This window comes from Paractinoplanes durhamensis (genome assembly GCF_016862175.1).
In the GTDB taxonomy this organism is placed as follows: Bacteria; Actinomycetota; Actinomycetes; order Mycobacteriales; family Micromonosporaceae; genus Actinoplanes; species Actinoplanes durhamensis.
In genome coordinates this window covers 1-40732 of the sequence record NZ_BOML01000098.1, presented here as the reverse complement: position 1 = coordinate 40732, position 40732 = coordinate 1, and the positions used below count along the sequence as shown (strand labels likewise).

Sequence of the window (40732 nt, the reverse complement as noted above, 5' to 3'; positions counted from 1 at the left end):
CGACCGCGGCGGCTTCCGCAGCGAGCAGGACCGCGGCGGCTACCGGGGTGACCGGGACCGCGAGGACGTGCGTTCCGAGCAGCCGGCCGGTGACGAGCAGGCCGTGGCGTTCAAGGCGCCGGCCATCCCCGAGGAGATCGTCGCCACCGACCTCGACCAGGAGGTGCGTGCCGAGCTGCTGTCGCTGTCCCGGGACATCGCCGAGTCGGTCGCCCGGCACCTGGTGGCGGCCGGTCAGATCATCGACGAGGACTCCGAGCTGGCGCTGCAGCACGCGATCGCGGCGCGGCGGCTCGCGTCCCGGATCGCCGTGGTGCGCGAGGCGGTCGGCCTGGCCGCGTACGCCGCCGGTGACTGGACGACCGCGATCGCCGAGCTGCGTACGTACCACCGGATGACCGGACGGCACACGCACCTGGCCGAGATCGCCGACAGCGAGCGGGCCCTCGGCCGGCCGGAGCGGGCGATCGACCTGTTCCGCGGGGCCGACATGGAGAACCTCGACAAGGCGGGCGCGATCGAACTGCTGATCGTGGCGGCCGGGGCGCGCGGCGACCTGGGCCAGCACGACGCGGCGGTGGCGATGCTGCAGGTGCGCGAGCTGACCACCGACGAGGACGCGGAGTGGGCGGCGCGACTGCGTTACGCGTACGCCGATGGGCTGCTCGCCGCCGGTCGGCGCGACGAGGCGCGGGAGTGGTTCTCCCGGGCCGCCGCGGTCGACGAGGACCAGCTCACCGACGCCACCGAGCGGCTGCTCGAGCTGGACGGCATCACCATCGAGGGTGACGAGGACGAGGACGAGGACGACGAGTCCGAAGCCACGGCCTCCGACGACGACTCGCCCCGCGCCGAAAGCGCGGACGAGGACGACGACCTCGACGATGATGAGGACGACGACGAGGACGACGACGAACTGACCGACCGCGGCGCCGGCCTGCCGGACGACGAGGACGAGGACGACGACGACTTCGAGGACGACGAGGACGACCTCCCGGCGGCCGAGAGCGACGACGACCAGGCCGGCGACGACCAGGCCGGCGACGACCAGGCCGGCGACGACCAGGCCGGCGACGACCAGGCCGGCGACGACCAGGCCGACGAGCCCGCGGACGTCAAGGCCGCGGACGTCAAGGTTGGGGACGCCAAGGCGGCCGAGGCCGAGGCGGATGACGAGGACGAGGAGAAGGCCGGTGGGGACGAGTTCGTCGCCGAGGCCGGAAAGCGGCCACAGGAGTGAGTGACGAGCTGGCCGGCGGCTACGACCTGGTCATCTTCGACCTGGACGGGGTTGTCTACCTCATCGACAAGCCGATCCCCGGCGCGGCCGAGGCGGTCGAGCGGCTTCGCCGGGACGGCACCGCGGTGGCGTACGCGACCAACAACGCGTCCCGCCGGGCGGCCGACGTCGCTTCGCTGCTCACCGGCATGGGTGTTCCGGCGGCGCCGGACGAGGTCCTGACCTCGGCCGGCGCGTCGGCGGCCGTGCTCGCCCAGCGGCTGCCGGCCGGTTCGCCGGTGCTCGTGGTCGGGGCCGAGGCGTTGCGTGCCGAGGTGCGCGACGCCGGCCTCACCCCGGTGTCGACGTTCGAGGACAAGCCGGCCGCGGTCGTGCAGGGCTACGGCCCCGAGGTCGGCTGGCAGATCCTGGCCGAGGCGGCGCTGTCGGTGCGGGCCGGAGCCACCTGGGTGGCCACCAACACCGACCGCACGCTGCCCAGCCCGCGCGGCCCGCTGCCGGGCAACGGCTCGCTGGTCGCGGTGCTGCGGACGGCCCTCGACCGGGAACCCGACCTGGTGGTCGGCAAGCCGGAGCCGGCCCTGTTCACCACGGCCGCGTCGCTCTCCGACGCGCAGCGGCCGCTGGCGGTCGGCGACCGGCTGGACACCGACATCCAGGGCGCGGTCGGCGCCGGCATGGACAGCCTGCTGGTCCTCACCGGGGTCAGCGGGCCGGCCGAACTGCTGGCCGCCCCGCCGGAACGCCGCCCGACCTTCGTGGCGGCCGACCTGAGCGGGCTGTTCCGGCCGGCCGACGACGCCCGTCTGCCGTTGCGCGCCGCCGAAGCGGGTGGCTGGCGGCTGGACGGCGCCAAGCTGTCCGGCTCCGGCGATCCGGTGACGGCGCTGCGGCTGCTGTGCGGGGTCACCTGGGACGGCGTACCCCCGGAAGAGATTGAGGCAGGCTCGCCGGAAGCGGCGAGCCTGCTGGAGAACTGGGGTCTTCAGACTTCATAGCAATCGGTCGAACTTGGCTCGGGCGCTCGGTGTCACCGTCGATGATCGGTGGTATGCCGAGTGCTCTGGACAACCTGCCGCGCGGCGCGAGGCTCTCCGAGGCCTCGTGGCGTGCCCGCCACCGGATCATCCGCACCCTGCTGTGGCTGCACGTGCCCGCGTTCCTGCTGCTCGGCATCCTCGGGCCGCGGCCGACCGCGGAGGCGATCCTGCTGCCGCTGGTCATCGCGGCGGTCGCGGCCGGCAGTCGGCTGGCACCGAGTATGCAGGGGCAGGCCACGCTGGTCAGCCTCGGGTTGATCGGGTGCACTTTCCTGGCGATCGAGCTTTCCGGCGGCGCCATGACGACGCATATCCACCTGTACGCGATCCTGATCTTCGTAGCGCTCTACCAGCAGTGGACACCGTTGATCGCCTCGGTGGTCGTGGTCGTCGTTCATCACGGGGTGTTCGGCCTGATCGACCCGGAGCGGGTGTTCGGCATGCATCACATGTCGACGATGGCCGCGCTCGCGCAGGTCGCGCTGCACGCCGGGCTGGCCGCCATCGAGGTGACCGGCATCGTGATCTTCTGGCACTTCGCGGAGCAGGCCGAGCGGGAGAACGAGCAGCTCGCCGAGCAGGCCGACCAGGCGCGCCGGGCCACCGAGCGGGCCGAGCTGGCCAGCCGCGAGCAGGCCGCCGCCGACCTGCGGCAGCGCTCCGACGAGACGGCCGAGATGGCCCGCCGGCTCACCGCCGAGGTGCAGGCGATCGGGGCCGAGGCGCACTCGGCGATCCGGGCGGTCGCGGCGGTCGACCAGAAACTCGGCGAGCTGACCGCGTCGGTGCGCGACATCGCGCAGCGATCCAGCGACGCGGCCGGCACCGCGGCCGGCGGCATGGCCGCAGCCACCTCGGCCGGCGACAAGGTGCGGGCGCTGGAGCGCTCGGTCGCTGAGATCGCCGAGGTGAACGCGCTGATCGCGTCGCTCGCCGACCAGACCAACCTGCTCGCGCTCAACGCCACCATCGAGGCGGCCCGGGCCGGCGAGATCGGCAAGGGGTTCGCGGTGGTGGCCAGTGAGGTCAAGGATCTGGCCCGGGAGACCGCCACCTCGGTGGAGCGGGTCAACCAGGTGATCACGGCGATCGTGGCGGAGACCGACGATGTGGCGCAGACGTTCGCCACCACCAGCGAGGCGGTCGGCGACATCCACGAGGGGCAGATCACCATCGCGCAGTCGGTCGAGGAGCAGGCGCGGGTGCTGGCCGAGGTGACCGACCAGCTGAGCGAGGCGACCCAGGCCGCCGACCAGGTGCTGGCCGGCCTCGACCGGCTCACCGCCGCCCGGCAGGGCTAAAGGAGTTTTCGTAGCTTCAGCAGGTCGAACGGGTTGGCCTTGATGGCGACCTGACGGGACGCGATCGCCCTGGTCACGTCGAGCTTTCCGGCGATCAGCGCGATCAGGTCGTCGCCCGCGGCGATCAGTGCGATCTTCGCCTTCGGGTCGTCGCCGTCGGCGATGTCGAGCAGCAGACCGTTGGTGAGCCGGGCGTGGAAGGCCGTGCCCAGATCGGTGACGCGGCACGCCAGCGTGCGGTCCAGATCGAGCTTGCCGCGCGCCTCGGCGTTGCGTTCCAGCCGCGCGGCCAGGTCGTGCAGTGCCTGCCGGCATTCGTCCACGGTGGCCATCCGCCAGCCTTTCTTCGCGACACCCTTCGCCGTACCGCACCGTACCTCACGACGGTGTGCGAACCGCCCGGTAGCGTGGCACCCGACGCCTTCGGGCTGGGCATACCCGAACGGGGACACGGAAGGGACCGAATCATGCCGGACGCATGGCGGGCGTATCTGGAGATGGCGCTCGGACTTACCGAAACACCCCGCAAGCGCGCCCAGAAAGCGGTGGGCGACCTGGTCAACCGGGGCGGTGCCACGGCGACGCAGCTGCAGGGCCTGGTCGAGGACCTGCTGTCGGCCGGGATGGCCAACCGCGAGGCGCTGACCAACATCGTGCGCTACGAGGTGGACAAGGCGCTCGGCGTCGTCGGCCTGGCGACCGCCGAGGAGGTCGACGAGCTGACCACCCGCGTACGCGACCTGGAGAAGGAACTCCGCGCGGCGCAGGCGAAGGCCGCCGCCGATGGCGCCGCCGAGGTGGGTGGCACCCGGCTGGAGCAGCCCGCGCCGCTGCCGCGCAAGGTGGCGAAGAAGACGGTGGCGAAGAAGGCCGTGAAGGCCACGCCGAACAAGATGCCGACCGCGGGGACGACGCCGGCCCCGCCGGCCGCGAACACCGCGTCGGCACCGGCTTCGGTTCCGGGCAAGGCGGCGCCGGTCAAGAAGGCCGTGGCGAAGAAGGCCGTGAAGAAGGCGCCCGGGCTGGCCGCGTCGCCGGTCGCCGCGGTGAAGGAGGCCGCGGAAGCGGTCGAGCTGCCGCCGGTTCCGGCCGAGCCGGCGCCCGCGTCGGTGCTCGACGCGCCGGTGGCGTCGCCGGTCGACCCGGCTCCCGCCCAGGCGGTCGCCGATGCCGCTCCGGCGCCGGCCAAGAAGGCCGCGCCGGTGAAGAAGTCTGCGCCCGTCAAGAAGTCTGCGCCCGTGAAGAAGGCCACGCCGGTCAAGAAGGCGGCGCCGGTGAAACAAGCGCCGGTCAAGCAAGCGCCGGTCAAGCAAGCGACCGCCAAGCCGGCGCCCGCGAAGAAGGCTCCCGCCAAGAAGGCGGCCGAGGCCGCGCCGACCAACCCGGAGGCCTGAGGTCATGACCTTCCCGCACTCGCCGATGCCGGGGCCGCGCCCCGGTGCGCCGTCCGATGGCTTCCGGCCGGGACCCCCGCCCGGGCTTCGGCCGGGGAACGCTCCGATCAACCCCCAGCCGGGGTACGCCGAGAGCGCCGTCCCCGCCGAGCGGCGGATCGTGGAGGAGACCGGGCACCCGGCGGTGGACGCCGTGCTGCGCTCGCTCGTCAACGCCGCCCAGCTGGCGCCGGGGGAGCAGATCGCCGCCTACGAGGCCGCTCACCAGGTGCTGCAGGAAACCCTGTCGAGCATCGAGGGCTGATGGCCCGGCGTGTTCGACTCGACGCCGAACTGGTGCGTCGCAAGCTGGCCCGCTCCCGGGAACAGGCCGCCGCCCTGGTGGAGGCCGGCCGGGTGCAGGTGCGGGGGACGGTGGCCCGCAAGGTGGCGGCCATGGTCGACCCGGCCGACCCGGTCCTGGTGACCGGGGAGGACCCGGCCACCGAGTATGTGTCCCGGGGTGGGCACAAGCTGGCCGGTGCGCTCGCCGCGTTCGGCCCGAAAGGGCTGGCCGTGGCCGGCCGGCGCTGCCTGGATGCGGGCGCCTCCACCGGCGGCTTCACCGACGTGCTGCTGCGCGCCGGGGTCGCCCAGGTGGTCGCGGTCGACGTCGGCTACGGACAGCTGGCCTGGCCGATCCGCACCGACGAGCGGGTCGTCGTGCTGGAACGCACCAACGTGCGGACCCTGACCCCGGAGATGATCGGCGGCCCGGTCGGGCTGACTGTGGCGGATCTCTCCTTTATCTCGTTGCGGCTCGTGCTGCCGGCCCTCGCCGCCTGCACGGCCGGTGACGGCGACCTCGCGCTGATGGTGAAACCGCAGTTCGAGGTGGGCAAGGAGCGGGTCGGCACCGGCGGGGTGGTGCGCGACTGGCGATTGCGCGCCGAGGCCGTGCTGGATGTGGCCGCGGCCGCCGCCGACCTGGGCCTGGGGGTGGCCGGGGTGACCGCGTCGCCGCTGCCGGGGCCGAGCGGCAACGTGGAATTCTTCGTCTGGTTCCGCCGGGACGCACCGGCCGCCGATCGGGCGGAGATCGAACGAGTGGTCGCCGCGGGACCGTCCGGGGAGGTAGTTTCTGGCGCGCCGGAACAGATTGGCCCGGCCGCCACCGTGGAGGTTGAATGATGCGCTCGGCCTTGCTCGTCACACACACGGGGCGGCGGCAGAGCATGCAGCATGCCCGCACGGTCGTCCGGGATCTGCACGCCGCCGGGTTCGAGGTCCGGGTGATCTCGGAGGAGGTCGCCGACCTCGACCTGCCGTCCGAGGTGACCGCGGTCAGCGGGCTGGACGCGGCCGAGGGCGTGGAGATCGTGCTGGCGCTCGGCGGGGACGGCACGTTCCTGCGGGCGGCCGAGCTGGCCCGGCCGGTGAAGGCGCCGCTGCTCGGCATCAACCTGGGGCACGTCGGCTTCCTCGCCGAGGCCGAGGTGAGCGACATCGACCAGGCCGTGCAGGAGATCGTCAACGGGACGTACAAGGTGGACGAGCGGCTCACCCTCGACGTCCGCGCCGAGTACGACGGGCGGCTGATCGCCGATTCGTGGGCGCTCAACGAGGTCAGCGTCGAGAAGGGGCAGCGGGCGCAGATGCTCGAGCTGCTCGTCGACGTGGACGGCCGGCCGCTGGCCCGCTACGGCTGTGACGGCGTGGTCTGTGCGACCCCGACCGGCTCGACGGCGTACGCGTTCTCGGCCGGTGGCCCGGTGGTGTGGCCGGAGGTGGAGGCGCTGCTGCTGGTGCCGATCAGCGCGCACGCCCTCTTCTCCAAGCCGCTGGTGACCGCGCCGACGTCATCGTTCGTGGTGACCGTCGACCCGTACACGTCGTTCGCGGTGCTGTGCTGCGACGGCCGCCGCACCTGGGATCTGCCGCCGGGTGCGAAGGTGACGGTGGAGCGCGGCCAGCTCCCGGTCCGCCTGGTTCGCCTGGCCCCCAAGTCGTTCACCGACGTGCTGGTCGCGAAGTTCGCTCTCCCGGTCGAGGGCTGGCGGGGCAATCGACGTTGATGACGTTCTTTTTCTGGGGTTTTCCGCCGCGGGTTGACTCAGCTCCCGTAGGACCGCGCTGGGCAATTGTCGGTGGGCACCACTACTGTCTGCCGTGTGCTTGAGGAGTTGCGGATCACCGGGCTCGGCGTCATCGACGACACGACGTTGAAGCTGACGACGGGCATGAACGTCATCACCGGTGAGACCGGTGCGGGAAAGACCATGGTGGTGACCGGGCTCGGCCTGCTGTTCGGGGGCCGGGCCGATGCCGGGCGGGTGCGTGCCGACCCCGGCCGTGCCGTCGTGGAGGGCCGGCTGCGGGTGGGCGGCCCGCTCGCCGACGCCATACTGCAGCGCATCACCGAGGCGGGCGCCGAAATCGACGACGACGGCTCGGTGCTGCTGAGCCGCACCGTCACCATCGAGGGCCGGTCCCGCGCACACGTCGGCGGCCGCAGCATGCCGGTCGCGATGCTGTCCGAGGTGGGCGACCAGGTCCTGGCCGTGCACGGCCAGTCCGACCAGCTGCGCCTGCTGCGCCCGGCCGAGCAGCGCGCCTCGCTCGACCGGTTCGCCGGGCCCGAGCACGAGAAGCTGCTGGAGACCTACCGCGAGGCGTTCGGCCGCTGGCGGGCCGTGGTGGAAGACCTGGCCGACCGCCGCCGCAACGCGCGCGCCCGCTCGCAGGAGGCCGACCTTCTGAAGCTCGGCCTCGACGAGATCTCCCGGGTCGACCCGCAGCCGGGCGAGGAGGAGGACCTGCGCGCCGAGGTGCAGCGGCTCGAGCACGCCGAGGGCCTGCGGGTGGCCGCCGCCACCGCCGCCCAGGCGCTGGCCGGCGGGGCCGAGGCCACCGACGACATCCCGGACGCGGCCGGCCTGCTCAACACGGCCCGGCGCACGCTGGAGGCGCAGGCCTCGGTCGACCAGTCGCTGTCCGACCTGGCCGCCCGGCTGGAGGAGGCGGCCACCCTGATCGGTGACGTCTCGTCCGAGCTGTCGGCCTACCTGATGTCGCTCGACGCCGACCCAGCCCGTCTCGAGCAGATCTACGAGCGGCGGGCCGAGCTGCGCGGCCTGACCCGGAAATACGCCGACGACATCGACGGCGTGATCGCCTGGGCGGCCAACGCCCGCGAGCGGCTCGGTGCGCTGGACAGTTCGGACGAGTTGCTCGAGGAGCTCGACAAGGAGCGGCAGCGGCTCGCCGCGCAGGTGGGCGAGTTCGCCGCCCGGCTGACCGCGGCCCGGGTCGAGGCGGCGGTCCGCTTCTCCGAGGCGGTCAGCGTCGAGCTGGCCGGTCTCGCGATGCCGCACTCCCGGGTCGAGGTGGCGGTGCCGCCCCGGGTGGCCGGCAAGGACGAGCCGACCGTGACGCTCGACGGCGCCGAGCTGGCGGTCGGTCCGGACGGTGCCGACGAGGTGGAGCTGCGGCTGCTGGCCCACCCGGGCGCGCCGTCGCTGCCGCTGCAGAAGGGCGCGTCCGGCGGTGAGCTGTCCCGGGTGATGCTCGCGATCGAGGTGGTCTTCGCCGGTGCCGGTGGCCCGGAGACGCTGGTCTTCGACGAGGTCGACTCGGGCGTCGGCGGCACCGCGGCGGTCGAGATCGGCAAGCGCCTGGCCCGGCTGGCCCGCACCCACCAGGTCCTGGTCGTCACGCACCTGCCGCAGGTGGCCGCGTTCGCCGACCGTCATCTGGTGGTCGCCAAGGACACCGGGGGTGCCATCACCACCAGCGGAGTGCGTATCGTCGAGGAAACCGAACGCGCTCGCGAGTTGGCCCGCATGCTGGCCGGTCTCCCCGATTCCGATCTGGGCATCGCGCACGCCGAGGAGCTGCTGGCCGTGGCCGGTCGCGAGAAGAGGGGCTGATCTGTCGATCAGCACGGGGACTAGCGGGGTTCTTGCCTTTTGTGGCTTGTGCCCGAATTGTGGGTGAGTTCGCGCATGTCGTTCGCCAGGCGTGTGACCCGCCATGTCAGGATGGCCGGGATGCGACTTCCCACCTTGCGCCGTGCCCGGAGCCTCGACCCTGAGGCGATCACCGGCACCGCCCGACTCGACCGCCGGACCAAGCGGCTGACCGGCCGCCTGCGCCCGGGCGACATCGCCGTGATCGATCACGTCGATATCGACCGGGTGGCGGCGGACGCCCTGGTCGCGGCGGGAGTGGCCGTCGTCCTCAACGCCAAGCCGTCGATCTCCGGCCGCTACCCCAACCTCGGTCCCGAGGTGCTGATCAAGAACGGCGTCCTGCTCGTCGACGACCTCGGCGAGGAGGTCTTCGAGAAGCTGCACGAGGGCGACCTGGTCACCGTCGAGGGCGACACCGTGCTGCTGGCCGGCGAGCCGGTGGCGTCCGGGGTCCGGCAGGACACCGACACCGTGGCCGCGTCCATGGCCGACGCCCGCGAGGGCCTTTCGGTGCAGCTGGAGGCGTTCGCGGCGAACACCATGGACTACCTCAAGCAGGAGCGCGACCTGCTGCTCGACGGCGTCGGCGTGCCCGAGGTGCAGACGAAGATCGCCGGCCGGCACGTGCTGATCGTGGTCCGCGGCTACGACTACAAGGACGACCTGGACGTCCTGCGGCCGTACATCCACGAATACAAGCCGGTGCTGATCGGCGTCGACGGCGGTGCCGACGCGCTGGTGGAGAACGGCTACACCCCCGACATGATCATCGGGGACATGGACTCGGTCACCGACGACGTGCTGCGCTGCGGTGCCGAGGTGGTCGTGCACGCCTACCCGGACGGCCGGGCGCCCGGCCTCGAGCGGGTGCACCAGCTCGACGTGGCCGCGCTGACCTTCCCGGCCGCCGCCACCAGCGAGGACCTGGCGATGCTGCTCGCCGACGAGAAGGGGGCCACCCTGATCGTCGCCGTCGGCACGCACGCCAACCTGGTCGAGTTCCTCGACAAGGGCCGCGGCGGCATGGCGTCGACGTTCCTCACCCGGCTCAAGGTCGGCGGCAAGCTGGTCGACGCCAAGGGCGTGAGCCGGCTCTACCGGCAGAACATCTCCGGCTCGGCGCTGCTGCTCCTGGTGCTCTCGGCGATCGCCGCGATGGCGTCGGCGGTGGCCGTGTCGACGGTCGGCAAGGCGTACCTCACGGTGGTTTCCGAGTGGTGGGACAATCTGGTCTTCCAGCTCGGCCACCTCTTCTAGCAGTTTCGGGGCTTTGTCGTGATCAACTTCCGGTACCACGTGGTGTCGCTCACCGCGGTCTTCCTGGCTCTGGCCATCGGCCTGGTCGTGGGCACCGCCGCGCTCAACGGGCCGGTGGCCGACAACCTGAAGAACCAGATCTCCGCGCTGAACAAGGACCTGGGCAACAAGCGCGACCAGATCAACCAGTACCGCGACGAGGTCAACAAGAACCAGGACTTCGCCACCGAGATCGCGCCGTTCTACCTGGCCGACAAGCTCGCCAACCGCAAGCTCGCGGTGATCGCGCTGCCCGGCACGAGTGAATACGCGGACGGCGTGATCGCGATGCTGAAGGTGGCCGGCGCCACGGTCACCGCGAAGGTCACCGTGCAGGACAAGTTCTTCGACCCGAACATGAACATCGAGCTGCTCGACCTGGCCGGTCAGTCGTCGCAGCCGAGCATCACGATGGAGGGTCTGCCGCTCAACAGCGACGGCGTCGAGACGGCCAGCGCGCAGCTCGCGTCGACGCTGCTGCTGCACGTCACCGGCACCCAGCAGCCGACCACCACGGATGTGACGGCGGTGCTCACGGCGTACTCCAAGGGCAGCTACATCTCGGTCGACAAGGGTGCCCTCGGCGGTGCCGAAGGCACCGTGATCGTGTCCGGCGAGCCCTACACCGACAAGGACGCGGCCAAGAAGGGCACGTCGATGGTCACCATGACCGACCAGTTCCACAAGGTGAAGCCGCTGGTGGTGGCCGGGTTCGGGGTCGGCGACGGCAACCTCGTCTCGGCCGTCCGCGGCGACCCGACGCTGGTCAAGGAGATCTCCACGGTGGACAACGCGAGCACCGTGCAGGGTCAGGTCGCGACCGCGATGGTCACCGCCGAGCGGGTCGTGCAGGGCAAGATCGGCCAGTACGGCCTGGCCGCCGGCGCCTCCTCCCTGGTGCCGAAGGCCGAGAGCTAGAGGCTCTAGACTTCCGAGCCATGGCCACAGGAGTCCTCAGGTCCTTCGGCGTCGGTGCGTCCGTCGCCCGCGGCGCACTCGCCTGGATCCGGCGCGACCCGCACGCCTCGGCGCTGGAGCGCACCAACTTCCACGGCCGCACGGTCACGCTGGCCGGCGGTCCCGCGCTCGCCCTCGGCGCCAGCGCCGGTGCCGCGCTCGGCGCCCGTGATGTCCGCACGTCGGCGGCCGCGATCACCGCCGGGGTCGTCTCCGGCGCGGTCGGGCTCTACGACGACGTCGCCGGCAACCGGCCCGAGCAGAAGGCCCTGAAGGGCTTCGCCGGGCACCTCGGTGCGCTGCGCGAGGGTCAGGTCACCAGCGGCCTCGTCAAGATCGCCGGGGTCGGCGCGGCCGGGCTGGTCGCCTCCGCCCTGATCGGCAGCCGCCGCACCGGCTTCCTCGGCCGGACCACCGACGTGCTGCTCGGCGCCGGGGTGATCGCCGGGATGGCCAACGTCGTCAACCTGCTCGACCTGCGGCCCGGCCGGGCGATCAAGGCCGGCGTCGCGATCGGCGCACCGCTGGCCCTCGGCCGCGGCGGCGGAGTGGCGGCCGGCACGCTCGGCGCGAGCGCCGCGCTGCTGCCCGACGACCTCGGCGAGGAGATCATGCTGGGCGACGCCGGGGCGAACTCGCTCGGTGCGCTGCTCGGCGTGGCCCTGGTGACGCGTACCGGCACGGCCGGACGGTTCCTGGCCCTCGCCGGGCTGGCCGCGCTCACCGCCGCCAGCGAGAAGGTCAGCTTCACCAAGGTCATCAACGACACCCCGTGGCTGCGCCACGTGGACGAGCTGGGCCGCCGCCCGCCGTCCGCGTGACCACTGGCTCCGCGCGGAAGATCGCCGGCGCCGCGGCGCTGATCACCGTCCTCACGGTGGTGGCCCGGATCGCCGGTTTCGCCCGCACCTTCGTCTTCCTGCACACGGTCGGGCACGGCAACCTCGCCGACATCTACAACGCCGCCAACACCATCCCGAACATCGTCTTCGAGCTGGTCGCCGGTGGCGCCCTGGCCAGCCTCGTGGTGCCGCTGCTGGCCGGGCACGTGGCGGCCGGGGACCGCGAGCGGGTCGGCGCGGTCGCGTCGGCCCTGCTCACCTGGGTGCTGGTGCTGCTCGTCCCGCTCGCCGTGCTGGTCGCGCTGCTGGCCGGGCCGATCGCCGGGCTGCTGCCGCACGTGCCGGCCGACCATCAGGCGACCGCGGCGAGCATGCTGCGGGTCTTCGCGCCGCAGCTGCCGCTCTACGGGATCGGGATCGTGCTCACCGGCGTGCTCCAGGCCCACCACCGGTTCGCGTGGCCGGTGATCGCGCCGCTGCTGTCGAGCGTCACCGTGATGACCGCCTACCTCAGCTACGCGGCCGTCGACGGCACGGAGACCGACTTCGGCGGGCTCACCCGCACCGGTGAGCTCACCCTGTCGGCCGGCACCACCCTCGGCGTCGTGGTGCTCGCCCTCTGCCTGTTCATCCCGCTGCGCCGGCTCCACCTGCGGCTGCGGCCGGCGCTGCACTTCCCGGGCGACGAGGGCCGGCAGGCGGTCCGGCTCGGCTGGGCCGGCGCGGTCACCGTCGGCTCGCAGCAGCTGCTCACCATCGTGGCGATCGCGCTCACCGCGGACCGCGGGCTCACCCTCTACACCGCGGCGCAGACCATCTTCCTGCTGCCCTGGGCGGTCCTGGCGGTGCCGCTGGCCACCGCGGTCTACCCGACCCTGTCGGCGACCGCCGCCCGGGGCGACGAGGAGGCCTACCGGGCGTCGCTGTCGGCCACCGCGCGCACCGTGACGCTCGCGGCCGGGCTCGGCGCGGCCGCCCTCGCCGCCCTGGCCGGGCCGGCCGCCTACCTGATCAACGCCGGACCGGCCTCGTCCGGCATCGCCGGGTTCGCGCCGGGCCTGTTCGGCTACGCGCTGTTCGCGTTGCTCTCCCGCGCTCTCTACGCGCGCGGCGCCACCGCGGCCGCGGCCGCCTGCACCGCGGCCGGCTGGGTGGTCGGCGCGATCACCGCGCTGGCCCTGTCCGAGCTCGGCGAGCAGCGGCAGGTGCTCGCGCTCGGCCTGGCCAACGCGGTCGCGATGACCGTGATCGGCGTCCTGCTGGTGCTGGCCGTGCGCCGGCACGCGGGCGCGGCAGCCCTGGCGGGGCTCGGCCGCGCCACCGTCGTCGGTATCGTTGCCGCGGGCGCGGCGGCCCTGGCCGGCTGGGGAGTCGTGGCCGGAATCGGACACTTGGTGGGCGCACGACCCACCGTTGGCGGCAGCCTGGTGCAGGGCGTGGCCGGCGGTCTCACGGTCCTGGTCGTGTTCGCCGCGGTGGCCTACCCGGCGGCCCGGCGCGACCTCGCGCCGATCACCCGCCGCCTGCGCGGATTACGCGGCCGTCGAAAGGTAAGCACGTGATGGAGGGGCGCAAGTGATCGAGGACGACGGCTGGCGTGGTTCGGTGGCGCTGGTGCTGGCCTCCAGCACCGGCGGGATCGGGCAGCACGTCGCGTCGCTCGCCCGGGGCCTGCGCGCGGCCGGCTGCGAGGTGCTGGTCTGCGGGCCGGCCGCCACCGACGAGCTGTTCGGCTTCACCGCGGGCGGGGCCACGTTCCTCCCGGTGGAGATCCCGGCCAACCCGGGCGCCCAGGACGCCGGCGCGGTCCGGCAGCTCAAGTCCGCCCTGACCAGCCGCCCGGTCGACGTGGTGCACGCGCACGGGCTGCGGGCCGGCTTCGTGGCCGGCCTGGCCCGGCCCGGCGTCCCGCTCGTCGTCACCTGGCACAACGCCGTCCTCGCCAAGGGCCTGCGCGGCCAGGCGTCCGCGCTGGTCGAGCGGATCGTGGCGCGCAACGCCACGCTCACCCTCGGCGCCTCCGACGACCTGGTCGCCCGGGCGCTCGCGGTCGGCGCCCGCAACGCCCGCCTCGGCGCGGTCGCCGCCCCGACGCTCAAACCGGCCAGGCGCTCCCGCTCCGCGGTCCGGGCCGAGTTCCGCCTCAAGGCCGACACCCCGCTGATCCTCACGGTCGGCCGGCTGCACCCGCAGAAGCGCTACGACCTGCTCGTCGACGCCGCCGCCCGATGGCGCGACCTCAACCCGGCGCCGGTCGTCGTGGTGGCCGGCTCCGGCCCCAGCTACATGTCCCTCGCGCAGCGCTCGTCCGAGCGGCACGCCCCGTTCTACCTGCTCGGGCACCGCACCGACGTGCCCGACCTGCTCGCCGGGGCCGACCTGGCCGTGGTCACCAGCGACTGGGAGGCCCGGCAGCTGTTCACCCAGGAGGCGCTGACCGCGGGCGTCCCGTTGGTCGCCACCGCCGTGGGCGGGGTGCCCGGCCTGGTCGACGACGCGGCCGTGCTGATCCCGCCCGGCGACGTGGACGCGCTCGACAACGCCGTCCGTGAGCTGCTGGCCGATCCGCAGAAGCGCGCCGACTATCGGGAGCGCGGCCTGGAGCAGGCCGCGACCTGGCCCACCGAGGCCGACACGGTGACCGCCGTCCGCGCCGCGTACGCCGAAGTGACGGCGCACGGGTGAGGGCCCTCGACCGGCTCCGCCGGGTCCGGCCCTTCGACACGTCACCGGGCCGGCGGGCCGCGACCTGGGTCCCGTACGCGATGGTGCTGCTGGCCGTCGCGGCGAGCCTGGTCGGCCTGACCGTCCGGCCGGCCACCAAGGCGCCGCAGGGCACCGTCGACTACGTGATCGTGGCCGGCGCGGCCGGGCTGCGCTGGGACGACCTCGACCCGCAGACCACCCCGGCGTTGTGGCAGGAGGCCAGCAAGGGCTCGATCGGCTGGCTGTCGGTGCGCTCGGCGCAGCGCACCACCTGCCCGGCCGACGGCTGGCTGACGCTCGGCGCCGGCAACTACGCCGCCTACCCGCGGCCGGCGACCGGTGGTTGCGACGCGCCCGTCCCCGAGCTGACCCAGCCGGACGCGATCGGCGCCAACATCACCAACCAGCGCAACATCGTCCGCGACAACCAGGACAAGTTGGCCTACGGCGCGGTGCCGGGCTCGCTCGCCGAGTCGGTGCGCTGCACGGTCGCGGTCGGCGCCGGCGCGGCCGTGGCCGCCGCCCGGCCGTTCGGCCGGGTCGACCAGTACCAGGCCGAACTGCCGGCCGACCCCAAGAGCCTGCTCTCCGACTGCATCCTGAGCTTCGTCGACCTCGGCACGATCAGCGGGTCCGGCCCGGCCCGCACGGCCGCGGTCGCCAAGGCCGACGCCACCCTCGCCCGGGTCGTCGCCGCCCGCCCCGCCCGGTCGCTGCTGATGGTGGCGGGCGTGTCCGACACCGACCGGGGCAACCGGCTGCACGTGGCGATCGCCGAGGGGGAGGGCTGGAACGGCGGCTGGCTCACCTCGACCGGCACCGGCCGGGACGGCTACCTGCAGCTGATCGACCTCGCCCCGACCGCGCTCACCGCGCTCGGCAAGACGTCGCCGGACAAGCTGTTCGCCGGCCGGTCGGCCACCGTCGCGCCCGGCAAGCCCGCCGACGTCGCCGACGCCGTCCAGGGCACCCACAACGCCGACAGACGGGCCACCGCGCAGAGCGGTGTCGCCTCGATCTTCTTCACCGTGCTGGCCATCCTGCTGGTCGTGCTCTACGGGCTGGTCGTGCCGGTGATGGTGCGCGCCCGCCGGCACAGCGGTCCCAAGGGGCCGGCGCTGCCCTCGGCCCGGGTCGTCGCGGCCCTGGAGCTGGCGCTGATCGCGGCCGCCCTGGCCATCCCGGCCGCGCTGCTCGCCGACGCCTCACCGTGGTGGCGGGCGGACCATCCGGCCTGGGTGTTCGGGCTGGTCACCGGGGCGCTGACGATCGTCGGCACGGTCCTGGTGCGGATCGCTCCCCGCTACCGGCGCACGCTGTGGCCGATGGTCGCGATCGCCCTGATCGGCGCCATCGTGATCGGCCTCGACCTGCTCACCGGCGCCCAGCTTCAGCTCAACGGCGTGGCCGGCTACTCGGCCAGCACCGGCGCCCGGTACGCGGGCGTCGGTGGTGTCGGTCTCGGCGTCTTCGTGGCCGGGCTGCTCCTGCTGGCCGGCAGCCTCGCCCAGTGGGTCACCAAGACCTGGCGGCCGGTGATCGTGGTGCTGCTCGGCGGGGTCGGCGTGGTCATGGTCGGCAGCCCCTACCTGGGCGCCGACCCGGTCGGCGCGATCGCGGTCACCGCCGGGGTGTGCGTGGCCGCCGCGATCAGCACCGGCGGCTGGCTCACCTTCCCGCGGTTCGCCTGGGCGGCCCTGGCCGGGCTGGGCGTCACCATCGGGTTCGCGGTGATGGACCTGCGCCGTCCCGAGCTCGAACAGGGCAGCCTGGGCCGGTTCCTGACCGAGCTGGCCGGCGGCACCGGCGGCCCGGCCATGCAGCGCGCCGCCGCGGCCAACGGGGAAACCCTGCTGGGCAGCCCGCTGACGATCCTGGCGCTGATCGGCGTACTCATGCTCGCCTTCTGTCAGTACTCGCCCTGGGGCGGCCTGAACCGGCTGTTCGGGCTGCATCCGGCGATTCGCGGGGCGATGGCCGGCACCACCGTCGCCACCCTGATCGCCGGGGTCCTGGGCGGGTCGGCGCTGACCGTGGCCGGCGCGGCCGCCGCGTTCGTGGTGCCCGCCGCAGTGCTGACCGCGCTGCGGGTCCTGCTGCACGCCGCCGACCGCACCCGCCCGGACGGCGAGACCGACGGCCCGGGCGGCCCGGCCCTGCGCAAATCCGACGAAGATCATTTAGCGGCACGCTGACACGCGTCGCGACCAGCCCGAACGTGCGCCGCCGTTCGTAGGTGTTACGGTGGACTCCCGTGGATGGGGCCCAGGCTCCGGTCTGCATGTCGGATCTACAGACAACCCACGGGAGCGGGCGTTGGCCTCATCAGTGCGCGACACGCGGCACATCTTCGTCACCGGGGGCGTTGCCTCCTCGCTGGGCAAGGGCCTCACCGCCTCCAGCCTCGGCAATCTTCTGACCGCGCGCGGACTGCGGGTCGTCATGCAGAAGCTCGACCCCTACCTGAACGTCGATCCCGGCACGATGAACCCCTTCCAGCACGGTGAGGTGTTCGTCACCGACGACGGCGCGGAGACCGACCTCGACGTCGGCCACTACGAGCGGTTCCTCGACCGGTCGCTGTCCGGCAAGGCGAACGTGACCACCGGGCAGGTCTACTCGGCGGTCATCGCCCGCGAGCGGCGCGGGGAATATCTGGGCGACACCGTTCAGGTGATCCCGCACATCACGAACGAGATCAAGAGCCGGATCTTCGCGATGGCCGACCCGGACGAGTCCGGCCGGGTCCCGGATGTCGTGATCACCGAGGTCGGCGGCACGGTCGGCGACATGGAGTCGCTGCCGTTCCTCGAGGCGATCCGTCAGGTGCGGCACGAGGTCGGCCGCGACCACGTCTTCTACCTGCACGTCTCGCTGGTGCCCTACCTGGCGCCGTCGGGCGAGCTGAAGACCAAGCCGACCCAGCACTCGGTGGCGGCGCTGCGCAACATCGGTATCCAGCCGGACGCGCTGATCTGCCGCAGCGACCGGGAGATCCCGGAGAAGCTCAAGCACAAGCTCGCGCTCTACTGCGACGTCGACCGCGAGGCCGTCATCGCCTGCCCGGACGCGCCGAGCATCTACGACATCCCCAAGGTGCTGCACCGCGAAGGCCTTGACGCGTACGTCGTGCGTCGTCTCGGTCTTTCGTTCCGCGACGTCGACTGGGCGACCTGGGACGACCTGCTGCACCGGGTGCACCACCCGAAGCGCACCATCACGGTCGCGCTGGTCGGCAAGTATGTCGACCTGCCCGACGCGTACCTGTCGGTGAGCGAGGCCATCCGCGCCGCCGGTTTCGCCAACAACGTCAAGATCCAGCTGCGCTGGGTGCCGAGCGACGACTGCGAGACGATGGCCGGCGCGGCCGTCGCCCTCAAGGGCGTCGACGGCATCGTCATCCCCGGCGGGTTCGGCGTGCGCGGCATCGAAGGCAAGGTCAACACTTCGAAGTACGCCCGGGAGCACCAGATCCCGATCCTCGGCCTGTGCCTGGGCCTGCAGTGCATGACCATCGACGCGGCCCGCAACATGGCCGGTCTGACCGGGGCCAACTCGCTCGAGTTCGACGAGCGCGCACCGTACCCGGTGATCTCCACGATGGCCGATCAGCAGGACATCGTGGCCGGCAAGGGCGACCTGGGCGGCACCATGCGCCTCGGTGCCTACCCGGCGGCGCTGACCGAGGGTTCGGTGGTCTCCGGCGTGTACGGCGGGGCGACCGAGATCTCCGAGCGGCACCGGCACCGCTACGAGGTCAACAACGACTACCGGGACAAGCTGACCCAGGCCGGTCTGGTCTTCTCCGGCACCTCGCCGGACGGCCGCCTGGTCGAGTTCATCGAGCTCGGCAAGGAGACGCACCCCTACTTCGTGGCCACCCAGGCCCACCCGGAGCTGAAGAGCCGCCCGACCCGGCCGCATCCGCTCTTCGACGGCCTGGTCAAGGCGGCCGTGGAGTACGCGGCCGCGGACGAGCTGCCGGTCGAGGTCGAGACCATTTGATCGTCCTATTGGGGGGAACCAGGTGACCACGTTCGCGCACGAGACCGTGTCCCGGGAGCAGCGCTACGCCGGGCCGATCTTCACGGTCTTCACCGACCAGGTGACGATGTCCAGCGGGAACACCGCGACCCGGGACGTGGTGCAGGCCAGGGGCGCGGTCGGGGTGGTCGCGCTCGACGAGGTCGGCCGGGTCGCGCTGATCTGCCAGTACCGTCATGCCGTCGGCGGCCGGCTCTGGGAGTTGCCGGCCGGCCTGCGTGACGTGGCCGGCGAGGACCTGGTGGTCGGCGCCGCCCGGGAGCTGGCCGAGGAGGCCGACCTGCGGGCCGGCCGCTGGGACCTGCTGATCGACCTGCACACGTCGCCCGGCTTCACCGACGAGTCGATCCGGATCTTCCTGGCCCGCGATCTGGCGCCGGTCCCCGACGCGGAGCGGCACGACCGCACCGACGAGGAGGCCGACCTGGAGACGTCCTGGTTCGACCTGGACGAGGCGGTCGCGATGGTCTTCCGCGGTGAGATCACCAACGCCGCGGCGGTCGGCGGCCTGCTGGCCACGGCCCGCGCCCGCGACGAGGGCTGGGCCACCCTGCGCCCGGTCTGAGCACTTGCAGCGGATGAGCGCCGGTCCCGGCTTCCGGGCCGGCGCTCATTTCGTTGCGTACGGGCCGTGCAGGGCGGCCCACTGGAGCAGCATGATCGTCTTGGCGTCGGCGATGCGGCCGTCGGTGATCCACTTCAGAGCGTCGTCGAACGGCAGCTCGACGGCCTCGATGTCCTCGCCCTCGGCCGCCACCCCGCCGCCCGCGCCGGTGCGGTCGGCGGTGGTGTAGGGCGCCGCGTAGAAGTGCAGCCGCTCGGTGACCGAACCCGGGCTCATCCAGACCTTGAAGACCTCCTCCAGCGCGCCGACCGTCACGCCGAGCTCCTCGGCGGCCTCCCGGCGGATCGCGTCGGCCGGATCGTCGTCGTCGAGCAGGCCGGCGGCGGCCTCGACGAGCATGCCGTCCGGGTGCCCGTTCACATAGGCGGGGTAGCGGAACTGCCTGGTCAGCAGCACCGTGCGCCGCTCCGGCTCATAGAGCAGGATCACCGCGCCGTCGCCCCGGTCGTAGGTCTCGCGCTGCTCGCGGCTCCAGCCGCCGTCGGCGTGCCGGTAGTCATAGGTGGTGCGGCGCAGCACGTGCCAGGCGGTGGCGAGCAGCTCGACGTCGCGGATCACGACGTCCGGGTTGCCGGTGAGATCGCGGCCGGTCCGGTTGAGGCCGGTGCGCCCGCGTGCGTCCGGCACGTCGATCCCTGGTGTTGTCATGGTCGGCACCGTACACTCCGAAACGCGCAACAGTCGACAACAACGAGGAGAAACACGTAATGCTTGCCGCCGAGCGTCGCGACTTCCTCCTGGCCCGGCTGCGCTCGACCGGCAAAGTCGTGGCGAAAGACATCGCCGCCGAGATCGGCGTGGCCGAGGACAACATCCGCCGCGACCTGCGCGAGATGGCCGCGGCCGGGCTGTGCCAGCGCGTCTACGGCGGCGCCCTGCCGGCGGCGGCCGCCGCGGCCGACTACGCCACCCGCACCGCGGTCGCCACCGACAGCAAGCGGCGGGTGGCCGCGCTGGCGGCGGCGCTGATCCCGGCCGGCGGCACGGTGCTGCTCGACGGCGGCACCACCGCTCTCGCCGTGGTCGAGGCCCTGCCGGCCGACCTGTCCGCGACGATCGTCACGCACAGCCCGACGGTGGCGGCCGCCCTGGTGGCCCATCCGAGCGTCGACGTCTACGTGCTCGGCGGCCGCCTGTTCAAGCACTCCGCGGTGACCAGCGGCGCCGCCACCGCCGAGGCCGCCGCCCGGATCACCGCCGACGTCTTCCTGCTCGGCGTCACCGGCGTCCAGCACCGGGCCGGCCTGACCACCGGCGACCCCGACGAGGCCGCCATGAAACGCCTGCTGGCGTCCCGGGCGGCCGAGACCTACGTGCTGGCCAGCGCCGAGAAGATCGGCGCCGCGTCGCCGTTCGCGGTGCTGCCGCTGTCCGATGTGGCCGGCATCGTCACCGACGTCGCCGCCGACCACCCGGAGCTGGCCCACCTGCGGGCGGCGGGGGTGCCCCTGGTGCTCAGCCCGGGAGCGGCCGGTAGTCGACGATCTGCTTCATGACCAGGGTGGAGTTGAGCCGCTGGACGCCGGGCAGGGTGGCCAGCACGTCGTCCTCCAACTCCTGGTAGGCGGCCAGGTCGGCGGTGACGATGCGCAGCAGATAGTCCGGATCGCCGAACAGCCGCTGGGCCTGAACCACGTTCGGCACGGCGGCCACCGCCGCCTCGAAGCCGAGCAGCGTGTCCCGGTCCTCCTGCCGCATGGTGACGAACACCAGCGCCTGAAAGGTGAGCCCGACCGCGGCGGCGTCGATGACCGCCCGGTAGCCGCGGATCACCCCGCTGCGCTCCAGTTCGCGGAGCCGGCGGTGACAGGGCGACAGGCTCAGCCCGACCTGGGCGGCCAGGTCGGTGATAGACAGCCGCCCGTCCTCCTGCAGCAGCGCAAGAATCTTCCGGTCAATCTTGTCCACGGGAAAGATTCTTCCACCACGGTGCGATGGCGGGGTGAAACTTGGAACCACCTTCGCCCGGATCCGCCATAGCCTCCTGGCCATGATGTGGCGTTCGGTGGTCGCGTTCTGGCTGGTCGCGCTGTTGCTGATCTCGGTGCCGGGCGCCGACTGGGCGTTCGTCGTCGGTGCCGGGCTGCGCGGTGCGGTCCGGCCCGCGGTCGCCGGGCTCGTCACCGGCTACGCCGCGATCACCCTCGTGGTGGCGGCCGGCGTCGGCGCCCTCGTCGCCGGCCGGCCCGCCGTGCTCACCGGTCTGACCATCGTCGGTGGTCTCTACCTGATGTGGCACGGCGCGATGACCGTCGCGCGCCCGGCGGTCCCGGTGGCGGGCGTCGGCGGGCGGGCCTTCGCCCAGGGTGTCGGGGTCAGCGGCCTCAATCCGAAGGGCCTGCTCATCTTCCTGGCCCTGTTGCCGCAGTTCACCGAGCCGTCGGCGGCGCTGCCGATCGCCGTGCAGATCGGCGTGCTCGGGCTGGCCTTCATCCTCACCTGCGCCGGCTTCTACCTGATCGTGGGATCGCTGGCCCGGACCGTGCTGCGGGCCCGGCCCGCGGTCGCCCGCGCGGTCAGCCGTGCCTCCGGCGTCGCGATGGTCCTGGTCGGAGCGTTTCTCATGGTGGAGCGTCTGCTGTCGGCGTGACCTCGCCGGTCACTCCGGCGGTCACCCGCCGGGCGGTGGCCACCAGGCTGGCGACCGCGTCGTCGGGGGTCAGACCGCACAGGTCGGTCAGGCGGCAGGTGCTAACCGAGCTGCGATGACAGGTGAGCCTGCTCGCCCTGGGCGCTGAAGAGGGTGAGCAGCTCCGCGGGCTCGGTGCCGGCGCTGACGATCTGGTGCGGCGTGCGGGTGTCGAACTCGGCGGCCTCGCCGGGGCCGAGACGGTACTGCTGGTCGCCCAGGAACAGGTGGACCTGGCCGTTGAGCACGTAGAACCACTCGTAGCCGTCGTGCGTCCGGAGCGGCTTCGCGGGTGTTCGGGCGGCGGGTGGGTAGATCACCTTGTAGGCCTGGATGCCGCCGGGGCGTCTGGTCAGGGGCACCACCGTGAAGCCGGAGCGGCGGATCGGGCGCAGGTGGATGCGTGGGTCGCCGGTCGGTGGTGCCGCCACCAGGTCGTCGAGGGGGACGCCGTGCGTGCGGGCCAGCGGCAGGAGCTGTTCCAGCGTCGGGCGCAGCTTGCCGGTCTCCAGGCGGGACAGGGTGCTGGCGGTCAGGCCCGTCTCGGCCGCCAGTGCCGCCAGCGACATGCTCCGGGCCTGGCGCAGTGCGCGCAGGCGGGGGCCGACGCCGGCGAGGACATCGTGCTCGGTCATGAGAGCCATCGTGCGGATCCGCAACGCTTCTCGCAAATGCGGAACGGTGCTGGTCATGCTGGGGCGATGCGCGCTACCGCACGAAAATCGACGGACCGCGGGCCGGCCTGGACCGCGCCCGACGAGAAGTCCACCCTGGTGGGGTTTCTCGACTATCTGCGCGGCTCGATCGCGGACAAGGTGGCCGGCGTGCCGGAACCGGAGGTGCGCACGGCCGGGGTGCCGTCCGGCACCAGCCTGCTCGGGCTGATCAAGCATCTGACCGCGGTCGAAGGGTTCTACTTCCTCGGCGAACCGATCACCGACATGCGCCGCACCCTGCGCCCTCGACGCGATGAGACCGTTGCGGGGCTGCTCGCCGGCTATCGCGACGCCGCGGCGCGGGCCAATCAGGTCATCGACGACTGGACGGATCTGACCGCCGCGGCGCCCCGGCCGCCGGGGCGCGGGCTCGCGCCCTCGCGGCGGTGGGTGCTGGTCCACATGATCGAGGAGACCGGGCGGCACGCCGGGCACGCCGACATCCTCCGTGAGCAGATCGACGGATCCGTCGGGCGCTGACCCGCACTGCTCTTGCCGCGGGCCCGCCCGGTGGCGGCGCGCGGAGGGTGCGTTGCACCCGGCGTGGCGAAGAAGCGGGTTCTGGTGCTGGGACGTACTCATATGGGTTGGTTTGTGGGGCCGGCATTTCTGCGCGGAAATGCCGGCCCGTTCCGGGGAGCCCGAGCCGCACCCTCCCATTAGCCGCGGTTCGGGCTGGTCGTCAGCTCTTGGTGATCGTGATGTTGTCGGTGGCCGCTTCGATGAGGGAGGCGGTTCCGGTGTCGGCGGCGCCGATCTCCAGGCGGATGGTCTGGCCCGCGTAGGCGGAGAGGTTGACCGTGGAGGTTGTCCAGGCGGCGGCCTTGTTGCTGGCCGCGGCCGCCTGGGTGAAGACCGTGGTGGACGTGGTGCCGGAGACGACCCGGACGCGGAAGTAGTCGGCGGTGGTCGCGTTGTTGAGGTAGGCCAGGTACCAGGCGAAACTCAGCGTCAGCGTGCCGGTCGGCAGCGTGATCGACGGTGACAGGATCGTGGTGAGGCCGCCGTCGACGTCGTTGGCGCCCGCGCTCGCCCCGGCCGACGCGCCGGTGACCAGCTCGAAGCTTCCGCCCGCGGGGGTGCCGAGCTGGGTGGTCACGCCGCTCGACGTGGTCGCGCCGGGCGTGCCGCGCTCGAACGTGCCCGACGTCGCGGTGTCGGCGGTGCCGGCCGTCCAACCGGTCGCGGTCTCGAAGTTGTCCGACCAGACGGTGGAACCGGTCGGCGGAGTCGTCGGCGGGGTGCCGCTTCCGGCCAGATTCCAGACCGCGTAGGCGATCGCGTCCGAGTTGCGGTCCAGCGCGGTGTCGTTGATGTTGGCGATCGTGTCGCAGCCGGCGTGGTAGCACGGGTCGAACGCCGCCGCCGTGCCGCCCCAGAGCGTCACCTGCGCGGCCGTCTTGCGGCCCTCGGCGCCGGTGAAGATGCCGCCGGCCGGGATGCCGGCCGCGATGAACGGGCCGTAGTCGCTGCGGCCGTCGAAGTCGGTGCCGCGGGTCGGCACGCCGATCGTCGTGTAGTAGGCGGCCAGGGTCTGCTCGATCTCGGCGGAGCCCGCCGGGCCGGGGCCCGAGCCGGTGTTGTCGGAGTTGTCGCCGTCGTAGAGGAAGTAGCCGGGGTTGGGGGAGCCGACCATGTCGAAGTTGAGGTAGCCGCCGATCGCCGCCTTCTGGGCGGTGGTCAGCGAGTTGACGTAGGCGGTCGAGCCGCGCAGGCCCAGCTCCTCGGCGCCCCACCAGCCGAACCGCAGGTGCCGGGTGGGCTGGAAGCCGGTGCGCGCGACCGCGAGGGCCACCTCGAGGTTGGCCGCCGACCCGGATCCGTTGTCGTTGATGCCCGGACCGGCCGTGACGCTGTCCAGGTGCCCGCCGATCATCAGGGTGTCGCTGGTGTCGCCGCCCGGCCAGTCGGCGATCAGGTTGTAGCCGGTCAGGCCGTTGTAGGTGAAGCTCTGCTGCTGGGTGGTGAACCCGGCCGCGTCGAGCAGGCCCTTCACGTAGGTGACCGAGGCCAGGTAGCCGGGGCGGCCGTGCGCCCGGTTGCCGCCGTTGGCGGTCGCGATGCTCTGCAGCTGGCTGAGGTGCGCCTTGACGTTGGTGACCGAGATGTCGGGGGCGGCGGCCAATTCGGCGGCACCGGCTGATGAGGTGGCGACCGCGGTGAAGCCGGCCGACAGCGCGATGACGCCGGCGGTGGCAAGAAGAGCTCGCACGAAGTTCCTCCGTGTGGATAGGACGGTGTCCGCCGATCCTTACATCGAGCAACTTCGAATCAACCATCCCAGTCGATTCATAGCTTTCGCGTTCCGGGCAATTCGGGCGGGGAGAACTTGACAACGATGTCGGGCGTGGACGAATGTGGGAGCGCTCCCAAATCGTCCCCCGTCGATTGGCGTCCCCATGAGACTCCGCACGTTGTCCCTGGCCGCGGCCGCTGCACTGGTCGCGGCCGGGGCATTTGCCGTGACGTTATCCCCGGCGTCCGCGGCCACCACCGGCTGTTCCGTGAAGTACCAGGTCTCCGGCTCCTGGCAGGGTGGCTTCCAGGGCGACATCGCGATCACCAACCTCGGTGACGCGATCTCCTCCTGGTCGCTCGGCTTCGACTTCCCGACCACCACGCAGACGGTCACCCAGGGCTGGGGCGGGGTGTTCGCGCAGTCCGCCGCGCACGTCACCGTGACCAATGCCGCCTGGAACGGTGCGCTCGGCAGCAACGCGACCACCTCGGTGGGCTTCATCGGGTCGTGGAGTGGCACCAACCCGGTGCCGGCCGCGTTCACCCTCAATGGCGTGGCGTGCACCGGCGGCGTCTCGGCAACTACGCCGCCGACCACTTCGCCGACGACCTCGACTCCCACGACAGCGCCGCCCACCGGCGCTGCCCCGGCTCTCAAGGTCTCCGGGAACAAACTGGTCAACGCAAGTGGACAGACCGTCAAGCTGTACGGCGTCAACCGCTCCGGCGGCGAGTTCGCCTGCATCCAGGGCAACGGCTTCTGGGACGGCCCGATGGACCAGGCCTCGATCACCGCGATGCGCACCTGGAAGATCCGCACCGTCCGGGTCCCGCTGAACGAGGAGTGCTGGCTGGGCACCGCCGACGTCCCGGCGGCCTACGGCGGCACCGCCTATCAGAACCAGGTCAAGGCGTACGTGAACCTGCTCGTCCAGAACGGGATCACGCCGATCGTCGAGATGCACTGGAACTACGGCCTCTACACCGGCACCTCGTCCGGCTGCTCGGACGTGAAGGCGACCTGCCAGAAGCCGATGCCGGACGCGCAGTACGCGCCGTCGTTCTGGACCGGGGTGGCGAACGCGTTCAAGGGCAACGACGCGGTCATCCTCGACCTGTTCAACGAGCCCTACCCGGAGCGGGCCACCGGCGACGAGACGTCCGGCTGGAAGTGCTGGCGGGACGGCGGCACCTGCACCGGCATCACCTACCAGGTGGCGGGCTTCCAGACGCTGGTGAACACGGTCCGGGCGACCGGCGCCACCAACGTCATCATGATCGGCGGGCTGGCCTACTCGAACAACCTGAGCCAGTGGCTGACCTACAAGCCGTCCGACCCGCTGAACAACCTGGCCGCGTTCGCGCACATCTACAACTTCAACACCTGCTCGAACACGTCCTGCTGGGACAGCCAGATCGCCACCACGGCGGCGCAGGTGCCGGTCACGCTCACCGAGATCGGCGAGAACGACTGTGCCCACGGCTTCGTCGACGGCCTGATGGACTGGGCCGACACCAAGGGGATCGGCTACCTCGGCTGGACCTGGAACAACTGGGACTGCTCGAGCGGCCCGTCGCTGATCACCGACTACACCGGCACCGCGACCGCCTACGGCCAGGGCCTCAAGACCCGCCTGGCCGCGGTCTCCAACTGAAGTAGCGTCCGCGTCCGGTTGCTCAGCGCAGCCGGGCGCGGGCCCGCTGCAGCGGGCGCATCCTACGACCGCACCGCGGCCCGCACGATCGTCCGGAGCTTCCCGGCGGCGGAGCGGGCGTGCGGGTCGCTGCTGCCGGCGAGCGCGTCGACCGCGTCGCGCAGGGCGTCGCCGGAGCCGGCCTCGTCGGTCGCCCACGGGTCCCGCTCCAGGCCCAGCCGGTCGAACAGATCGTGGATGCTTGCGGCGAGCGGGCCGGTGCGGTCGCCGGCCAAACCCTGCTGCCAGTAGACGACGGCGCCGTGCCCGGGCCCGGCCGCGGTGTGTACGTAGATCCGGTCGAGGTATTCGAAGCCGCCGATCGGCAGGTGGGTGAGCCGGCCGTCCCAGCCCGGGATGTGCGCGGCGGCCAGCTCGCACTCCTGCTCGATCCAGCCCCACAGGTCCTGGTAGCCGTCGCTGTCCGGGTGGAACAGCTCGGCCACCGACACCGGGGCGTCCAGGTCGTAGTCGAGCCGCCCGCCGAACGTGGCCCGCCACAGCTCGACCAGCCCGGCCGGCAGCGGCCCTGCGCACCGCGACGCCACGGAGGCGAGCGTCTCGTCGTCGGCGGGCGGCTGCGCGTCCAGCACGAGCCGCCCGGCCCACAGCGTGATGCCCGCCTCGGCCGCGGTCAGCAGTTCCCGTTCGGTGAGTACAGCCGCATCCTATTCAGCCGGCGACCACGTTCCGGCTGTTCGGCACGAGCTGGTGCGGCTCGGTGTCCGGCTGGTCCAGCCCGAACGCGATGATCCGCCGCGGGTGGATCCGGATGATCGGCCCCGGGCTGCCGTAGGCCGAGTCGGCGGCCGCCTCGATGGCCTCGGCCGTCCCCCTGATCTCCAGGCACCGCACCCGCCACGGCTGCACCGACGCGATGTCGTCGACCACGAAGGCCACCTCATGGGTGGTGGCGACGTTGCGGAACTTGTGGCTGCGCTCCATGTTGAAGCCGGCGATGTCGATGGTCCCGCCGGCCGCGTTGTAGCGGTAGCCGACCGGGCTGTTCTGCAGCGTGCCGTCGGGGCGAAGGGTGGCCAACCGCCCGAGGTGCTGGCTACCGAGGTACTCGATCTCGTTCTCCGAAAAGCTCACCCGGCCACTCTGCTACTTCAACCTTCGTTGAAGTCAACAACTGACGCCCGAACGGCTGCTCGACGGCGACTGGTTGCAGGTCCTACATTCTGTAAATGACCGCGCGGAACGAGGGATTCAAAGTAGGGGACCTGGTGACGGTGCTGCCGCCGTACGACCGGGATCCCTACATCCTGAACTTCCAGCACTACGGCCGGATCGCCGCCGTCGAGCAGCGCGAGAACCTGTCGTCCTACATGGTCGAGCTCGACTCGACGCTGCCGCCGCGACGGCAGGTCGGGCCGTTCCCGGGCGCCCGGCTGGCCAAGGGATGGCGTGACCAGTCGGGGCGCTGGCTCGCCGATTAGGCCGGCTTGACCGCGACCCCGCCGTAGCCCATCCGGGCCAGGTCCGGGTCCATGCCGTCGGGCAGCGTCTCGTACGGCCAGACGTTCGCCAGGCCCGGCCGTTCGAGCGGCCAGTCGCCGAAGAAGTCGGCGATGTCCTCCCGGCTGCGCGGCGTGAAGCGGGAGTTGGCCCGCTCGTAGATGGCCGAGATGCGGGCCATGTAATCCGGCCGGGCGTCGTTGGCCGCGTGCGAGATCGCCAGCACGCTGCCCGGCGCCGCCGCCTTGCGGTAGCCGGCCACGATGTCGTGCGGCCGGTCCTCGTCGGCGATCAGGTGCAGCAGGAACATCATCAGGATGCCGACCGGCTCGGCCGGGTCGATCAGCCGCTGCACGTCCGGGTCGGCCAGGATTTCGTACGGCGTACGCAGGTCACCCTCGACGATCGCGACGTTCTTGCCGGCCAGCAACGCCCGCCCGTGGATGCACACCACCGGGTCGCGGTCGATGTAGACCACCCGCACCGACGGGTCGACGGCGTGCGCGATGTCGTGCACGTTCTCGCCGGTGGGCAGCCCGGAGCCGATGTCGACGATCTGCTTGATGCCGCGCTCGGCGACCATGTGGTGGACCACCCGCTTGATCAGCGCCCGGCCCTGGGTCGCGGCCTCCCGCATCTCCGGCGCGACCGCGAGCACCTGCTCGGCGGCGGCCCGGTCGACGGCGAAGTTGTCCTTGCCGCCCAGGTAGTAGTCGTACATGCGGGCGGCGTTGGGCACGGTGGGATCGATGCCCGGTGGCACGGTCATGCCCCGGGATCATAGGGCCCGTTGCTGTGTGGGCCACCCCCTCGGTCCTATGTGGAAGGTATCCGGAAAGCCGACGAAACAGCCGTTAGGCCAGGTCAGTGCGGGGTAATCTGCGGCGAGACGGCCCCCTGTCCGGGTCGGCGAAAACCGTCACTCAGCGTTGAGAAAGGACGGTGTCGGCGGTGAAGGTCGGCATTCCCAGCGAGATCAAGAACAACGAGTTCCGGGTGGCGATCACGCCCGCAGGTGTGTACGAATTCACCCGATCGGGTCATGACGTCTTCGTTCAGGCCGGCGCCGGGGCCGGCTCCTCGATCACGGACGGTGACTTTTCGGCGGCCGGGGCGACCATCCTCGCCACGGCCGACGAGGTCTGGCAGACCGGGGACCTGATCCTCAAGGTCAAGGAGCCGATCGCCGAGGAACATCCGCGCATGCGGGCCGGCCAGGTGCTCTTCACCTACCTGCACCTCGCCGCCTCGAAGGAGTGCACCGACGCGCTCGTCGACCGTCGGGTCACCGGCATCGCGTACGAGACGGTCGAGCTGCCGGACCGGTCGCTGCCGCTGCTCGCACCGATGTCCGAGGTGGCCGGGCGGCTCGCCCCGCAGGTCGGCGCGTACCACCTGATGCGTTCGGGCGGCGGCCGCGGCGTACTCATGGGCGGGGTGCCCGGCGTCTACGCCGCCAAGGTCGTGGTGATCGGGGCCGGCGTCGCCGGGATGAACGCGGCCGCCATCGCGCTCGGCATGCAGGCCGAGGTGCTGGTCCTGGACCGCGACATCGCCCGGCTGCGGGCGGCCGACGCCGACTACCGGGGGCATCTGCAGACGATCGCCTCCAACGCGTACGAGATCGAGAAAGCCGTCGTGGACGCCGACCTGGTGATCGGCGCTGTGCTGGTCCCGGGCGCGAAGGCGCCGAACCTGATCTCGAACGACCTCGTCAGCCGGATGAAGGCGGGCAGTGTGCTCGTCGACATCGCCATCGACCAGGGCGGCTGCTTCGAGGACTCGCGGCCGACCACGCACGCCGACCCGGTCTACCCGGTGCATCAGTCGATGTTCTACTGCGTCGCGAACATGCCCGGCGCGGTCCCGCACACCAGCACCTACGCACTGACCAACGTCACCCTCCCGTACGCTCTGGAACTCGCCAACCTCGGGTGGCGGCAGGCGCTGAAGGCCGACGCCGCGCTCGCCCTGGGGTTGAACACGTTCGACGGAAACGTCACCTACGGACCGGTCGCGGAGGCACACGGCATGCGAACCCTGCCGACATCCGAGGTGCTCAACTGAGCGTTCGGCGAGCCATCGACACCTATCTCGACCATCTCGTGGTCGAGCGTGGCCTGTCGGCCAACACCCTCGCGTCCTACCGGCGCGACCTCGACCGGTATGCCGCTTCTCTGAAAACCGAAGATCTTGCGGAGGTACGGGCGGCCGACGTCACCGGCCACCTCGCCACGCTGCGCGATGAGGGCCTGGCGCCGGCGAGCGCGGCCCGGGCGATCAGCGCGGTCCGCGGGCTGCACCGCTTCGCGGTCCGGGAAGGCCTGGTCGCGGTGGATGTGGCGGCCGAGATCCGGCCGCCCGCGCCGCCGAAACGACTGCCCAAGGCCCTCGACGTCGACCAGGTCACCCGGTTGCTCGCGGTCGCCGACGACACGCCGCTGGGCATGCGGGACAGGGCGTTGCTGGAGTTTCTCTACGGCACCGGGGCGCGGATCTCCGAAGCGGTCGGTGCGGCGATCGACGATCTCGATCTGGGCGGCGATGCCGCCGCGATCTTGCATGGCAAGGGCGGGCGCACGCGTCTGGTCCCGGTCGGCGATTACGCGAAAGCCGCGCTGGACAATTATTTCGTACGAGGCCGGCCTGCGCTCGCCGCCAACGGGAAAGGCACCCCGGCCGTCTTCCTGAACGCCCGTGGCGGCCGTTTGTCCAGGCAGAGCGCGTGGACCATCCTGCATCGGGCGGCGGCCGCGGCCGGTCTCCCGATCGAGGGAGCACACGCGGTGAGCCCGCACACGTTACGACACTCCTATGCCACCCATCTGCTCGACGGCGGTGCCGATGTCCGGGTCGTCCAGGAACTCCTCGGGCACGCCTCGGTGACCACCACGCAGGTGTACACGCTGGTCACCGTGGATCGGCTCCGCGAGGTGTACGCGACCGCACACCCGCGCGCTCGTTAGACGCTGCGCACCCATAGATGGCGACACGCCGGACGGGCACCCGGATCGGCGCGCCCGCGTGGCGTACAGTCGGGCATCGGCTCCGGCGGCGAGTCGCGAGTCGGGAGGGGGCGAAGGCGATGTCGGACAACGGTTCGAGGGCGGAGGCCTGGACCTCCACGCTGCGCGAGCAGCAGAACTCCCTGGACCTGGGCGCCGATCTGGGCCCGGCCGACCCCACGGCGTACACGATGCGCCGTCCGATCCCCGAGCCGATGCCGACCGATCGGCACGGTCCGGCGCGGATCATCGCGCTGGCCAACCAGAAGGGTGGCGTCGGCAAGACCACGACGACCATCAATCTCGGTGCGGCCCTCGCGGAGTACGGGCGCAAGGTTCTGCTCGTCGACTTCGACCCGCAGGGCGCCTGCTCGGTCGGCCTCGGCGTCAACCCGCACAACCTCGACCTGAGCGTCTACAACCTGCTCATGCAGGACGACGTCGCGACCGAAGACGTGATCATCAAGACCGATGTGGCCGGCCTGCACCTGCTGCCCGCCAACATCGACCTCTCCGCGGCCGAGATCCAGCTGGTCAACGAGGTCGCGCGCGAGATGGCGCTGGCCCGGGCCCTGCGGTCGGTCCGCAAGGAGTACGACTTCATCCTGATCGACTGCCAGCCCTCGCTGGGCCTGCTGGCGATCAACGCGCTGACCATCGCGCACGGCGTGCTCATCCCGCTGGAGTGCGAGTTCTTCTCGCTGCGCGGCGTGGCGCTGCTGCTCGACACCATCGACAAGGTGCGCGAGCGGCTCAACTTCGACCTGGAGCTCGAGGGCATCCTGGCCACCATGTACGACTCGCGCACCACCCACTGCCGCCAGGTGCTGCAGCGGGTGGTCGAGGCGTTCGGCGACAAGGTCTACCAGACCGTCATCACCAAGACGGTCAAGTTCCCCGAGTCCACCGTGGCCGGCGCCCCGATCACCACCCTCGACCCGGCCTCCTCCGGGGCGCGCAACTACCGCCAGCTCGCCCGCGAGGTCATCGCCGCCAAGGTCGAGCGCGGCTGATCCGTGCTCTTCGCACTCGGCACGCCGGTGGCGTTCGTCGCCCTGGTGGTCTCCTTCCTTCTCGGCCTGACCGTGCGCGCGGTGGCCGTACGCGTCGTCGCCCGAAGCCTGGGACTCGCCGACCGTAACGAAGGCATCGCGCCTCGCCTGCGGGAAGACATCGACCCGTTCGGCGCCGTCGGCGCCGCACTGGGCGGCATGGGCTGGGGAAAGATGATCTCGGTCGACGAGATCCCTCGCCATCGCGGCCGGGGCCGGGCCGCCGCGGTCTTTGCCGCCGGGCCGCTGAGCTGCATCGTCCTCGGCGAGATCCTGCTCGGGGTGTACTCGCTGATCGCGCCGGCCAACTTCCTCTCCCTGATCGGGCCGGCCGACGTGCTGCTCGGGCTGTCGCTGCCGGTCGGCGAGACCGTGCTGCTGTCGATCGCCGTCGGGCTGCTGTCCTTCGGCCTGCTCGCGCTCATCCCGATCCCGCCGCTCGACGGCTTCGGCATCCTCTACAACGCGATGCGCCAGCCGGGGCCGAGCATGCAGTGGATGCGGCTGTGGTTCGAGGAGAAGAACGTCGGCGTGCTGATCCTGCTGATCTGCAGCCTGTTCCCGTTCGGTGGTCCCTTCCTGCTGCGCATCGTCAACGCGCTCGGCCTCGTCTTCGTCCGCGTCTGGGGCTGACCTGCCGTTACCGCCGTGATCTTGGGGCGTTGTACGGATGCGCGCTGTTCTCGAGGCGGTCGGAGGTGCCGGAGTGAGCCCGGAACAGGTTGTCGTACCGGTGGTCTACGGTCAGCAGGTGCCTGAAGAGCCTGTCCCCCCGCCTGTTGACGCCGTTGCCCCCGCTTCTCCTGAGGTCGAGGACACCGGCAAGTTCACCGTGCGGCTGGTCAACTTCACCGGGCCGTTCGACCTTCTGCTGCAGCTGATCGGCAAGCACAAGCTCGACGTCACCGAGGTGGCGCTGCACACGGTCACCGACGACTTCATCGCCTACATCCGGGCCATGGGCGACGACTGGGACCTCGACGAGACCAGTGAGTTCCTGCTGGTGGCGGCGACCCTGCTCGACCTCAAGGCGGCCCGGCTGCTGCCCGCCGCCGAGGTGGAGGACGAGGAAGACCTCGCCCTGCTCGAAGCGCGCGACCTGCTCTTCTCCCGTCTCCTGCAATACAAGGCGTTCAAGGAGGCGGCCGCCTTCATCAGTGACCTGGAGGGGACGGGGGCCAAGCGCTACCCGCGGGCCGTGTCGATGGAGACGCGGTACGCCGAGGCGCTGCCCGACCTGGTGCTCGGCATCGGGGTGGAGCGGCTGTTCAAGCTGGCGCTCAAGCAGTTCACGCCCAAGCCGGGGCCGCCGCAGGTGTCCATCGCGCACATCCACCAGGCGCGGGTCAGCGTGCGCGAGCATGCCCAGCTTCTTCGCGACCGGTTGCGGCGGGCCGGCAGCGCCACGTTCACGCTGCTGGTCGCCGACTGTGAAAACACGCTTGAGGTGGTGGCCCGGTTCCTCGCCCTGCTCGAGCTCTATCGCGAGGGGCTGATCGAGTTCGAGCAGCCGGTGTCGCTCGACGAGCTGACGGTTCGGTGGGTCGGGGGCGAGGCGTCCGACGCCGAGCTGGACATCGACGACTACGAGGGCACCAAGCCGGAGATCGACACCGCCGCCGAGCCGCTGCCCGGGGACGAATCGGAAATGCCCGACGACGAGGACGACGGGCCTTCACCGGCGCACGCGGCTTTCTTCGCGGCTGCGTCCTCCTCGGCCGCGTCCGAGGACGAAGAAGACGAGGACGAGGACTCGGACCTCGACGAGATTTCCGCGCGCTTCGATGCCGCCGCTGAGCGGTTCGAGGCCGATGTCGATGGCTTCGACGTCGGTCTTGTCAAGGGCCTCGATGCCGGTGACGAGGACGAAAGCGAAGACAACGATTCAGGGGAGGGCGAGGAGGGCACAACCGGTGCGATGGTGTCCGACTCGGGGGACTTCCCGGCGGGCAGATTTGACTTGCCCGAGGACCGCCGTGATCTTGGCGGGGGAGATGACGACGCGGCCCCGGCCGCGGTGGAGGAACGATCGTGAGCAACGAGGAGCGCCCCGACACGCTGGCCGACCAGGCGGCCGCCTGGGTGCCGCCGTGGGAGCGCCAGCAGCGTCCGCCGGACCGCGCCTATCAGGCGGCGGCCGAGGAAGCGGCACGCCGGGACGAGGCGGGGGAGGACCCCGAGTCGGCCGACGACGAGGAGTTGTCGGAGGCCGGGCTCTCCGACGATGACGACGACTTCGACGAGGCGTTCGAGAGCGCGAACCCGCCGGGCTACCACGAGCCGGCCGGGCTCGACGCGGACGACGAGCCCGTCGCGGAGGTGTCCGGCTCGGATGCGGCCGTGGAGCTCGACGAGGACGACGCGGAAGAGCCGGCGCTCGGTGACGAGGTGGCGGTCAGTGTTGATGTGCCGGTGGAGGCCGACGCCGGGATCGACTCTCCGGAGCCGACCGAGGCCGAGCTCGGGCCCGATCTTGAGCTGCCGGCCGCGATCGAGGAAGCGGTTGAGCCGGTTGAGCCCGATGGGGTGGCGGCCGATGCTCCGCTCGTTGCGGACGGCGGGGACGCCGGGAGCATGTTCGATGCGGCCGCCGATGACGACCTCACCGACGACGCGGAGATGGATCTTCCGGTTGCCGAGGAGGACGACGCCCCGCTGATCGCTGCGCCGGTCGTGGCGGCGGTGCCCGAGCAGGCTCGTCGGCAGCGGAACAGTCCGGCTGCGGTTGTGGAAGTTGATCAGCGTACATCCGAAATGAGCGAAAGCGCCGATCTGCCGGACCTGGCCGACGAAGCCGAACTCACCGCGGCGCTCGAAGCGATTTTGCTCGTCGTCGACGAGCCGGTGGCCGAGATGCAGCTGGCGCAGATCCTGGAGCAGCCGACCGAGCGGGTGGGCATCCTGCTGGAGAACATCTCGGCGCGCTACACGGCGGCGGGGCACGGCTTCGACCTGCGCCGGGCCGCGGGGGGATGGCGGCTTTACACCAGGCCGGAGTACGCGGCGTATGTCGAACGGTTCGTGCTCGACGGGCAGTCGGTGCGGCTCACCCAGGCCGCGCTGGAGACGCTCGCGGTGGTCGCCTACAAGCAGCCGGTGACCAGGTCTCGCATCTCGGCCATCCGCGGCGTCAACTGTGACGGGGTCATGCGTACCCTTGCTACGCGCGGCCTGATCGAGGAGTGCGGCATAGAGGGTGAAACCGGTGCACATCTGTACCGGACCACCGACCTCTTCCTCGAGAAGCTCGGCCTCAACTCCGTTGACCAGCTGCCGCCGCTCGCCCCGTTCCTGCCCGACGATGTGGAAGAAGTACTCGATGCCCCAGGCTGACACCGCCGAACGCCTCCAGAAAGTGCTGGCAGCCGCCGGTGTGGGGTCCCGCCGTGCCTGCGAAGACCTGATCTTCCGCCGGCGGGTCACCGTCAACGGAAGGGTCGCCAAGCTCGGCGACAAGGTCGACCCCAACACCGCCGAGATCCTCGTCGACGGCCAGCGGGTGATCACCGACACCAAGCTCGTCTACATCGCGCTGAACAAGCCGCGCGGCGTCGTCACCTCCCTCGACGACGAGAAGGGGCGCAGCGAGCTCGCCGACTTCCTCGGCCAGTTCGGCCAGCGGCTCTACCACGTGGGCCGGCTCGACGCCGACAGCGAGGGCCTGCTGCTGATCACCAACGACGGCGACCTGACCAACAAGCTGACCCACCCGCGGTACGGGATCACCAAGACCTACCTGGCCGAGGTCATCAACGGGCCGCTGGCCCGCACCGTCGGCCGCAACCTGCTCTCCGGCGTCGAGCTGGAGGACGGTCCGGCCAAGGTCGACGCGTTCAAGCTGGTCGGCGCGCTCGGCAAGACCGCTCAGGTCGAGTTGGTCCTGCACGAGGGGCGCACGCACATCGTGCGCCGCCTGATGGAAGCGGTCGGCCACCCGGTCACCCGGCTGATCCGCACCTCGGTCGGCCCGGTCAAGCTCGGTGACCTGCGGCCGGGCGGCTTCCGGCACCTGTCCAATGCGGAGATCGCGGCGCTGTTCAAGGCCGCCGGCGACGAGCCGCGCGAGTCAGCCGATCCGGACGACGAGCTTGCCTAGGGTGTGCTCTCGTTCGAAATCTCGTAGTGCCCGCGGGCCGGCCTCGATCGTTTCGTAGACCTTGGCGATCGTGGGGGTGAGGGCGGCGGTTTCCTGGACGCCGCCCGTTTCGCCCTCCGTGTCGGCCCGGGAGCGGCTGTTCGCGGCGGTGATCGCGCTGGTGGAGCGGGCGCAGGCCGGGCTCCGGTCAGGAGCCGATGACGAGCCTGGCGTCGGCGCCGCCCTCGGCCTCGGCGTGCAGGGCCGCGAGGACGGAGGCGTACATCCGCGTCTTGATGGTTTGCAGTGCTGGGCCGGCCTTGGAAGCGTGTGCCGCGGCGAGGGCGATCGCCTTCTCGCGCAGCTCGGCCTCGGGCACGGCCTCGTCGACGATCTGATGGGCGTACGCCTCGGTGCCGCCGAAACGCCGGGCCGTGACCATCGCCAGGTGGGCGGTCTGCGGCGTCAGCCGCGACTGGATGAGCGCACCCATGCCGACCGAGAACGGGATGTTGATGTCGGCCTCGGGCAGGCACCAGAAGCCGCGATCGGACCGCATGACCCGCAGGTCGTGGCAGAGCGAGAGCATCGCGCCGGCCGCGAACGTGTGACCCTGCAGCGCCGCGACGGTGACCAGCGGCAGGCTGAGCACCCGCGCGAACAGTTTGTGCACGGTCGCGGTGAATGCCGGAAACTGCTCAGGGTGCTCCATCAGCCATGCCAGATCGAGCCCGTTGGACCAGATCTTCCCGCTCGCCGTCGTCACGAGCGCCTTGGGGCCGTCCGCCTTCTCCACCTCGTCGAGCAGCGCGTTCACGCTGCCCATCCAGTCGGGGTGGAAGCGGTTCTCGCCGTCGCCAAGATCGAGAACGAACACCGCGTCGTGCCGGTCGAGCGTGGGCATGGCAGCTCCCTCCAGAGTTACTCGCCGGTAACATACCCTAGTTAGTCGATGCGCGGGAGTGCGGGCACAATGGGACGGTTGGGTCGGGCAGGTTAGCTCAGGAGGAACGGTGGCGGAAGAAGCACGGCCGGAGAATTGCGTGGTGGCCGTCGACGGGCCTTCGGGCTCGGGCAAGTCCACCGTCTCCCGGCGTCTCGCCGCTGCCCTGGACGGCGTCTACCTGGACACCGGCGCGATGTACCGCGCGGTGACCTGGGCAGTGATGCAGGCCGGCGTCGATCTCACGGACGCCGACGCGATCACCAAGATCGCCCTGGAGACCGAATTGTCCATCGGCACCGACCCGTCCGCACCGCACTTCGCGGCCAACGGCGTAAACGTCGACGCCCCGATCCGCGGCGCCGAGGTAACCGGTGCGGTGTCAGCGGTGGCGGCCGTCCCCGCCGTACGCAAGCAGCTGGTCGCCCTCCAGCGGGCCATCATCGCCGGCCACCCACGCATCGTCGTGGAGGGCCGCGACATCGCCTCGGTGGTCGCCCCGGATGCCGACCTGAAGGTCTACCTGACCGCCTCGGCCGCGGCCCGCGCCGCCCGGCGCAGTGCAGAGGACGCCACCGACGTAACCGCGACCGAGGCCGACCTGGCCCGCCGCGACAAGCTCGACTCGTCCCGGGCCGTAGACCCCTTGCGCCTAGCCTCCGACGCCATCGAGGTCGACACGACCGGCATGGGCATCGACGAGGTAGTCGCACACCTCCTTTCGCTGCTGAATAACAAGGTGTCAAGTGAGTGAGCTCCCCGTAGCCGACGTCGACTCGATCGAGTTCACGTCCGGCCCGGTTCCCGTGGTGGCCGTAGTCGGCCGCCCCAACGTGGGCAAATCCACGTTGGTAAACCGCATCATCGGCCGCCGCCAGGCAGTGGTCGAGGACGTCCCCGGCGTAACGCGCGACCGGGTCCCGTACGACGCCCAGTGGGTAGGCCGCCGCTTCACCGTGGTGGACACCGGAGGCTGGGAGCCGGACGCGAAGGACCGGGCGGCCGCGATCGCCGCCCAGGCCGAGATCGCGGTGCAGACCGCCGACGTGGTGGTCTTCGTGGTCGACGTGACGGTCGGCGCCACGGACGTGGACGAGGCCGCGGTGAAGATGCTGCGCCGCTCCCACAAGCCGGTGATCCTGGTCGCCAACAAGGCCGACAACCAGAACCTGGAGATGGAAGCGGTTTCGCTCTGGTCCCTGGGCCTGGGCGAGCCGCACCCGATCTCAGCCCTGCACGGCCGCGGCTCCGGCGACCTGCTGGACGACATCCTGGCCGCCCTGCCACCGACGCCGCCGATCATCGAGAACGCACCGCGGGGCCCGCGCCGGGTCGCGCTGGTGGGTCGCCCGAACGTGGGCAAGTCGTCGTTGCTGAACCGGGTGTCCAAGGAAGAGCGAGCGGTCGTCGACTCGGTCGCCGGCACCACCGTCGACCCGGTCGACAGCTTGGTCGAGATGGACGGCGAGCTGTGGCAGTTCGTCGACACCGCCGGCCTTCGCAAGAGGGTCAACCAAGCTTCGGGTACGGAGTACTACGCGTCCCTGCGCACCGCCGGCGCTGTCGAAGCGGCCGAGGTCGCGGTTGTTCTGCTCGACGCCGGCGAGGTGATCTCGGAGCAGGATCAGCGGGTCCTCACGCAGGTGGTCGAGGCCGGGCGTGCTCTCGTGATCGCCTTCAACAAGTGGGACCTCGTCGACGAGGACCGCCGGTTCTATCTCGACAAGGAGATCGACCGCGAGCTGAAGCGGATCCCGTGGGCCATTCGGGTGAACATCTCCGCGAAGACCGGCCGGGCCGTCGACAAGCTGGCGCCGGCCATTCGCCGGGCTCTCGCGTCGTGGGAGCAGCGGGTTCCTACCGGGGCTTTGAACCAGTGGCTCACTGCCCTTACTCAAGCCACGCCGCACCCCGTTCGTGGTGGGCGGGCTCCTCGGATCCTGTTCGCCACGCAGGCTGGGGTGGCGCCGCCGCGCTTCGTGCTCTTCACCACGGGGCCGCTGGACGCTGGGTATATGCGGTTCGTCGAGCGCAAGCTCCGCGAGGAGTTCGGGTTCGAGGGTTCGCCGATCGAGGTGTCCGTGAAGCCCCGGAAGAAGACGGGGCCGGGGGGTCGCGGAAAAGCCCATGGTTAGGGGTTGTAGGCTGTAACAGTTGCCGCGCGGTGAGGTTGCCGGGTGGCATCGGGCTGTAGCGCAGCTTGGTAGCGCACTTGACTGGGGGTCAAGGGGTCGCAGGTTCAAATCCTGTCAGCCCGACCAAAAGTAGCAGGTCAGAGCCGGTTTCCTGAAGATCAGGAAGTCGGCTCTTGATCGTTTGTTGCTCGTTTGTTGTTGGGACGAATCCTCACTCGGCAACACGGGGCGGTAGGCGCCGCCACCAGAAGTTCCAGATGAAGCGAATGTTGTGTGGTGGGCACGTTCAAACGGCTGGGGCGCCGCGAGGACTGGGCGTGTTGGCCAACGGCCCCTGCTTTATCGGCAATGCGTCGCCGATCACCCATGACCATCTGGCCGCCCGGCTGGCCCTACCAGCAGGGTAACTAATCAGGTCAGTGTTCAGGGGGACTGTCAAGAAAACGGTGTAACTCGATGTTGTTTGGTTAGTTGCGGCCTGCGGTGAGGCGGCCTTCGAAGGCGAGGTCGAAGGCGTTGAGTGCGGGTTTCCAGCGGATCGCCCAGCGTCGGCGGCCTTGCCCGGTGGGGTCGAGGGCCATGACGGCGAGGTAGACGCATTTCAGGGCGGCTTGCTCGTTCGGGAAGTGCCCGCGGGCCCGGACGGCCCGGCGGATGCGGGCGTTGACGCTCTCGATGGCGTTGGTGGAACAGACGACGGTGCGGATCTCGGCGTCGAAGGCCAGGAACGGCACGAACTCGGCCCAGGCGTTGGTCCAGAGCCTGACGATCGCCGGATATTTCTCGCCCCAGGTTTCGGCGAACTCGAGGAAACGCTGCTCCGCGGCCTGCTCGGTGGGTGCGGTGTAGACGGGCTTCAACGCTTTCGCGATCTGGTCCCAGTGGTGCCGTGACGCGTACTTGAACGAGTTCCTGAGCAGGTGCACCACGCAGGTCTGCACCACCGTCTTCGGCCAGACGGTGTTGATGGCCTCAGGCAGGCCGGTGAGGCCGTCACAGACGGCCATCAGCACGTCCTCGACACCACGGTTCTTCAACTCGGTGCAGACGGTGAACCAGAACTTGGCGCCCTCACCACCGTCGCCGGCCCACAACCCGAGGATGTCGCGGGTGCCCTCGGCGGTCACGGCCAACGCGACGTAGATGGGCCGGTTGGCGACCTTGCCGTCCCGGATCTTGACGTTGATCGCGTCCAGGAACACGACCGGGTAGACGCGGTCCAGGGGCCGGTTCTGCCACTCGGCCATCCCGTCCATGACCTTGTCGGTGATCGTGGAGATCGTCTGTTTCGACACCTGCGCGCCATACACCTCGGCCAGATGCGCGCTGAGTCGAGTCGGCCCGCAGCGCGGTTCCGGTGTTGCCACCGGCCCGTTTCTGCGGACCGCT

At 71.2% G+C, this 40732-nt stretch carries 39 protein-coding genes, 1 tRNA gene and 1 pseudogene; 31 read left to right on the top strand and 10 right to left on the bottom strand.

Annotation, left to right across the window (positions count from 1 at the left end; translation table 11 throughout):
* The 3 genes from Adu01nite_RS46695 to Adu01nite_RS46685 all read left to right on the top strand — a co-directional run.
* Positions 1 to 1240: tetratricopeptide repeat protein (locus tag Adu01nite_RS46695; protein WP_307836682.1), on the top strand; the 1240-nt coding region annotated here is incomplete at its 5' end.
* Entirely contained in the window at positions 1237 to 2238 is a 1002-nt protein-coding gene (locus tag Adu01nite_RS46690) for an HAD-IIA family hydrolase (protein WP_203735869.1), read from the top strand. The genes Adu01nite_RS46695 and Adu01nite_RS46690, both read left to right, overlap by 4 nt.
* A gap of 53 nt (positions 2239 to 2291) precedes the next feature.
* Positions 2292 to 3581 (top strand): methyl-accepting chemotaxis protein, encoded by a 1290-nt coding sequence (locus Adu01nite_RS46685; protein ID WP_203735868.1) that lies wholly within the window; start codon positions 2292 to 2294, stop codon positions 3579 to 3581.
* On the opposite strand, the gene Adu01nite_RS46680 is transcribed toward Adu01nite_RS46685, so the two are convergent.
* Positions 3578 to 3913: an SCP2 sterol-binding domain-containing protein gene (locus Adu01nite_RS46680; RefSeq protein ID WP_203735867.1), complete on the bottom strand. Its 336-nt coding sequence runs from the start codon at positions 3911 to 3913 to the stop codon at positions 3578 to 3580. The two genes, Adu01nite_RS46685 and Adu01nite_RS46680, sit on opposite strands and share 4 nt — an antisense overlap.
* 135 nt (positions 3914 to 4048) lie before the next feature.
* Between Adu01nite_RS46680 and Adu01nite_RS48305 the strand changes: the two genes are divergently transcribed.
* From Adu01nite_RS48305 to Adu01nite_RS46615, 13 genes are all read left to right on the top strand, one after another.
* Complete coding sequence (locus Adu01nite_RS48305; protein ID WP_239133230.1) at positions 4049 to 4975, top strand: phasin family protein; 927 nt, start codon at positions 4049 to 4051, stop codon at positions 4973 to 4975.
* Between the two features lie 4 nt (positions 4976 to 4979).
* Entirely contained in the window at positions 4980 to 5279 is a 300-nt protein-coding gene (locus Adu01nite_RS46670; protein WP_239133226.1) for a hypothetical protein, read from the top strand.
* Entirely contained in the window at positions 5279 to 6145 is an 867-nt protein-coding gene (locus Adu01nite_RS46665; protein ID WP_203735866.1) for a TlyA family RNA methyltransferase, read from the top strand. Before Adu01nite_RS46670 ends, Adu01nite_RS46665 begins: the two co-directional genes overlap by 1 nt.
* Positions 6142 to 7029, top strand: a complete 888-nt coding sequence (locus Adu01nite_RS46660; protein ID WP_203735865.1) for an NAD kinase — start codon at positions 6142 to 6144, stop codon at positions 7027 to 7029. Before Adu01nite_RS46665 ends, Adu01nite_RS46660 begins: the two co-directional genes overlap by 4 nt.
* 96 nt (positions 7030 to 7125) lie before the next feature.
* Positions 7126 to 8883 carry a DNA repair protein RecN gene (gene recN, locus Adu01nite_RS46655; RefSeq protein ID WP_203735864.1) on the top strand — a complete coding sequence of 586 codons (1758 nt, stop codon included), beginning with the start codon at positions 7126 to 7128 and terminating at the stop codon, positions 8881 to 8883.
* A 120-nt stretch (positions 8884 to 9003) separates the two neighbouring features.
* Positions 9004 to 10182 carry a putative cytokinetic ring protein SteA gene (gene steA, locus Adu01nite_RS46650; RefSeq protein WP_203735863.1) on the top strand — a complete coding sequence of 393 codons (1179 nt, stop codon included), beginning with the start codon at positions 9004 to 9006 and terminating at the stop codon, positions 10180 to 10182.
* Positions 10183 to 10200: 18 nt separating this feature from the next.
* Positions 10201 to 11139, top strand: coding sequence for a copper transporter (locus tag Adu01nite_RS46645; RefSeq protein WP_203735862.1), 939 nt, complete (start codon positions 10201 to 10203; stop codon positions 11137 to 11139).
* Between the two features lie 20 nt (positions 11140 to 11159).
* Positions 11160 to 11999 (top strand): hypothetical protein, encoded by an 840-nt coding sequence (locus Adu01nite_RS46640; RefSeq protein ID WP_203735861.1) that lies wholly within the window; start codon positions 11160 to 11162, stop codon positions 11997 to 11999.
* Entirely contained in the window at positions 11996 to 13582 is a 1587-nt protein-coding gene (gene murJ / locus Adu01nite_RS46635) for a murein biosynthesis integral membrane protein MurJ (protein WP_203735860.1), read from the top strand. Before Adu01nite_RS46640 ends, murJ begins: the two co-directional genes overlap by 4 nt.
* Positions 13583 to 13595: 13 nt before the next feature.
* Entirely contained in the window at positions 13596 to 14705 is a 1110-nt protein-coding gene (locus Adu01nite_RS46630) for a glycosyltransferase family 4 protein (protein WP_203735859.1), read from the top strand.
* Entirely contained in the window at positions 14702 to 16921 is a 2220-nt protein-coding gene (locus Adu01nite_RS46625) for a hypothetical protein (protein ID WP_307836681.1), read from the top strand. The genes Adu01nite_RS46630 and Adu01nite_RS46625 overlap by 4 nt, the downstream gene beginning before the upstream one ends.
* A gap of 121 nt (positions 16922 to 17042) precedes the next feature.
* Positions 17043 to 18731 carry a CTP synthase gene (gene pyrG / locus Adu01nite_RS46620; protein ID WP_203735858.1) on the top strand — a complete coding sequence of 563 codons (1689 nt, stop codon included), beginning with the start codon at positions 17043 to 17045 and terminating at the stop codon, positions 18729 to 18731.
* Positions 18732 to 18753: 22 nt separating this feature from the next.
* Positions 18754 to 19335, top strand: a complete 582-nt coding sequence (locus Adu01nite_RS46615) for an NUDIX domain-containing protein (RefSeq protein WP_203735857.1) — start codon at positions 18754 to 18756, stop codon at positions 19333 to 19335.
* Positions 19336 to 19380: 45 nt separating this feature from the next.
* Here the strand turns inward: Adu01nite_RS46615 and Adu01nite_RS46610 are convergent, their stop codons facing one another.
* Positions 19381 to 20043 carry an NUDIX domain-containing protein gene (locus Adu01nite_RS46610; protein ID WP_203735856.1) on the bottom strand — a complete coding sequence of 221 codons (663 nt, stop codon included), beginning with the start codon at positions 20041 to 20043 and terminating at the stop codon, positions 19381 to 19383.
* A 59-nt stretch (positions 20044 to 20102) separates the two neighbouring features.
* Here Adu01nite_RS46610 and Adu01nite_RS46605 point away from each other — a divergent pair, with 59 nt between their 5' ends.
* Positions 20103 to 20891: a DeoR/GlpR family DNA-binding transcription regulator gene (locus Adu01nite_RS46605; RefSeq protein ID WP_203735855.1), complete on the top strand. Its 789-nt coding sequence runs from the start codon at positions 20103 to 20105 to the stop codon at positions 20889 to 20891.
* Here Adu01nite_RS46605 and Adu01nite_RS46600 read toward each other — a convergent pair.
* Entirely contained in the window at positions 20851 to 21303 is a 453-nt protein-coding gene (locus tag Adu01nite_RS46600) for an Lrp/AsnC family transcriptional regulator (protein ID WP_203735854.1), read from the bottom strand. The genes Adu01nite_RS46605 and Adu01nite_RS46600 overlap by 41 nt on opposite strands.
* 82 nt (positions 21304 to 21385) lie before the next feature.
* Here Adu01nite_RS46600 and Adu01nite_RS46595 point away from each other — a divergent pair, with 82 nt between their 5' ends.
* On the top strand, positions 21386 to 21985 hold the full coding sequence (locus tag Adu01nite_RS46595; RefSeq protein ID WP_203735853.1) for a LysE family translocator: 600 nt from the start codon (positions 21386 to 21388) through the stop codon (positions 21983 to 21985).
* Positions 21986 to 22086: 101 nt separating this feature from the next.
* Here the strand turns inward: Adu01nite_RS46595 and Adu01nite_RS46590 are convergent, their stop codons facing one another.
* A complete protein-coding gene (locus Adu01nite_RS46590) occupies positions 22087 to 22659 on the bottom strand; it encodes a helix-turn-helix domain-containing protein (RefSeq protein WP_203735852.1) in 573 nt (190 codons plus the stop codon).
* Between the two features lie 66 nt (positions 22660 to 22725).
* Between Adu01nite_RS46590 and Adu01nite_RS46585 the strand changes: the two genes are divergently transcribed.
* Positions 22726 to 23220 (top strand): DinB family protein, encoded by a 495-nt coding sequence (locus Adu01nite_RS46585; RefSeq protein WP_203735851.1) that lies wholly within the window; start codon positions 22726 to 22728, stop codon positions 23218 to 23220.
* A gap of 202 nt (positions 23221 to 23422) precedes the next feature.
* Here the strand turns inward: Adu01nite_RS46585 and Adu01nite_RS46580 are convergent, their stop codons facing one another.
* Positions 23423 to 24952 carry a M28 family peptidase gene (locus Adu01nite_RS46580; protein WP_203735850.1) on the bottom strand — a complete coding sequence of 510 codons (1530 nt, stop codon included), beginning with the start codon at positions 24950 to 24952 and terminating at the stop codon, positions 23423 to 23425.
* A gap of 187 nt (positions 24953 to 25139) precedes the next feature.
* Between Adu01nite_RS46580 and Adu01nite_RS46575 the strand changes: the two genes are divergently transcribed.
* Positions 25140 to 26633 (top strand): cellulase family glycosylhydrolase, encoded by a 1494-nt coding sequence (locus Adu01nite_RS46575; RefSeq protein ID WP_203735849.1) that lies wholly within the window; start codon positions 25140 to 25142, stop codon positions 26631 to 26633.
* A 62-nt stretch (positions 26634 to 26695) separates the two neighbouring features.
* Here Adu01nite_RS46575 and Adu01nite_RS46570 read toward each other — a convergent pair whose 3' ends face one another.
* Together Adu01nite_RS46570 and Adu01nite_RS46565 are read right to left on the bottom strand one after the other, a co-directional pair.
* Positions 26696 to 27265: an SMI1/KNR4 family protein gene (locus Adu01nite_RS46570; RefSeq protein WP_203735848.1), complete on the bottom strand. Its 570-nt coding sequence runs from the start codon at positions 27263 to 27265 to the stop codon at positions 26696 to 26698.
* Between the two features lie 79 nt (positions 27266 to 27344).
* Positions 27345 to 27767, bottom strand: a complete 423-nt coding sequence (locus Adu01nite_RS46565) for a PPOX class F420-dependent oxidoreductase (protein ID WP_203735847.1) — start codon at positions 27765 to 27767, stop codon at positions 27345 to 27347.
* A gap of 95 nt (positions 27768 to 27862) precedes the next feature.
* Here Adu01nite_RS46565 and Adu01nite_RS46560 point away from each other — a divergent pair, with 95 nt between their 5' ends.
* The gene (locus Adu01nite_RS46560) at positions 27863 to 28114 is read left to right on the top strand and encodes a hypothetical protein (RefSeq protein ID WP_203735846.1); all 252 of its coding nucleotides are present in this window, start codon (positions 27863 to 27865) and stop codon (positions 28112 to 28114) included.
* On the opposite strand, the gene Adu01nite_RS46555 is transcribed toward Adu01nite_RS46560, so the two are convergent.
* A complete protein-coding gene (locus tag Adu01nite_RS46555; RefSeq protein WP_203735845.1) occupies positions 28111 to 28902 on the bottom strand; it encodes an SAM-dependent methyltransferase in 792 nt (263 codons plus the stop codon). The two genes, Adu01nite_RS46560 and Adu01nite_RS46555, sit on opposite strands and share 4 nt — an antisense overlap.
* A gap of 182 nt (positions 28903 to 29084) precedes the next feature.
* On the opposite strand from Adu01nite_RS46555, the gene ald reads away from it, so the two are divergent.
* The 7 genes and pseudogenes from ald (at position 29085) to Adu01nite_RS46520 (ending at position 36286) form a co-directional block, all read left to right on the top strand.
* Positions 29085 to 30200: an alanine dehydrogenase gene (gene ald, locus Adu01nite_RS46550; protein WP_203735844.1), complete on the top strand. Its 1116-nt coding sequence runs from the start codon at positions 29085 to 29087 to the stop codon at positions 30198 to 30200.
* Positions 30197 to 31099, top strand: coding sequence for a site-specific tyrosine recombinase XerD (locus Adu01nite_RS46545; RefSeq protein WP_275414795.1), 903 nt, complete (start codon positions 30197 to 30199; stop codon positions 31097 to 31099). The genes ald and Adu01nite_RS46545 overlap by 4 nt, the downstream gene beginning before the upstream one ends.
* Before the next feature lie 119 nt (positions 31100 to 31218).
* Positions 31219 to 32151: a ParA family protein gene (locus Adu01nite_RS46540; RefSeq protein WP_203735843.1), complete on the top strand. Its 933-nt coding sequence runs from the start codon at positions 31219 to 31221 to the stop codon at positions 32149 to 32151.
* Between the two features lie 3 nt (positions 32152 to 32154).
* Positions 32155 to 32823, top strand: a complete 669-nt coding sequence (locus Adu01nite_RS46535; RefSeq protein WP_203735842.1) for a zinc metalloprotease — start codon at positions 32155 to 32157, stop codon at positions 32821 to 32823.
* 100 nt (positions 32824 to 32923) lie between these two features.
* Positions 32924 to 33797: pseudogene (locus Adu01nite_RS46530) on the top strand (segregation and condensation protein A); the annotation flags it as partial.
* A 967-nt stretch (positions 33798 to 34764) separates the two neighbouring features.
* Positions 34765 to 35523, top strand: coding sequence for an SMC-Scp complex subunit ScpB (gene scpB, locus Adu01nite_RS48300; RefSeq protein WP_239133227.1), 759 nt, complete (start codon positions 34765 to 34767; stop codon positions 35521 to 35523).
* Positions 35492 to 36286, top strand: a complete 795-nt coding sequence (locus Adu01nite_RS46520) for a pseudouridine synthase (RefSeq protein ID WP_203735840.1) — start codon at positions 35492 to 35494, stop codon at positions 36284 to 36286. The genes scpB and Adu01nite_RS46520 overlap by 32 nt, the downstream gene beginning before the upstream one ends.
* A gap of 187 nt (positions 36287 to 36473) precedes the next feature.
* Here Adu01nite_RS46520 and Adu01nite_RS46515 read toward each other — a convergent pair whose 3' ends face one another.
* Positions 36474 to 37169 carry an enoyl-CoA hydratase-related protein gene (locus Adu01nite_RS46515; RefSeq protein ID WP_203735839.1) on the bottom strand — a complete coding sequence of 232 codons (696 nt, stop codon included), beginning with the start codon at positions 37167 to 37169 and terminating at the stop codon, positions 36474 to 36476.
* Positions 37170 to 37278: 109 nt separating this feature from the next.
* On the opposite strand from Adu01nite_RS46515, the gene cmk reads away from it, so the two are divergent.
* The 3 genes from cmk to Adu01nite_RS46500 all read left to right on the top strand — a co-directional run bounded on the left by cmk (position 37279) and on the right by Adu01nite_RS46500 (position 39469).
* A complete protein-coding gene (cmk, locus tag Adu01nite_RS46510) occupies positions 37279 to 37962 on the top strand; it encodes a (d)CMP kinase (protein ID WP_203735838.1) in 684 nt (227 codons plus the stop codon).
* Complete coding sequence (der, locus tag Adu01nite_RS46505; protein ID WP_203735837.1) at positions 37955 to 39343, top strand: ribosome biogenesis GTPase Der; 1389 nt, start codon at positions 37955 to 37957, stop codon at positions 39341 to 39343. Before cmk ends, der begins: the two co-directional genes overlap by 8 nt.
* A gap of 49 nt (positions 39344 to 39392) precedes the next feature.
* Positions 39393 to 39469: transfer RNA gene (locus tag Adu01nite_RS46500), tRNA-Pro, on the top strand.
* A gap of 341 nt (positions 39470 to 39810) precedes the next feature.
* Here Adu01nite_RS46500 and Adu01nite_RS46495 read toward each other — a convergent pair.
* Positions 39811 to 40732, bottom strand: a 922-nt coding sequence (locus Adu01nite_RS46495) for an IS256 family transposase (protein ID WP_203735836.1), incomplete at its 5' end; no start/stop codon positions are given.

Excerpts from the sequence above, each read along its gene's own strand:
- Adu01nite_RS46685 (WP_203735868.1), top strand. The coding sequence starts at position 2,292 with ATGCCGAGTGCTCTGGACAACCTGCCGCGCGGCGCGAGGCTCTCCGAG.
- Adu01nite_RS46680 (WP_203735867.1), bottom strand. The coding sequence starts at position 3,913 with ATGGCCACCGTGGACGAATGCCGGCAGGCACTGCACGACCTGGCCGCG.
- Adu01nite_RS48305 (WP_239133230.1), top strand. The coding sequence starts at position 4,049 with ATGCCGGACGCATGGCGGGCGTATCTGGAGATGGCGCTCGGACTTACC.
- Adu01nite_RS46670 (WP_239133226.1), top strand. The coding sequence starts at position 4,980 with ATGACCTTCCCGCACTCGCCGATGCCGGGGCCGCGCCCCGGTGCGCCG.
- Adu01nite_RS46665 (WP_203735866.1), top strand. The coding sequence starts at position 5,279 with ATGGCCCGGCGTGTTCGACTCGACGCCGAACTGGTGCGTCGCAAGCTG.
- Adu01nite_RS46660 (WP_203735865.1), top strand. The coding sequence starts at position 6,142 with ATGATGCGCTCGGCCTTGCTCGTCACACACACGGGGCGGCGGCAGAGC.
- steA (WP_203735863.1), top strand. The coding sequence starts at position 9,004 with ATGCGACTTCCCACCTTGCGCCGTGCCCGGAGCCTCGACCCTGAGGCG.
- Adu01nite_RS46640 (WP_203735861.1), top strand. The coding sequence starts at position 11,160 with ATGGCCACAGGAGTCCTCAGGTCCTTCGGCGTCGGTGCGTCCGTCGCC.
- Adu01nite_RS46610 (WP_203735856.1), bottom strand. The coding sequence starts at position 20,043 with ATGACAACACCAGGGATCGACGTGCCGGACGCACGCGGGCGCACCGGC.
- Adu01nite_RS46605 (WP_203735855.1), top strand. The coding sequence starts at position 20,103 with ATGCTTGCCGCCGAGCGTCGCGACTTCCTCCTGGCCCGGCTGCGCTCG.
- Adu01nite_RS46595 (WP_203735853.1), top strand. The coding sequence starts at position 21,386 with ATGATGTGGCGTTCGGTGGTCGCGTTCTGGCTGGTCGCGCTGTTGCTG.
- Adu01nite_RS46590 (WP_203735852.1), bottom strand. The coding sequence starts at position 22,659 with ATGACCGAGCACGATGTCCTCGCCGGCGTCGGCCCCCGCCTGCGCGCA.
- Adu01nite_RS46585 (WP_203735851.1), top strand. The coding sequence starts at position 22,726 with ATGCGCGCTACCGCACGAAAATCGACGGACCGCGGGCCGGCCTGGACC.
- Adu01nite_RS46575 (WP_203735849.1), top strand. The coding sequence starts at position 25,140 with ATGAGACTCCGCACGTTGTCCCTGGCCGCGGCCGCTGCACTGGTCGCG.
- Adu01nite_RS46560 (WP_203735846.1), top strand. The coding sequence starts at position 27,863 with ATGACCGCGCGGAACGAGGGATTCAAAGTAGGGGACCTGGTGACGGTG.
- Adu01nite_RS46555 (WP_203735845.1), bottom strand. The coding sequence starts at position 28,902 with ATGACCGTGCCACCGGGCATCGATCCCACCGTGCCCAACGCCGCCCGC.
- Adu01nite_RS46540 (WP_203735843.1), top strand. The coding sequence starts at position 31,219 with ATGTCGGACAACGGTTCGAGGGCGGAGGCCTGGACCTCCACGCTGCGC.
- scpB (WP_239133227.1), top strand. The coding sequence starts at position 34,765 with ATGTTCGATGCGGCCGCCGATGACGACCTCACCGACGACGCGGAGATG.
- Adu01nite_RS46520 (WP_203735840.1), top strand. The coding sequence starts at position 35,492 with ATGTGGAAGAAGTACTCGATGCCCCAGGCTGACACCGCCGAACGCCTC.
- Adu01nite_RS46515 (WP_203735839.1), bottom strand. The coding sequence starts at position 37,169 with ATGCCCACGCTCGACCGGCACGACGCGGTGTTCGTTCTCGATCTTGGC.